A 55,651-nucleotide genomic window follows, 5' to 3' on the forward strand; every position below is an offset into this window, starting at 1 on the left:
TTGTTATTATATAACAACCAGGCGTTATTATCTGAGGCCTCCACCCATCATGCCGAAAGGGCCGGCCCAGCCGGCCCTTTTGTTTTGACTGCAACATTTCTTGCCCTTCGGGGCGTCGCGCCTTCTTGGGAAAAAGCCTTCGCGGCGGTTTTTTCTCTGGCGGAATCAATCCGGCCGCGTTAAGCGATGACTCCCATGGCGCGATATGTATTCATCACTGGCGGCGTGGTTTCCTCACTCGGAAAAGGCATTGCCGCGGCAGCTCTTGGGGCTCTCCTGCAGGCGCGCGGCTATCGCGCGCGCATCAAAAAGCTCGATCCCTATCTCAATGTCGATCCCGGCACGATGTCGCCGTACCAGCACGGCGAGGTGTTCGTCACCGACGACGGGGCCGAAACCGACCTCGACCTTGGCCACTATGAGCGCTTCACCGGCCGCTCGGCCAACCAGCAGGACAACATCACCACCGGCCGCATCTACAAGAACATCATCGAGCGCGAGCGGCGCGGCGACTATCTCGGCGCGACCGTGCAGGTCATTCCGCACGTCACCGACGAGATCAAGCATTTCGTCCTCGAGGGCAATGACGACTACGACTTCGTGCTGTGCGAGATCGGCGGCACGGTCGGCGACATCGAGGCGATGCCGTTCCTGGAGGCGATCCGCCAGCTCGGCAACGACCTGCCGCGCAACAACGCGGTCTATGTCCATCTGACGCTGATGCCGTACATCCCGACCGCCGGCGAATTGAAGACCAAGCCGACGCAGCATTCGGTCAAGGAACTGCGCGGCATCGGCATTGCGCCCGACATCCTTCTGGTGCGCGCCGACCGACCCATTCCAAAAGAAGAGCGTCGCAAGCTGTCGCTGTTCTGCAACGTGCGCGAAAGCGCCGTTATCCAGGCGCTCGACGTGCCGCACATCTATGACGTGCCGATGGCCTATCACAGGGAGGGGCTCGATTCGGAAGTGCTTGCCGCCTTCGGCATCGACCCGGCGCCAAAGCCGCGCATGGAGCCCTGGCAGGCGCTCTCCAACCGCATCCACAATCCGGAAGGCGAGGTCACGATCGCCATCGTCGGCAAATACACCGGCCTCAAAGACGCCTACAAATCGCTGATCGAGGCGCTTTCGCATGGCGGCCTCGCCAACCGCGTCAAGGTCAAGCTCGACTGGATCGAGAGCGAGATCTTCGAAAAGGAAGACCCGACGCCCTGGCTTGAGAAGGTGCATGGCATCCTCGTTCCCGGCGGCTTCGGCGAGCGCGGTTCGGAAGGCAAGATCCTGGCGGCGAAGTTCGCGCGCGAGCGCAAGGTGCCTTATTTCGGCATCTGCTTCGGCATGCAGATGGCTTGCATCGAGGCGGCGCGTTCGCTGGCCGGCGTCGAGCATGCTTCCTCGACCGAGTTCGGCCCGACCGAGGAGCCTGTCGTTGGCCTGATGACCGAATGGCTGAAGGGCAACATGCTGGAGAAGCGCAGGGCGACCGGCGATCTCGGCGGCACGATGCGGCTCGGCGCCTATCAGGCAGAGCTGAGCAAGGGTTCCAAGATTGCCGAGATCTACGGCGACACCCAGATTTCCGAACGTCACCGGCACCGCTACGAGGTCAATATCGACTACAAGCAGCGGCTCGAGGATTGCGGCCTGGTCTTTGCCGGCATGTCGCCCGACGGCGTGTTGCCGGAAACGGTCGAATACCCCGACCATCCCTGGTTCATCGGCGTGCAGTATCATCCTGAATTGAAGAGCCGGCCGCTCGAACCGCATCCGCTGTTCGCGAGCTTCATCTCGGCCGCGGTGGACCAGTCGCGCCTCGTTTGATGCGGACCTATGTCGCGCTGCTGTACAGCATCATCCTTGGCGAGGGGCGACGCGTCGTCATGTCCGACCTCAAGGCGATGGCGGAGAGCCTCGGCCTGAAGAATGTCCGGACGCTGGTGGCGACGGGCAACCTGGTCTTCGACGCGCGGGCGGCCAAGATAGCCGATCTCGAACAACGGCTGGAAGCAGCTTTCGAAAAGACCTTCGGCCGCCATGTCGATATCATCGTGCGCCGCGCCGAGGACTGGCTGAAGCTCGCGAGCGGCAATCCGTTCCCGGCCGAGTCCGCCGATGCCGGCGATCAGGTCGCGGTGCGCGTCATGCGCAAGCCTGCGCCGGCGGACGCCGTCGCGGCGCTCGATGCCTATGCCGCCGACGATGAAAAGGTGCTTTCGGTCGGCGGCGACATCTGGCTCGTCTTTTCGCGCGAGCGACCAAGCTCACGGCTGCTGGCGGCGAGCAATCACAAGCGCATGGGCATAGGTACTTCGCGCAACTGGAACACGGTGCGCAGGCTGGCGGAGATGGTTGGGCAGTAGGCAGTAGGCAGTAGGCAGTAGGCAGTAGGCAGTAGGCAGTAGGGGTATTCTCTATTGCCTAAGCCCTACTGCCTACTGCCTTATTTCAAGCCTTCGCCGTCTTTGCCCCTGCGCCAAGCGCCATGGTGCGCAGCACGTAGTAGACGGCGCCCGCGATCGCCACACCGAAGAACCAGCCATAGACGCCCCACCAGGACGGCAGCCAGTTGGTGAAGTTGGGCAGGATCGAGGAGAAGATGGCGCCGATGCCGGCGGCGATGAAGGCGTTGACATGCCAGCCGCTTTGGAAGCGGAACTCACCGTCTTCGCGGTAGAGCGCCTCGACGTCGACCTCGCCCTTCCGGATCAGGTAGTAATCGACCATCATCACGCCGAAGATCGGTCCCATCGTCGCGCCGATGATGCCGACGAAGTGCGCGGCGCTGCCTTCCCAGGGCGCGAAGGGGTAGAGCACCAGCGCGATCACGGCCGCGATGTAGCCGCCCTTCTTGAAGTCGATCTGGCGCGGGAAGACGTTGGAGAAGTCGAAGGCCGGCGAGACGAAATTCGCCACCACATTGATGCCGAGCGTCGCCACCGCGAAGGTGAGGGCGGCAAGGGCTGCCAGGAACCAGCTGTCGAACTTGGCCGAGATCTGGTCGGGATGGAGCAGCACCTCGTGGTAGACATCGTAGGCGGCGATCGTGGTGACGCCGGCGACGAGCGAGAACAGGATCAAATTGACCGGCAGGCCCCAGATGTTGCCCTTGCGCAGCGCCGCATTGTCGGGCGCGTAGCGGGCGAAGTCGCAGAAGTTGAGATAGAGCGCCGAGAAGTAGGTGACCCAGATCGCCGCGACGCCGAAGAGCGCTGTCCAGGAGCCGGGATCGCCGGGGATGCCGGCATCGGCGGTTTTTTCGCGCAGCACATCCATCGGGATGTCGCTGGTGAAGGCGAAGCTGCCTGACTTCACGCAGAGATAGATGGCCAGGAGAAGCATCATCACCCAGACCGCGGGGCCGGCCCAGTCCTGGAAGCGGCGCACCGTTTCCATGCCTTTCTGGATGATCAAGAGCTGCAACGCCCAGATGACGACGAAGCAGATCACTTCCAGGGTGGAGTGGCCGAGAAGGTGCGAGGTCTTGTTGAACTCGTCGAACCATTGCAGGCGCGTCAGCAGCGCCACGATGGCGCCGGAGGCGGCGGCCGTCTGCGCGCCGTACCAGAAGCAGGCGACGATTGCGCGCACCAGCGCCGGAATGTTGGCGCCCCAGATGCCGAAGGAGGCGCGGGCGAGAACGGGGTAGGGCACGCCGGTCTTCACCCCGGCATAACCTACCATGTTCATCAGCGCGTAGATGATCAGCGAGCCGATGCCGATGGCGATGATGAAATTGACGAAGCCGCCGCAGAACAGGAACAGGCTGGCCGCCAGATAGTAGCCCCACAGACTGTGGACGTCGGACGTCCAGACGTTGAAGATCGAGAACGGCCCCCAGTTGCGTACTTTCGCAGGAGCGAGGTCCTCGTTGTAAAGGTCGGGCGATGCGCCTTGTATCGTCATTGCAAGTGTCCCCTTTTGCAAAACGCGCCCTCACGCGTTAATTCGGCGAGGTTAAGCCTGACGCAGGGGAACCGGCAAGCAAACCATTTGCCGGCTTTGACCTTAAAGACATTCAACGAGAATCGCGCTTATCACGCATGCGCACCGCGGCCCATCATCGACATTTCGCTCCTGAGTCGGCAAAGCGGATCTCAGTCCGGGTCACCCGTGGATCGATTGCCTGACGGTCGAAATCCCGGGCATCCGGTCCGGTTGAATTTTTTTTGCCGCGCATCCGCTTTTTTGTGGAACCAAATGGCCCACCGGGTGTTTAATGAGGTTCTGTGCACCGCGATCGCCGGGAGGAAAACGATGGATCGCTTGCATTTCTTTACGCCCGTGCGGATTCTGCCCGGGCAAGGCTACCCCGTAGAAGAAGTAGACAGCGTCGCCGAAGCGATGGTGTTTTTGCGGAAATGGCCAGCAGGTCGGCGCGGACCGGTCTATCAATGCGCCCTGAACTGCTGCTCCGCCGCCATGGCCGGCAACATGTCGGCCGAGGAGGCAAGGAAAGCTTTTACCGGCTTTGCCCGCATCACACGCCTCCTCGACGACGAGATGGCCATGCCGCTCGGCGGCGAGGCGATGGACAACGTCTACGCCTTGCGGCGCTAGCCGCTCTAACTCCAGAACTGTCGAGTTCGCGCCATAGCGGCGCGGACCGCGGCTCTGCGTCAGCTAGCGAAAGAAGAATCGGCTAGGGCCCGAACCGGCCAGACCAAGTGACTGCCGCCCCGGGCCAAAGCGGATTCACCTTCAGTCCCGTGTAGCCAACTCCACTCGGACCGGGTGCGTTGCGGCGGTTGCCGTTGTAGAGTGCGTCGGGTGACCCATCACGCGCCTCAACGGAGCACAGGCGACGCATGGAGCGGCGGCTAACTGCCATATTTGCGGCCGATGTAGTCGGCTACAGCCGGCTGATGGGCGAGGACGAGGTCGGCACGCTGGAGCGGCTCAAGGCCTGTCGCCGCGAGTTGATAGATCCATCGATCGCCCGTCATCACGGCCGTATGATCAAGCTTATGGGCGACGGTGCGCTGGTCGAATTTGGCAGCGTCGTCGATGCGGTGCAATGCGCGGCCGACATCCAGCGCAAGATGGCCGAGCGTGACAAGGGTATCGCGGACGACCGGCTCATCCGCTTTCGCATCGGTGTCAACCTCGGCGACATCATTGTCGAGGGTGAAGACATCTATGGTGACGGGGTCAACATCGCCGCGCGGCTGGAAGCGCAGGCCGAGCCCGGCGGCGTGTGCATCTCTGGCACGGCCTTCGACCACGCCGTGCACAAATGCGACGTCGGCTTCGCCAGCCTTGGCGAGCAGCGGCTGAAGAACATCGCCGACCCTGTCCGCGTCTATCGGATTCTCCTCGAACCTTCGAAGGCGGGCAAGGTTCTGAGCGGCCCGCGCCGCCCGCTGCGGCCGGCGATCCTAGCGACGGGTGCGGCGCTGCTCGTTGCCGCCGCGGTTGCCGGCACCGTGATTGCCTGGCAGTGGCTGCGGGCGCCGCAACGGCCCTCCGTCGCGGTATTGCCGTTTTCCAATTTGAGCGGCGACCCTGCGCAGGACTATCTCGCCGAGGGCATAACCGAGGACCTGATCACCGACCTCGCTAAACTTTCGGGCCTCGACGTGATCGCCGGCAACTCGGTCGCCGCTTATAAGGGCAAGCCGCCCAATCTCGCCGACGTCAGGCGCGAACTCGGCGTCGACTTCCTCGTCGAGGGCAGCGTCAGGCCGACCGGTGAGCTGATCCGGATCAACGCGCAGTTGATCGATACGGCAAACGGCGAGCATGTGTGGGCCGACCGCTTCGACCGGCGCGCGGCCGAAACGTTCGCTGTCCAGGATGAGATGCGCAAGGAAATCGTCGCCGCGCTCGACGTCGAGCCCTCGGCGATGGAAACCAAGAGGATGGAGCGCCCGCCCACCGCCAATCTCGAGGCGTATGACTACTACCTGCGCGGCGAGCACGCTGCCTTCACCGGCCGCCCGCCGGGCATGCGGGACGCACTGAACTTCTATGCAAAGGCGGTCGCGCTGGATCCTTCGTTCGCGGCGGCATTCGCCGCCGATGCGCGCACTGCTGTCTATGTCTGGCGCAATGCCTATGACGATGTGCTGCAGTCCGCCCCGGCGCGAAAGCGCGCCTATGAGAGCGCGGGGCGAGCCCTGCAGCTCAATCCCGATCTGTCGCTGCCCTACGCGATGCTTGCCATCCTGCAGAGCGTGGACCGGCGCTTCGACGAAGCGATCGAGTCGGCCCGGCGGGCCGTGGCGCTCGGACCGGGTGACGTCGAAGCGCAGGTCGCGCTCGGATACGTCTGCCTATTCGACGGCAAGTTTCCGGAAGCCGCCGCGGCTGTCGAAACGGCATTGCGGCTCGACCCCGACATGTCGCCGATCAACCGCCAGATCGCCAGCACGGTCTTTCTCTTCAACGGCGATGGCAAACGCGCGGTGGCGGCGCTGGAACGCGCTCGCGACGAAGCGCCTGGGGTCGGCAACATCCTGGTCTCGCTCGGCGCCGCCTATGCTCAGACCGGCCGCATCGCAGACGCGCGGGCGGCGGTGGCCCAGGGCCTGCGACTTCTTCCCAACAACGACTCTATCGCCGCAATCAGGATGGGATGGCATTTTCGCAATCCGCAGGATTTGGAAACCCTGATCGGCACGTTGAAGCAGGCGGGTCTGCCGGAATGGCCCTATGCCTTCAAGGGCGACGAGAGCGATCGGCTTAAGGGTGAGGACATCAGCGCCCTGGTCATCGGTCACACGCTGAAGGGCGTCGCGGAGCCGGGGCCCCGGCCGGCAATCATGCAGATCGGCAATGACGGCCAGGCGGCCTTCCGCTCTACCGCTCAATTCATTACCGAGACGATATCCGTTAAAGAGGATCTGCTTTGCGAGCAAAGCGAAAACGCATTTGGGCGACCGGATTGCGGCCCGATCTATAGGCGCCAAGGCGAGTTCGCGTTCAGCTTCGTGAACTCGCGCGTCGTTTTTCACTTCTCGCCGCTCGACTAAGCGCCCCACACTTTAGGGCGGAGACATCAAAGCGCCCGAGCGGTCGGATCAATTGATCTGGTCGCGCTCCAGCCTTGCCTTGACGGCCGGCCAAGCAGCTTCCGCTTTTGGCAAAACGTCGTCGGCGTGGGCGGCGATATTTTCCATATCAGGCTTGTCGTAGGCTAGGTAGAGCTTGCCGTCGATGATCTTGAACGCCTCGGGATCGACGTTGACCGTCACCGATTCTAGCGAAACCTCGCCCACGCAATAGCCGCCATATTGCGGAGCATATTTGACAGGCTCGCTCATGAACATCTTGCGGTGCTCGTCGCTTGCGAAATTCCACGGTGTGCCGAGCCAGTCATAAGCGATTTTCTCCGAACCTTTGACCGCCTTGCCGTCGGTGAAATAGGCGACCGGATCATAGCCCATGATGGCCACGCCGCCGAAGTAACCGGTGTTCACCGAGCCGTCGGCATGCGCGGGGGCCGCGCCGACAACCGAGAAGGCTAGTGCGCCCGCCAGGATAAGGTTGCTCAGAGATCTGCTTGCGTCTGCCACGTACATCGCGCGTCTCCCATCAATCGTGAATGTCCATGCACCGTTTGTAGTTCTCTTCTGTATCCTTGATGACTTCAGGCTTCTGGCAAGCGGCGCCGTGGCGCTTGTAGAGGCGAACGATCTCCAAGTTGCCCTTCCAGAAGGCGCGGCTGATCGGCGCGTAGCCGTGGACCTCGGGATGGGCGACGTCAGCGCCCTTGGAGATGAGGAACTCGACCACCTCCAGATGGTTTTCCTCGCCCGCCACCATCATCGGCGTGACGCCTGCCTTGTTGGCCGCGTCGTCGAGCACGGCGCCACGGTTGAGCAGGAGTTTGGCAACAGGCAGGCTGCCGGAATAGGCTGCGGCATGAAGGGGCGTGAAGCCACCGGAATTGCGCGCCATAACGTCGGCGCCCTTGGCGATCAGCAGTTCGGCGATCGCCGGCTGATCGGCAAGCGCGGCATTGATGAGGGGCGTTGCCTGGTCGCGCGCGCGACCGTCAACGGCGGCGCCGCCGGCCAAAGCCTCCTTGGCGGCGCTGGGATCTCCTGCGGCAACGGCATCGAACAACGGGTCTGCCGCAGCCGTCACAACCGCGAAAGCCAGACCGACCATTGCAAACAAGCCGCGCATCGCCTGTCCTTTAGAGGCGCCTAAAATATCATGCGGCCGTTCACCTGGGTAGCCCTTCGAGGGACGGGCGGACCGCTAACTGAGACGGAAGACAAGGGCGCTCCCACGGTTGCGACTTCCAATTTCACTCGCCGCTGGAAGCTAGCCGAAGACATGTTCCCGTTCCGCGCTCGCTCCTCCCTTGCAGCCGGCCCAGCCAGTCGGATCCGGGGGCCGGCGGCTAACCCGTAAGAACGCCATTTCGCGCTTTTGGTAACTGTAAAAGCAACCATCACGCTTCGAAATAGCGAAAGCGTTGGAAATAACTTATACGATTCCCGCGCGGAGTATCTTTAAACCTGTAGGTGCGATACCTACGTCATTTATTGTTATGTCTATCAAGGCAACACCGATGTAACATCGCTCACGGCCACGCCTCCCTTACTTGGGGACTCGGGATGCGCGGTCATTTTCCCATACAATGAGCAGCCCAAACGTTCGACAAGCCCTTGGTGCGTCGAGCGTGCCGGTGCGCGATCTCCCCGCTTCATCAATAAACACCAACCGGGTGGCCCTCGGGTGAACGAACCCGCGCGCCCCATAGGAGAGAAGAGATGGAAGCCCTACAATATCTCGAGCCGATGACATGGACGGCAATCGAGATAGCCGTGCCGGTCGTCGTGCTGGCAATCCTGTTCTGGCGGAGCGGCGTGGTCCGCTACATCCCAAACGACAGGCTCGGCATCTTGGAAAAACTATGGAGTTTTCGCGGTTCCGTCAGCAATGGCTTCATCGCGCTCAACCGTGAGGCAGGTTACCAGCCGGAAGTCGTGCGCGGTGGCCTCCATTTCTTCATGCCGTTCCAATATTCGATTCATCGCGCCAATCTTGTCACCATCCCGCAGGGTCAGATCGGCTATGTCTTTGCCCGTGATGGCAAGCCGCTGCCTCCGACGCAGACACTTGCTTCCAACACCGACGCCGACGATTTCCAGGATGTGCGCGGCTTTCTCGAAAAAGGCGGGCAGAAAGGACCGCAACGCAAGATCTTGCGTGAAGGCACCTATGCCATCAATCTCGCGCAATTCATCGTGCTGACCGCCCAGTCGATCCATGCCGTCAATCTGAGCCCGTCGGAACAAAATCTTTTTGCCAATATGTCCAGCGTGATCTCGGAGCGGGGCGGCTTTGAGCCGGTCGTCATCCACAATGCCGAGGACATGATCGGAATCGTCACCATCCATGATGGTCCGGCCCTGCCGGACGGCGAGATCATCGCACCGACCGTCGCCAACGATCCGAACGACCCGAACTTTCACAACAATTTTCAGGACCCGGAGAAGTTTCTCAATGCCGGTGGCTACCGTGGCCGGCAGTTGCAGGTGCTGGCCGACGGCAGCTACTTCCTCAATCGCATTTTCGCGACCGTCGAACTGGTCGAGAAGACAATCATCGACGTTGGCACGGTGGGTGTCGTCGTCTCCTATAACGGCCGCCACGGCGCCGATATATCCGGGCAGGCATACCGTCATGGCGAACTGGTCGAAGTCGGCGCACGCGGTGTCTGGTCGACACCGCTGCTGCCGGGCAAGTATGCGTTCAATACCTATGCCGGCAATATCGTCACCGTGCCGACCACCAACTTCGTGCTCAAATGGACGAAGGAGCAGTTTGGCGAACACAGGCTGGACGAGAACCTGTCTGAAGTCTCGTTGATCACCAAGGATGCGTTCGAGCCTGTGCTGCCGCTCTCCGTCGTCGTGCATATCGACTATATGAAGGCGCCGCTCGTGGTGCAGCGTTTCGGCGACATCAAGCGGCTGGTCGAACAGACGCTCGACCCGATGGTTTCTGCCTATTTCAAGAATATCGCCCAGACAAAGACGCTGATCCAGCTTTTGCAGGAGCGTAGCGATATCCAGCGCAAATCCGGCGAGGAGATGCGCGAAAAATTCAATTCCTACAGCCTCGAGCTGCAGGAAGTGTTGATTGGCACACCCCGTGCCGCCAATGACCAGAACAGCATAGAGCAGATCCTGATCCAGCTGCGCGACCGCCAGATCGCAGTCGAAAAGGTCGAGACTTATAAATTGCAGGAGAGGGCGGCCACTCAGGAACGCACGTTGCGAGAGAAGGAGGCGCTTGCCGAACAGCAAGCCAAGATCACGACGTCGGCACTTACCATCGAGATCAGTGAGAACGAGGGCAAGGCGCAACTCGCCCGCACCCGTCAGGAGGCGGAAACCATTCAGGTCAATGCCAAGGCAGAAGCCGAGAAGGTGCGCCTCGCCGGCCAGGGCGAGGCCGACATGATCAAGGCTGTCGCGCTTGCCGATGCCGAACGCATCAAGGCGACCGGTTTTGCGGAGGCCGAGAAGGTGCGCGCTGTCGGCCTGGCGGAGGCCGAGGCCACCGAGAAGAAGGTCGCGGCTTTCGGCGGACCGGACTATCAGCTCAACTCGCAGGTTCTCATGCGCTTCGCCGAGGCCATCGAAAATGGCAAGCTACCGCTCGTGCCGCAGATCCAGATCGGCGCTACCGGCGGCGAGAAGGGGGGCGCCAATGGCCTTGTCGAGATGATGCTTTCGATGCTCGTCGCCGACCGGGTTGGACGGCAAAACCTACCGGATGAGATCCCGGCTCCGGTTGAGGAGGATTGATTGGGAATGGGCCGGTTGTACCGCCCATTTCTGCTCTGCCGTTCGCAATCCAGAGTTCCGCGTCGAGATCGGGGCACGCTTGCTCTTCGCGGCCGGGTAGGAAATCGCTGCAAAATCGCTTATGTGAGCGCGACGCCTCGTTGACCGAGGACTCGAGAACCGCCGGATATGAAGAGCAGCGATTACAAGAAGATGCGCCTCGCCATCGCGCCCATGATGGACTGGACGGATCGGCATTGCCGGTTCTTCCACCGTCAACTGACGCGCCGGGCGCTGCTCTATACAGAGATGGTGGTGGCCGATGCGATCATCCAGGGCGCGCGCGAGCGGCTGCTCGGCTTCGACGCGGCGGAGCATCCGGTGGCGCTGCAGCTCGGCGGGTCCGATCCCGGCAAGCTTGCCGAGGCGGCGGCGGTCGGCGAGGCCTTCGGCTATGACGAGATCAACCTCAATGTCGGCTGCCCGTCGGACCGCGTCCAGTCGGGCACGTTCGGCGCCTGCCTGATGAAGACCCCGGTGCTTGTCGCCGACTGCGTCGCGGCGATGAAGGCCAGAGTGAAAATTCCCGTCACCGTCAAATGCCGCATCGGCGTCGACGAGCAGGATCCGGAGCCGGCGCTCGACGACCTGGCCGACGGGGTTTTCGCGGCCGGCGCCGACGCATTGTGGGTGCACGCCCGCAAGGCCTGGCTGGAGGGGCTTAGCCCGAAGGAAAACCGCGACATCCCGCCGCTCGACTACGGTCGGGTCTATCGTCTCAAGGTGAGAAAGCCGAATGAATTCATCGGCATCAATGGCGGCATCCAATCGCTGGACGCGGTGCGCGAGCACCTTTGCCATGTCGATGGCGCCATGCTCGGCCGCGCCGCCTACCACACGCCGGGCATCCTGGCCGGCGTCGATGCCATGTTCTACGACGAGCCGCCCGCGGCTTTCGACTATGCCGCGCTGATCGATGCCATGGCGGCCTATGCCGCGCGCCATATCGAGAAGGGCGGGCGGCTCGGCCACGTCACGCGCCACATGGTCGGCCTGTTCCACGGCCTGGCGGGCGCGCGCCGCTACCGGCAGATCCTGTCGACGGACGCGACGAGGCCGGGCGCCGGGCCGGATGTGTTGAAGACGGCCTTTGCCGCTGTCGACCTCAGCGGGACGGCGGCCGAAGCGGCCTGAGGGCATTCAGTCCCGCAGGACCATGCGGTCGCCGCGCACGTCGAAGCCCGACAGCGAGCCGATGAAGTTCATGCCGAGCAGGCTCTGGCCGAGCATGCCGGGCGCGGCGATCATCACGGCCATGTCCTTGCGCACGATGCCGCCGATCGCCACTTCGTCGGTCTTCACGGCGGCGGCGCGCGCCATGCCGTTGGCGGTCGAGACCGGTATGGTGAAGTTGAGCGTGGCCGGATTGAAGCCGGCGGCCTGGGCGTCCTCCGCGGTCAGCACGATGCTGGTTGCGCCGGTATCGACAACGGCTCGCACCGGCGCGCCGTTGATCAGGATGCGCGCCTCGAAATGGCCATTGTCGGCCTTGTCCAGGGTGACCGTGGCGTGGCCGTCCTCCACGCCCAGCGCAAGCGGGCTGCCGGGGACAAGGCCCGCCGTCACCCGGCTGGCCACGTCCTGCAGCTCATAGCGGTATTGATAGCCGGCGATCAGCGCCAGCACGATGACGGCCCAGGTGCCGAGATTGCGGGCCATGTCGCCGAGCGGCCTGCCGGAGCGCAGCAGGCCGGCGCCGATCAGCGTGCCGAACGCGCCGAGCCAGATCAGCCGGCTGAAATCGTAGTTGTCGACGCCAAACGTGCTGCCCGCCGAATCGTTTAGCATCAAAAGCAGCGCGCCGGCGCCGATCACCACCATCAGGATCCAGAACAGGCGGTTCATCGGTGTTGCCCCTTCACGACAACGCGTCGCGCTCGCGCGCCATGCGGGTGCGGCGGGTCTCCCGGCGCGGCCGCCGCTCCACCGTCTCCAGCCGTGCCGGCAACTCGGCCATGACAGCGCGGCGAACCTCCGGAGTCATCCCGATCCAGGCGGAGATCTCGTCGCGCGTGCGGCCGCAGCCGAAGCAGAAGCCGGTTTTCATGTCGATCGAACAGACCAGGATGCACGGGGATTCGATGGCCGTCATGATGTTCTCTTGCGCTACTTCCACATGGTGCAACGTCCATGCCAATGCAAGCCCCACGGAATGCGCCGCGCTTTGCTGCTTTCACGGCAAGCCCAGAAGGTTGTGCTGGCGCAGCAAGGCGGTTATGCCGCTCAAACCTTCCAGCAAACCATTGTAGGCCGCATGACCAGCGCATCGCCTTTCAACGATTTTCGCAACCTTCTGGCAAACCTGCCGCCGGCCGATCAGGCGGCCGAGGCGCGCGTGCGCGCGGTGTTTGCCAAGGTCGACAAGCCCAGGGCCTCGCTTGGCCGCGTCGAGGACATCGCTGCCTGGCTCGCTGCCTGGAGCGGGCAGGCGCCGCCGGCGGTCAGGCGGCCGCAGGTGGCGATCTTCGCCGGGAACCACGGCGTCACCCGCCATGCCGTCTCGCCGCGGCCGGTGGCGGCGACCGCCAATGCAGTGGAACTGTGCGCGGCCGGGGGAGCGGCGATCAACCAGGTCTGCATCGCCAACGACCTCGGCCTCAAGGTCTTTGACCTGGCGCTGGATGTTGCGACCGGAGACATCACCGAGGAAGCCGCGCTCGACGAACGCGGCTGCGCCGCCACCATGGCCTTCGGCATGGAAGCGGTCGCCGGCGGTGCCGATCTCCTTTGTCTCGGCGATCTCGGCGTCGGCAATTCCACCGTCGCCGCCGCTCTGTTAGCCGCGCTGTTCGGCGGCGCTGGTATCGATTGGGTCGGGCCCGGATCGGGCGCCGACGCGGCGATGATGGCGCGCAAGGCTGAAGCGGTCGATCGGGCGCTTGCCTTTCACGGCGCCGGCCTCAGCGATCCGCTCGAAGCCTTGCGCCGTGTCGGCGGCCGCGAGTTCGCGGCGATCGCCGGCGCCATCCTCGCTGCCCGCATGCAGAAGATCCCGGTGCTGCTGGACGGATTTGCGGCGACGGCGACGGCCGCTGTTCTGCACGCCGCCAACCCAGCGGCGATCGCCCACTGCCTGGTGGCCAGCCTGTCGCCGGAACCGGGACACGCCAGGGCAATCGAACGGCTTGGCTTGCGGCCGTTGCTCGATCTTGGCGTCAGCCATGGCGAAGCTGTGGGAGCAGGCCTTGCCGCCGGCCTGGTCAAGGCTGCCGCCCTCACCAGTTCCGGCATGGCGGCCGCGGCCCGGACCTAGCGCCGGCGCGCCGCGACCGTCTTGGTCGGCAGGGCCGGCAGTTCCTCCATCACCCGGCTGAGCGGGAAGATGGCGATCGCCTCGGTGCCCTCGCGCAGCTTGGAGTGAAGCTCGAATTCGCCGCCATGCATGGCGAGCAGGCCCTGCACGATCGGCAGGCCGAGGCCGGTGCCTTGCTCGGCGCTCTTGATGGCGATCGAACCCTGGCCGAAGGCTGAAAGCACGACCGGGATTTCTTCCTGCGGAATGCCCGGCCCATTGTCCTTGACCGAGATGTATTGCCCGCCGCCGGCGGTCCAGCCGACGCGCACGCGAACCTCGCCGCCGGACGGCGTGAACTTGATGGCGTTGGACAGGAGGTTGAGCGCGATCTGCCGCACCGCGCGTTCGTCGGCGAACAGGCGCGGCAAGGTGGTTTCGAAATCCTGGATGACGCGGATGTCCTTGTTGCGCGCCTTCAACTCCATCATGTGGCAGCAGTCCTCGGCGATGGTGAGCAGCATTACCGGCTCCTCGTTGAGCTGGTACCGGCCAGCCTCGATGCGCGACAGGTCGAGGATCTCGTTGATCAGGTCGAGCAGATGCTGGCCGGACTCGTGCACGTCATGAGCATAGTCGCGATAGGTGGGGTTGTTCATCGGGCCGAGCACTTCATTGGCCATCACTTCGGAAAATCCGAGAATGGCGTTGAGCGGGGTCCTGAGCTCATGGCTCATCGAGGCGAGGAAGCGCGACTTCGCCAGATTGGCATCCTCGGCCCGACGCCGCGCCTCGTCCGACATCGATTTCGCCGTTTCGACCTCGGCGATCAACGCATCCTTCTCCGAACGGAATGACATCAGCATCAGCGATGCCTGGTTGAGATTGCGCGCGACGTAGGCGAAGAAGGGCAGGGCGGTGACCAGCAGCGCGGCCATGATAACCTCGATCGGCAGCCACGTTCGTGCTCCGGCATAGGCATAGACGGCGACGGGAATCGCGAAGGTCGCCAGCAGCGCGCCGCCCAGCGAGGATGCCATCACCGCGGTGGCCGCCATGGCGACCAGAAGCACCATCGCCTTGACCACCTGGAACTGATCGATCTGGCAGGTGTCGCAACCGAACCAGGCGAACCAGGCCCAGCCAAGGCCGCACAGGAAATGCCCGATGAGGAAATCGCGCCGCGCCTGCGACGGATCGATCTGGGACGCTTCCGTCCGCTCGATGCGCCGCGCCATGAAGGCGACGATCGCGTAGCAAAGCAGGGTGAACAGCGCCCAGATGCCGATCTTCTTGTCGAGGCCGGCCAACAGGCCGGTCGCGGCGATCGCCAGCACCAGGATCGGTATGGCGGTCGCGCTGACCACCATGGTGCGGGCATGCAGCTTCAGGAGCTCGCGGTCGAAATCGAGATTGCCGGCCTGCTGCGAAAGACGGTCACGGGTTCTGCGCACCGCGCGCGCCACATCGCTGTTGCGATGCGGTTTCCTGCGGTCCACAATGAATTTGTCCGCTGTGTTCGAGCGTAGCAAAGGCATACAAACTTCAATTTCTGCGCGCAGCGATTTCAATTCGTTAAGCTACGTTCGAATGATTAAGAGACTGTTTGCCATATGAGCCGTTCCTGGTCGCCGAGGCCGCGCCGGCGATACGCTCCGCAGCCGCCTCGCAGCCTGTGGCGGCGGCTTTTCGACTATTGCCTGACCATAGTTCTGCTCGGTCTGCTGATCCTGCTCGCGGCCCGCCTCGACCGCTTCGAGACGCGCGAGGCCGCGGGCGCGGCGATCGTCAATGACGGCGATTCGATCACGCTTGGCGCCACGCGCATTCGCATGCGCGGCATCGACGCGCCGGAGTACCAGCAGACCTGCCGCAGGGGTGGCGCCGACTATGCGTGCGGCAAGCTCGCGCGGCAGTCGCTGGTGCAGCTGATAGGCGGCCGTCCCGTGTCCTGCAGCGGCTGGCAGCAGGACCGCTTTGGCCGGCTGCTTGGTGACTGCAAGGCGGGCGGCGTCGACCTCAACCGCGCCCAGGTCGAGGCCGGCTGGGCCGTCGCCTATGGCGATTTCGAGACCGAGGAGGCCGGGGCCCGCGCCGGCAAGGCGGGCATCTGGGCCGGCACCTTCGACGAGCCGCAGGACTGGCGCGATACGCACGGCCACGGACTGGTCGAAAGGAAGCACGGCACCTTGGCGTCTATCGGCGACGCCTTGCGCGAGTTTTTCCGCTTCCGGTAAGGAGATGGAGCGAGATCGGATCGGGAGGATGACAATGAAGCTGTTCGACGGCGGCCGCGCCCCCAACCCGCGCAGGGTGCGGGTTTTCCTAGCCGAGAAAGGGATCGAGGTTCCGCTGGTGCCTGTCGACATGGGCGCGCTGGAGCACAAGCAGCAGGCCGTGAGTTCGCGCAACCCGCTGCAGCGCCTGCCGGTGCTCGAGCTCGACGACGGCACCATCATCACCGAATCCGTCGCCATCTGCCGCTATTTCGAGGAGCTTAATCCGGAGCCGCCTTTGTTCGGGCAAGGCGCGCTCGGCAAGGCGAAGGTCGAGATGTGGCAAAGGCGCATCGAGCTCAATCTGCTGAGCAGCGTCGCTCAGGCCTTTCGCCACATTCATCCGGCGATGAAGGAATGGGAGGTGCCGCAGGTCCCTGAGTGGGGCGAGGCGAACAAGCCGAAGGCGGTCGAATTCCTGAAGCTGCTCGATGCCGAACTGGCGCAACGCGAATTCGCCGCCGGCGACAGCTTCTCGATCGCCGACATCACCGGGCTGATCGCCATCGACTTCATGAAGCCGGCGCGCATCAGGGTGCCGGAGGAATGCACCAACGTGCTGCGCTGGCACGCGGCGATCTCCAGCCGGCCGAGCGCGGCCGCCTGAGGCCCGGATGAGCGAAGCGCTGGAGAGACTGACGGCAAGGGTCCGCGCCTGCCGCATCTGCGTCGAGAAGCCGCTTGGCCGGCCATTGCCGCACGAGCCGCGCCCGGTGCTGCTGCCGTCATCGACAGCGCGCATCCTGCTTGCCAGCCAGGCGCCGGGCACCAAGGTCCATCTCTCGGGCATGCCGTTCACCGACGCCTCCGGCGACCGGCTGCGCAGCTGGCTTGGCGTAACCAGCGAGGAGTTCTACGACACGGACAAATTCGCAATCGTGCCGATGGGGTTCTGCTTTCCCGGCCAGGATGCCAAGGGCGCCGACCTGCCGCCGCGCCGCGAATGCGCGCCGGCGTGGCGCGCCGAACTGATGGCGCTGATGCCGCAAATCGATCTGGTGCTGACCATCGGCGGCTACGCGCAGTCCTGGCACATGGGCACGGCGCGGCAGTCCTCGTTGACGGAAACCGTCAGGAACTGGCGCGCGATATGGGATGCGCCGGCCGGCCCGAAAGTGTTGCCGCTGCCGCATCCATCGTGGCGAAACACCGGCTGGCTGAAGAAGAATCCGTGGTTTGAAATGGATTTGCTGCCCTTCCTGAGGTCGGAAATCCGCTATCGGCTTGGTTAGGCATACAGCAAGAAAACACCCGCTTTCCGCCTGTCTGGCAGAATTTCTTTCTTGTGAAAGGCCAGAATAAAAGGGATTATGGACAAACTATTCCTCAAAGCGCACGCCACGCAAGCTGGGCGACATGCACTAACGGAGCATCCGATGGACCGCCTTGACCGAAAGATTCTGCGCCTCCTGCAGGAGGATGCGACATTGGCCGTCGCCGATGTCGCCAAGAAAGTCGGCCTGTCGACGACGCCTTGCTGGCGGCGCATCCAGAAGCTCGAGGAAGAGGGCGTCATCAAGCGGCGCGTCGCTATCCTCGACCACGAGAAGGTCAATGTGCGCGTCACCGTCTTCGTGTCGATCCGCACCAATTCGCACAGCCATGAATGGCTGCGGCGCTTCTCCGAGGTGATCCAGGAATTTCCGGAAGTGGTCGAATTCTACCGCATGAGCGGCGACGTCGACTATCTGCTGCGCGTGGTGGTGCCCGACATCGCCGCCTACGACGCCTTCTACAAGCGGCTGATCGCCAAGATCGAGATCCGCGACGTCTCGTCGTCCTTCGCCATGGAGCAGATCAAGTACACGACCGAGATTCCGCTCGACTACATGGTGCTGGATAAGGAAGCCGGCGCCAACGCGGCTTGAGGTGCTGATGCGTGGCCGTTCTCCGGAAAGGTCACGCAAGCCTGCCTAGTTCTTCTTTTTGTTGAGGAAACTCCAGGGCGAGCTGACCGGCAAGGTGACCGTGTCCGGCACCGAGTTGACGCTTGCCACCTCGGCCTTGCGCACCGTGTAGCCCGACTGGATGACCGAGACGCCATCGAGGATGAAGAGTTGGCTCTTCTCCATCCCTGGCTTCAGCACGCCGGTGATGGAGACCGGCTGGTAGGCCTCTGACATCTTGTAGGGATGTGCCGGCGTCACCAGCACGATCTGGTTGGGCGGCGGCGTCGGCATATGGCTGCAGGCGCCCGTCCACGGCACCAGCAGGAACTGGTAGACGAGGTCGCCGTCGCGATCGGTCGGCAGGGCGTAGCCGGCCAATTGAATGGTCTTGTCCTGGAGGCCTAGGGACAGAGTCTCGCCGTGGTCCGGCAGTTTCGCCGCGATCATCGGCATGTTGGCGTCTTCGGCGATCGCCTGCGTCGCCGGCCGCAGGTCCTTCCAGAAGATATGCGCGGTCTCGGCCGAGGCATCGGCGGCAATGGAAATAAGCAAAGCAGCGGAGAGCGCGATGGTTGATTTGAGATGCTTGCTCACTGGCTGCTTCCTTTGCACCTGAGTAAAGACGCCGCCGTCCCCGGCGTCAACGCTCGAGCCGCATCGCATGCCGGCGCGAGCCCGCGGTGCCGATCTCGTGGAAGCCTCGCACCAGGAACATGTCGCGAAAACCCATGAAGCGGTAGCTTGGCGCTGCCTGGTCGACCGGATAGGCCTCGATCACGCGCGCGCCCCTGTCGAAGGCATGGTCAATCGCCGCGTCGAGCAGCGCCGCCGCGAACCCGCCGCCGCGCAGGGCCCTCGGCACATAGAAGCAGACGATCGACCAGACGCCCGTTTCGCTGTCGTCCTGAAGCTTTGAGAGCCTGCGATAGGTCTCGCGCGGCGCGACCGAGCACCAGCCGACCGGCTTGCCGTCGACTTCAGCGACGATGCCGACGGGCGTCCCGGCCTCAATCAGCCCCATCATCATGCGCTTCTTCTCGGCGTTCCGGACGTGCTCGCGGCTGGAATGGCGCCAGGCCATGCACCAGCAATATTTCGGCGCGCCCGGCTGTTCGAAAAGTTCCTCGAAATCCGCGCGTGTCGCGCGCGTCACCTCCGCGAAGCGGATTTCGGCGCCGTCAGCCTTTCCTGGCGGCGACCCGCTCGATCGTCTTGGCATTGGTCAGTTCCTTCACTGCGTCCTTGCCAATCCAGCGCGCCGTCTTGTCGGTCGACTGCGCCAGTCGTTCGGCGACAGCAAGGGCAGCGCCGTGCATTTCCATCGATCGTTTGCCGATCGATCGAAGAGCCCAGTTCACCGCCTTCTTCACGAAGTTTCGGCCGTCGGTGGCATGGGCCTCAATGACCGGCAGGAAGTCGAGGAAGGTCGCCACCGGCTCCTTCTTACGGTGCACGACCGACCAGGCCATCATGGCAAAGGCCGTGCGTCGAACGAACTCGCGTTCGTCGGCGGCGAACTCGTTGATCAGTTCCCTCCAGGACTCTGTGTCGACGAAGAGATCGGAGACACCGTCGACGATATCCCACGAATCGAAAGACGCCGCCCATTGCCTCGCATCCGCGGCTGAAAACCGCTTCGGGTCGGCGGTGACGGAAGCGATGAACTGCGCTTCCATGATACCGGTTTGCCAGAGTTCGAAGGCGCGTTCATGGTTGCGCTTGATCTTCCTGGCGATCTGCCGCTGCACGCCATGCGGAATGCCGAGCGCGCGCTCGATCTTGATGCCGTAGCGCAGCATGCCGTGGCGATTTTCCTCCGAGCCGATCGAGCGCAGATACGCGACGATTTCGTCGGCGCTCGATTGGGGCGAAAGCTCGGCCATCGCGTTCTCTATTTTTCCAGGCGAGCGAGCAGCGAGGAGGTGTCCCAACGCCGGCCCCCCATCGCCTGCACATCCTTGTAGAACTGGTCGACGAGCGCGGTCACCGGCAGCCTGGCGCCGTTGCGGTCGGCCTCCGCCAGGCAGATGCCGAGGTCCTTGCGCATCCAGTCGACGGCGAAGCCGAAATCGTAGTTGCCGGCATTCATCGTCTTGTGGCGGTTCTCCATCTGCCAGGAACCGGCAGCGCCCTTGGAGATCACCTCGATCACCTTCTCGATGTCGAGCCCGGCCTTCTTGCCGAAATGGATGCCCTCGGCCAGTCCTTGGACGAGACCGGCGATGGTGATCTGGTTGATCATCTTGGTGAGTTGGCCGGCGCCCGCCGGTCCCATCAGCCCGACCATGCGGGCGAAAGCCTCGATGACGGGTTTCGCTTTGTCGAAAGCTGCCTGCTCGCCGCCCACCATGACGGTGAGCACGCCGTTCTCGGCGCCGGCCTGGCCGCCAGAGACCGGCGCGTCGAGGAAGGAGAAGCCGCCCGTTCGGGCGGCTTCATCCAGCTCGCGCGCGACCTCGGCCGATGCGGTGGTGTTGTCGATGAAGACGGAGCCCTTCTTCATCGAGGCGAAGGCGCCTTTGGCGCCGGTCGTCACCGAGCGCAGGTCGTCATCATTGCCGACGCAGGAGAAAACAAAATCCCTGCCGTCGGCCGCTTCGGCCGGCGTCAGCGCCAGCTTGCCGCCGTGCTGGGCAACCCATTGCTCGGCCTTGGCCGTGGTGCGGTTGTAGACGGTGACGTCGTGGCCACCCTTGTTCCTGAGGTGCCCGGCCATCGGATAGCCCATGACGCCAAGACCGAGAAATGCCACCGATGCCATGAGCTTGCCTTCCAAAACGGGAACCAGATTTTGCTGGCGCAAGCTCTAGGCCATGCGGTGAATTCGTCAAGGCGCGGAGCGCTCGATCGACTGGTGCAGAAAGGCGGTTTCGATCAGCGCTTGAGGTGAATGGTGATCCGACGTTCGATCCATTCGATCGCGTGGCGCAGCACCTCGACAATCACCAGATACACGACGGCGACCCAGATATAGGCCTGGATATCGAAGGTGCGCGCGTAGGTAAGTTTTGCCATGCCCATCAGGTCGTACACGGTGATAATGGCGACGATCGCGGACGCTTTGATCATCAGGATAAGCTCGTTGCCATACGGCCGCAGCGCGACGACCAATGCTTGCGGCAGGATGATCTTCCACAACGTCTGCAATTTGTGCAGGCCGAGCGAAGCGGCACCCTCCCATTGGCCCCTTGGCACGCTTTCGATGGCGCCGCGCAGGATTTCAGCCTGATAGGCAGCCGTGTTCAGGGCAAAGGCAAAGACGCCGCAGTTGAACGCCTCACGGAAGAAGCCCCACAGCCCAACCATTTCGAGTTGCGGCTTGAACGAGCCGACCCCGTAATAGACCAGAAAAGTCTGGACGAGCAGCGGCGTTCCGCGAAAGAAATAGACGTAACAATAGGCAAGACCTGACAAGACCCGGTTCTTCGACATGCGTGCATAGGCGACTGGAAGTGACAGTATGGCGCCAAGGACAATCGAAATGCCAACCAGCGAAAGCGTGACGCCGAGCCCTTGCAGGTAGCTCGGGCCGTACTTGGCAAAGAGTTCGCTGTTCCAGGCGAAAGCCAGATAGGCGACAATGCCGCCGCCAGCGGCAACCCAGACGCCTATCAGCACGTAGCCGACAATTCGGGAACGCGGCCAGCCGCGTGCTCGCGGGGGCGGCCGTTCCACAACGTTTTTGGCGTCGGCCGCAACGCTCATCGCCGCGCGTCCCGCTGGGCGAGCGAGCGCTGTATGGCGCGGGTGGCAAAGGATGAAATAACCGCCAAGATAAGAAATACCGCGGCGGCCACACTGAAGAACAGGAATGTGTGTTTGGTGACGCGTGCGGCCACGCCAGCCTGACGGAGCGTTTCAGCCAAACCGACCACCGACACCAGCGACGTGTCCTTGAGCAGGCTCAGCCAGCAATTCTCCAGGCCCGGAAAGGCGATGCGAACCAATTGCGGCAAAATTACTTTGCGCATCGTTTGCCCGTATGAAAGGCCAACTGCATAGCCGCCCTCATATTGGCCCTTTGGGATGGCCCGGAACGCTGAAAGGAATACCTCGCTAGCATAAGCCGAAAAGATGATGGCAAGCACGATCATGCCGGCGACGAAGGCGTTAACGTCGATGGTCGCCTCGGGTCTTACCAGTCTGATGAGATATTGCAGGATCAGCGGGCCGCCGAAAAAAAACAGAAACAGTGTTACCAGTTCGGGCAATCCACGGAAGATCGTCGTGTAGATGTTGGCGGCGATGCGCAGCGAGGGTTCCTCGGATTGTTTTCCCAGCGCTACGAAAAAGCCAATCGTCAAACCGATTGGAAGAGTTGCGAGAGCCAGAAGAACCGTGACAGCAGCACCTGAGGCGATGTCGTCGAGCCAACCATCAGGCCCCCAACTGAGAAGCGTCCATACGCTCTGCTGCATCCGCCTGCCTGTCCCCACTTGCCTGAAGACCGTGCATCACTCCTGATGCGCGGCATCCTCGTGAGAACGGCGGGAACATCCCCGCCGTCCCTGTCGTCAATCCCGGCGGATCAGGAATCGCCGCCGTAGACGTCGAACTTGAAGTACTTGTCGTTGATTTCCTTGTATTTTCCGTTGGCGCGGATGGCGTCGATCGCGGCATTGAACTGGTTGACCAGATCGGTCTCGCCCTTGCGTACGGCAATGCCGGCGCCCGGACCGTGGATCTCGACGACCGGCTTGATCGCCCCGATCAGCTTGCAGCAAGCGCCGTCGGGCGAATCCAGCCACTGCTGTAGCACGACGATGTCGTCATTGGCGGCGTCGAGGCGGCCATTGGCGAGGTCGAGCTGATATTCCTGCGCGGTTGGATAGGGCTTCACCGTGCTGTCGGTGTAGGTCTTGGTCGAATAGTTGAAATGCGTCGTCGAAGCCTGCACGCCGATCGTCTTGCCGGCCAGGTCTTCCTTGGTCACACCTTTGATGTCGCTGTCCTTCGGCGCGACGATCGCCGGCGGCGTGTTGTAGTATTTGTGGGTGAAGTCGACCTTCTCGGCGCGTTCCGGCGTGATCGACATCGAGGCGATGATGGCGTCGAACTTGCCGGCCTGCAGCGCCGGGATGATGCCGTCCCAATCCTGGGCGACGAAGGTGCACTTCACCTTCATCTCGTCGCAGAGCGCCTTGGCGATGTCGACGTCGAAGCCCACGAGCTGGCCGTCGGCGGTCAGGTTGTTGAAGGGCGGATAGGCTCCCTCCGTACCGATCCGCAATGTCTTTTCCTGAGCCTGGGCAACGCCAAGTGTCAGCAGGGCGGCCGATGCGGCGAGCGCGATACGCAGTGCAATACGCATGTTAGTCCTCTCATATTGTCCGGCCGCTGTTCCGTGCGGCTCTGTGAGCGGTGCTGTTGACCGCCCGCTGGTGGCGATACTCCCACTCTTTCCCCGAAAAAAGCAACTGCAAAACAGTAGGCTGCAGGCTTGGCAGTTGCGGCCGAAGATGACGCTAGGTTAGAGGCCGGGAACAAGTTTAGCGGCGGCTGAAAGTTATTTCGCCGACGCGCTCAGCGCCGCAGGCCCGAGACGCCTTCGACGAAGTCCGCTATCGATGCAACGTCGTCGAGATCGAAGACCGGCAGGCTCCCGCCTTCGGCGGCGAAGTCCGCGGCAATGGCGACGATGTTGGGATCGCTGGCCGACAGCGGCGTCCTGTCCTTGGCGTCGAGCCGCCGCGTCTCGATCTTCTTGTGCGCCTCGCGCTTGTAGCCTTCGACCAGCACGATATCCGACGGCGCCAGCCGCGCCAGGATCGCCTCCAGCGTCGGCTCCTCCTCATTGCGCAACTCGTGCATCAGCGCCCAGCGCCGACCGGACACGACCGCGACCTCGGTGGCGCCGGCCTGGCGGTGGCGGAAGGAGTCCGCGCCAGGCTTGTCGATGTCGAAATCATGATGGGCGTGCTTCACGGTCGAGACCGTCCAGCCGCGCCGTGCCAGCTCGGCGACCAGCTTCTCGGTCAGTGTGGTCTTGCCGGAATTCTTCCAGCCGGTGATGCCAAAAACGCGCCTGTTCATTGCTCGATGCTCTGCAACAGTCGCTCGGCGATCGCAAGATCGTCCGGCGTGTTGATGTTGAAGAAGGGATCGATCGCATGCCCGTCGGATGCCGGCATTGGAAACTCCACCTCGACGACGCCGTGGCGGTCGATGAAGGCAGAGACCCGCCGGTTGTCCTCGTCGACCAGGAACCGGCGCAAGGAATCATGAACGTCGAGCGGCCAGAGCGCGAATGTCGGGTGCCGCCTGCCGCCTGAGCTGGCGACAGCGATCGATCCGGGCTTTGAGCCGGCGGCCGCAGCCAGTCGCTCGACCAGATTTTTGGGGAAAAAGGGCGTGTCGCCGGCGACCGTGACCACGGCATCGCAGCCGATCGATGCCCACTCGATGCCGGTCAGGATGCCGGCCAGCGGTCCCGCATGACCCTCCACCGAATCGGCAAGCACCGGCAGCCCGAAGCTGGCGAAGCGCGTCGGGTCGCCATTGGCGCTCAGCGCCAGCGGTCCGGCCTGCGGAGCAAGACGCTTGACGACATGGTCGAGCAGGCTGCGGCCGCCAAGCTCAAGCAGGGTCTTGTCGCCGCCGCCCATGCGCCGCGACTGGCCGCCGGCCAGAATGATGCCCGCTATGTTGCGATCCATTGTCCGCTGTCTCTTGCCGCCCGGAATTGCCGCCAGCAGGCGCTTCCCCAAGGCTTGGTCCTATATGCCGTCCGGCGCCATGTCAGGTCCAGCGCTTTCGGCGGCGGTCTGCCGCCGGCCGACGATGCGTTCGCGATAGAGGGCGTAGAGGCCCGAGCCGACGATGATGGTGGCGCCGATGATCATCGGCAGGTCCGGAATGTCGCCGAAGATGACGAGGCCGAGCAGGATCGACCAGAGCAGGGCGGTGTAGCGGAACGGCGCGATGAAGGAGATGTCGCCGGAGCGCATCGCCATGATGATGAACTGGTAGCCGATGAGCACAAGCACCGCGGCGAGCGCCAGGAGCGCGGTGGCCTTGCCGCTCATCGGCGTCCAGCCGCCCATCGGGGCGAGCAGCGCCGCACCCAGCACCGTCATGGCCAACGCCGTGGCGGTCGATACCAGAAGCGTCGGGATCGCTTGCGGGATGCGCCTGGTGGAGAGATCGCGCACCGCGCAGCAGGCGACACTCGCCAGCGCCAGCAGCGAATAGATGCTGAAGCCTTCGAAGCCCGGCCGCACGATGACCAGCACCCCGGCGAAGCCGACGGCAATCGCCAGCCAGCGCCGCCAGCCGACACCTTCGCCGAAGAAAAGCGCCGCGCCCATGGTCACCGCCAGCGGCAGCGCCTGCAGCACCGCCGAGACGTTGGCGATCGGCAGGTGCGCCAGCGCGACCAGGAACGAGACCGTTGCGCCGGCTTCGCCGGCCACGCGCATCGCCACCATCGGCTGCAGCATGGACCGTGGCGCTGCCAGCGCGCCGCGCTGCCAGGCAAGCAGGCCGACGAACAGCGAGGCGAAGGCGCCCCGGATCAGCATGACCTGCGCCATGTTCATCGATTCGGAGGAGAATTTGGTGATCGCGTCGTTGAGGGTGAAGCCGACCATGGCCACCATCATGAACAGCGCGCCGCGCAGGTTTGGCGAAAGAGGCAAGGGCGTCACCGGTTGTGCTTTGGATCAGCCTCTATCAGCCGGCCGCAAAACAGCAACGCCAAAGCACTGGGCCACGGTTTGTCGCCGTGGCCCGCAAAGATCGGCGCGAAGGCTAAAGGGCTTATTTCGGCGTCAGCACTTCGGTGCCGCTGCCTTCCTTGCCGGCGATGGTCCAGAGGCCGTGCAGCGAGCCGTCTTCCTCGACCTTGTAGACGACGAGGCCGATCTCCTTGCCCATCACATAGCCGGCGGAGAAAGCATTGTCGTTGCGCATGCAGATGCCGTCGGACGACGAACCGCCGGTTTCCCAATGGATGGTGCAGGTCGTCTCGCTGGTCAGCGTGATGGTCGCCTCGCCACCATAGGCGGAGCCGTCGAAATTGGTGCCCGCGACCGTATAGTTGCCGCCGATCGACTGCGCTGCCGCCGGTGCCGCCGCAAAGCCGAGCATGGCAAGAGCAAGAATGAATTTGCGCATGTTGCATTCCCCCTGTGGTGAAAAAATCACGTCCACTGGAAGGCTAGGCTGGAACATCGAGTCGGTAAATCGGCCGCCCTTCGGCGGGCGAGGATTATTTCGCGGTGTGGCGCAAAATGCTCACGGCCCCTTGAGGCTTCCGGCAATGACGCCAACAAGCGGATCGTATTTCGATTTCAGAGCTTGCGGATACTCGATCCAGACCGTGCGGATGACGCCGTCCTTTCCGAACAGGCGTCGCTCATAGAAGATCTTGCCGTCCTTGATGCCGGACAGCACCGCCCAATCCTTGCCGGCCTTGCTGTAGGTGATCTTGTAGCCTGGCTCGGCGCTGGCCTTCTCGGAGGAGACAAAGCTTTTCGGCGTGTCGTCATCGACGTTGAGGATGCCAGAGCAGATCAGGCTGGCTCCGTCGGGCGCGCTCCATTGCTGCCCGTCGCCATTCTCCGGCTCGGGCTCGCGAATGCTGAAGATCTCGTCCGGAAAGGTGCAGACGGTGCCAAAGCGCTGATTGGTGTAGGTGAACGGCGCGGCGCTGGCTGCGGCTGCGATGCTCAACGCTGCGATGGCCAGGGTCGGGAAAAGGTGCTTCAAGCCAGTCTCCAGCCAATGACGGAGGCGATCCTTGCCCCAAATGACGGAAAGATCAGCCGCCGGTGACGCTCATATGCCGGGACACCGCCGGCCGGCTGGTGCGGCGGTCGATGATGAAGTCATGGCCCTTGGGCTTGCGCCCGATCGCCTCGTCTATTGCCGCAGAGACCAGTTCGTTGCCTTCGGACGCACGCAACGGCGCGCGCAAGTCGGCGGCGTCTTCCTGGCCGAGGCACATATAGAGGGTGCCGGTGCAGGTCAGCCTGACGCGGTTGCAGCTTTCGCAGAAATTATGCGTCATCGGCGTGATGAAGCCTAGCCTGCCGCCGGTCTCGGCGACTTGGACGTAACGGGCCGGGCCGCCGGTCTTGTAAGGGATGTCGCTTAGCGTGAACTGGCGCTCGAGCTGGGCCCTGAGCAGCGACAGCGGCAGGTACTGATCGGTGCGGTCGGCGTCGATCTCGCCCATCGGCATGGTTTCGATGACGGTGAGGTCCATGCCGCGGCCATGCGCCCAGCGCATCATCTCGGGCAGTTCCGCGTCGTTGAAGTCTTTCAGCGCCACCGCGTTGAGCTTGACCTTCAGCCCGGCCGCCTGGGCGGCGTCGATGCCTTCCATGACCTTGCCGAGATGGCCCCAGCGGGTGATCTGGTGGAATTTGTCGGCGTCGAGCGTGTCCAGCGAGACGTTGATGCGCTCGACCCCGCAATCGGCGAGCTCCGCGGCGAAGCGCGACAGCTGCGAGCCGTTGGTGGTCAGCGTCAGCTCTTCCAGCGCGCCGCTCTGCAGATGCCGCGACAGCTGGCGCACGAGGTGCATGATGTTCTTGCGCACCAGCGGCTCGCCGCCGGTGAGGCGCAGTTTCCGCACGCCCTTTTCGATGAAGACGGTGCAGAGCCGGTCGAGCTCTTCAAGCGACAGGAGATCCTTCTTGGGCAGGAAGGTCATGTCCTCGGCCATGCAATAGGTGCAGCGGAAATCGCAGCGGTCAGTGACCGACACGCGCAGGTAGCTGATCGTTCGACCGAAAGGATCGATCATGTCCATGCTTTGCGTTTCCCGTGGCCGCGAACGGCGCCGTTATATACCGCTATGTGATACGATACGGCCTTTCATTCAAGATAGCCTGTCTTGATCTTTGGTAACATTCCCCCGACCGACATCGCGTGTCGGCCGCCCTGCAATGGCCTTTTCGCCTGCGGCGAAGCAGCGTAGGGAAGGTGGAAATGACGCAGGAACGATCCGCATGACAGCGCCGAAGGAACTCCGGGTCTCGAAGGACCGCAAGCTGCTTACCGTCACCTTTCCGGACCATCATCCGTTCGAATTGCCGGCCGAGCTGCTGCGCGTGCTGTCGCCCTCGGCGGAAGTGCAGGGCCATTCGCCGGAGCAGCGGGTCACCGTGCCCGGCAAGCGCAATGTCGCCATCCTCAAGATCGAGCCGGTCGGCAATTATGCGGTGCGCATCACCTTCGACGATTTCCACGACACCGGGATTTATACGTGGAACTACCTGCATGCGCTTGGTCACGAGAAGGAGGCGCGCTGGAATGCCTATCTCGCCGAATTGACCGAGAAAGGCCTCGGTCGCGACCGTTAGGTCTTGCCATCCGCCTTGTCGTCAAGGCGTCATGGATGTGGAGTAGCGCCGGCAAAGGTTCGGAGACGAAACAGATGTCTGTCATCACATCAGTCGAACAGCTTGAAGCGCTCTACGGCATTCCGGGCGAAGCCTCGATCGTCAAGGAACTCGACCACATCATTCCCGAATACGCCGCCTTCATCGAGACCTCGCCCTTCGCCGCACTGGCGACCGCCGGGCCGGAGGGGCTCGACTGCTCGCCGCGCGGCGACCTCGCCGGCTTCGTCCGCATCCACGATCCGAAGACGCTGATGATGCCGGACCGCCGCGGCAACAATCGCGCCGATTCGCTGAAGAACATCCTGCGCGATCCGCGCGTCGGCCTGCTGTTCCTGGTGCCGGGGTCCGGCACCACGCTGCGCGTCAACGGCCGCGCTCATATCACCACCGATGCCGAGCTCTGCGCCTCCTTTAGCGTCGACGGCAAGCCGGCACGTTCGGTCACGGTGGTTGCGGTCGATTCGGTCTATTTCCAGTGCGCCCGTGCCATCGTCCGGTCGGAGCTCTGGAACCCGGCGAAACATGTCGATCCGAAATCGCTGCCGACGCCCGGCCGGATCCTCGAGGTCACCAGCCGCCAGAGCATCGACGGCGAGACCTACGACAAGGAATGGCCAGAGCGGGCAAAGAAGACGATGTGGTAGGTGCGTTGCTATTCAGGTGAGGACGGCCTGACCTGAATCTCACACACCTGGAGAGCGCCCGGCGCTCAGGCTTCGTTCAGCACATCGGCGATCTTGCGCATCTGCTCGCCGATCATGTCGCACTGCTCCGCAGTCGACTGGCTCATAGCCTTCTCGATCAGCGCCATGTGAACCTTCAGCGCCTGCATCAGCAGGGCTTCGCCTTCCACGGTCAGGCTGAGCCTGAGCACGCGCTTGTCCTTCTCGTCGCCCTCGCGGCGCAGGAGGCCGCGGGTTTCCAGTTGCGGCAGCAGCATGGTGATGTTGGAACGGCCGACCAAGAGCTTGCGGGCTAGGTCATGCTGCGACATGCCGGGATGGCGGTAGAGGTTCATCAGCACGTCGAGCTGCGCCGGCTTGAGATCCAGCGGCACCAGCTTCACTGCCAGCGTGCGCTCCACCACATGGCAGGCACGCGCCACCGCGACCCAGTTGCGAAAGCGCGGGTTGTCCCAGGGCAGGTCTTGTTTAATGTTCATGTTTGAACTATTATGTTCATGCTTGAACGAATGGATGGATCGCCACTATGGCATCATTTGGACTGAAGGTCATCCGGGGCGTGTTCGGCGCGGCCGAGCATGTGGCGCCCCGCCTCAGCGGCCGGGCCGCGTTCGAATTGTTCTGCCGCACGCCCAATGTGAAAGCCCTCAGCGACGGCGAACGCCGCGCCGTAGACCGGGCTGCGGCCTTCATGACCGAGGCGCGCCATCACCGGCTGAAAACGAAGACCGGCTGCGTCATGGTGCATGAATTCCGATCCGAGCCCGGCAGGGCGGCCGCCGGCACCGTGCTCGTCATCCATGGCTGGCGCTCGCGCACCGAATACATGCGCGTGCTGATCGAAGGCTATCGCCGGGCGGGCTACAGGGTCGTCTCGCTCGACCTGCCGGGCCACGGCCAGTCGCAGGGCCGCCGCCTGAACATGGTCAATGCGGTCGAGGCGGCGAAGGTCGCCGGCGAATGGTTCGGGCCATTCAGTGCGATCGTCGGCCATTCCTTCGGCGGCGCCGTTGCCGCCAACGCCGTCGCCGGTTCCGTCAGGGGCATCCAGCCCGTTGCCGCCGACAGGCTGGTGCTGATCGCGGCGCCGAGTTCCTTGCCGGCGATCTTCGCCGACTTCAGCCGCATGCTCAATGTCGGTCCGCGTTCACAGCTTGCCATGGCCGACCGCGTCGAAAAGCTCTCCGGCAGGCCGCTCGGCGAATTCACCGGCGACCGCCAGCTAGCGGAAGCGCTGGTGCCGACGCTGGTCATCCATGCGCCCGACGACCGCGAGGTCTCGGCCGACCATGCCACGCGCTATGCCGGCGCCGGCGATCACGTCAGCCTGCATTGGGCCGACGGGCTCGGCCATCGCCGCATCCTCGCCGACAAGGGCGTGGTCGAACACGCCGTCCGCTTCGCGACCGGGCATGGCGAAGCGACGCTCATGCATTGAAGCGCGGTCAGTCGGCCTTCTTCTTCTGCCCGGGCTCGACCGGCAGCCCGGCCGCTTTCCAGGCGGTGAAACCGCCGAGGATGTGCTTGACCGGTGAAAGCCCCATGTCCTGCGCCGTCTTGGTGGCCAGGGCCGAGCGCCAGCCGCCGGCGCAGAAGAAGACAAAACTCTTGCCCGAGGCGAAGAACGGCTTGTGGTAGGGGCTTTCCGGATCGATCCAGAATTCCAGCATGCCGCGCGTCACATGCCTGGCGCCTGGTATCCTGCCGTCGCGCTCGACTTCGCGCGGATCGCGCAGGTCGACGAAGATCGTATCCTCGTCCTCGATCAGCCCCGCCGCTTCCTCCGGCGAAACCACCTCGATCTCGGCATTGGCCTCATCGAGCAGCTGTCGATATCCCTTTTTCACCGGCGCATACCTCTCGAGGCTGGTCTTGAGGATTTCCAGCACAACGGCCGGCGTTTGTCACGCCGCGCCGAGGCTGGCGATGCGTCCATGCAGCCATCGCCCGGGCCGTTCCCGCAACAGTCCGGCATCGTCCCCCGGCGGAGCCGGATCGGGAGGTTGATTCGTCGCCGGCCCCGCCTCGATCACGGACTGCTGCGCCAGGGCCCGATGCAACCGGTATAGGCCAAAGCCGGTTTGCCCAAGACCGTCACAAACTTGTGAAACTGTTCTGCAACAGGCGCGCCGAAATTTATGGAAGCTTAACGAAATCGGTATGAATCGGTATAATCGCGCCTTACATCCGCCATGCGGTGGGCGTGACCGTCTAGCGGCGCGGAACGGGAGCCGGTTCACAACCGGAGCGGGTGATCATGAGAATTTTCGGAAACAAGGCCACGGTGATGCCGCTTGCGGTCGCTGCGGCGCTGAGCCTCGGCATGCCGCAGGCGAGCGCACAGGGCCTGTTCGACATGCTGTTCGGTGGCGGCGTCCGGCATAACCCGCAAGGCGAATTCCCGCCGCCGCCCAAGCCGAAGCCCAACAAGGTGCCGGGTGGCGGCGGCTCCAAGATCAGCAGCCCGTCCTATTACACCTACAAGGCCGACCGGCTGGTGCGTGTCGACTTCGCGGCGCTGACGTCGTCGCCAGCGCCGGCAGCGGCAACGGAGCCGGAGAAGCCACAGGACGCAGCCTTCGTGCCGTCGGTGACCGGCAATGCCTTCCATGAGGCGATCGCCGGACTTGGAGACTATGAGCTTTATGCCGAGCCCTACATCGCCAAGGCGCTGATCGCCTATTACTCGGCCAATCCGGATTTCATCTGGGTGACGGACACCGCTCCGAACAGCCGCGCGCAGGATGCGGTGCGGGTGCTTGGCGAGGCGGCGAGCTACGGCCTGACGCCCGCCGACTATACGGTCGACGTTCCTGCTGCGTCATCCTCGGCCAGCGCGGACGAGCGCCTGAAAGAGCTCGTCCGCTTCGAGATGGCGCTGTCGGCGCGCGTGCTTCGCTATGCCCATGATGCCCAGAGCGGCCGCGTCGAACCCAATCGCATGACCGGCTACTATGATTTCCCGGCCAAGCCGCTGGACATGGAAGGCGTTCTGAAGACCCTGGCGCATACGCAGGAGGTGCGCACCTATCTGGAATCGCGACACCCGCAGAACCCGGAGTATCAGGCGCTGCGCGTCGAGCTGGAAGCGCTGCAGGCGAGCGAGGAGAACGAGATCGTCGTCGATCCCAAGCTGTTGCTGAAGCCCGGCGAGAGCAGCCCCGAACTGCCGAAGCTTTTGACGCTGATCGCGCGCAACCTCGACGACGAGATGGGCGGCGACTATGGCGACGTCCTCGCCAGGCTGGGCAAGAGCGAACTCTACGATCCAGAGCTGGTGCCGGTCATCAAGGCGGTGCAGAAGCGGGCCGGCATGAAGGGCGACGGCGTCATCGGGCCGCGCACGGTCGCTTCGCTGGCCGGAACCTCCAAGGCCGACAAGGTCACCAAGGTCAAGGTCGCGCTGGAAGAACTGCGCTGGCTGCCTTCCGACCTCGGTAGTCCGCGCGTCTTCATCAACCAACCGGCCTTCACCGCCAGCTACATCGACAATGGCGAAGAGAAGCTGAAGACCCGCGTCGTCGTCGGCAAGGTCACCAACCAGACCGCTTTCTTCTACGACCAGATCGAGCAGGTCGATTTCCATCCCTATTGGGGTGTGCCGCAGTCGATCATCGTCAACGAGATGCTGCCCAGGCTGCGCAACGATCCCGGCTATCTCGACCGCGCCGGCTACGAGGTGACTGATTCGAGCGGGCGGCGCGTGCCGTCATCGGCGGTCAATTGGGGCGCCTACGGCGCCAACATTCCCTACAGCGTGCGCCAGCAGCCGAGCGAGGCCAATGCTCTGGGCGAGCTGAAGATCCTGTTCCCCAACAAGCATGCCATCTACATGCACGACACGCCGCAGAAGTCCTTCTTCGAGCGCGACATGCGGGCGCTGAGCCATGGCTGCGTGCGCCTGCAGGACCCGCGCGGCATGGCGGCGGCGGTGCTCGGTACCTCGGTCGACTATGTCACCGAGAAGCTGAAGCACGGGCATTCGAACGAAAAGGTGACCCGCACCATCCCGGTCTATGTCGCCTATTTCACCGCGTGGCCCGACCTGGCCGGCAATGTCGAATACTTCGACGACGTCTATGATCGCGACACGCGGCTGATGCAGGCGCTCGACGCGACCGAGGCAGTGCGGTCTCCGGCGAGCTAGTCGGCACCCTCAGGCACGCTCGAAAAGCGGACGCCTGAAGCCGGCGTCGCGCCCGGCGATCAGCCAGTAGATCAGGCCGGCAACCGAGCCGGCGGCGGCGATGATGCCCGTGTCGGCCCAGCGCTCCGGACTCTCCGGCGCGTCCGGCCAGATCAGCGCGAAACCCGCCGCCGCCGCGATGGCGCCGAAGACCATGTGTAGCAGGAAGCTGCGCAACGAAAAGAACTCTGCGATCAGCGCGAAGACGAGGGTTTGCATCCAGGTCAGGATGATCGTCAGGAAGTAGACGAACATGCCGAGCGGCGGCACCAGCAGGACCGCGATCGGACTGACGCCCATGAGGTCGAAATAGGCTGGCGCGTTGGGCAGCGAACTGAGTATCCCATAGATCGCCGCCACCGCGATCAGCCCGACAAGCACCGCGACCAGATAGCCGGCAAGCATCATCAGGACGCGCTTCAATACGTGTTTTACCACTGCCCCGCACCCCCGTGCCCGCAATCGTGGAGCAGCAGTCAGCCATCAAAGACGGTTCGACGCAAGGGGCGGCGCTCGCGCTCGCGTTCGCCGCGATCGGGAGGGTCGCCCTGTACGGATGGCCGAGCGGGCGCCGCGAGCGCGCCTCTATCGGGCCTCGCTGGGTTCGGCGGTCACCGGATCATAGGCGATTTCGACCTTCGCCCGGTCGGTCGTGTAATAGGTGACGGTGTAGACACCATCGTCCCAGTCGACTTCCTTCACATAGCGGAAGTCGGCGCGTTGCTCGACCTTGGCAAGGATTTCCGACAGTTTCTTGGCATTGGGCGGCGGCAGCGGCTTTGCATCGGCCGCGAAGGCCGGCCCACCGAGGAGAAGAACAGTAAGGCCGGTCGCCAAAACAACAGTACGCATGATAGCCCCTCATCTCGTGCTCGCATGTGTGCCGTAAGGAACTCGCTCGCGTCCCGGTTGGTTCCGCCAGTGAGCACAACGCCTGTTCCAGGTCGGCATGGCGGACCGCGGGGCGGCGCCGTCGTCGATGTGCTTTCGCCACGTTTGAAACATATAAACCGATGATATTTCAATACGTAAGCGAAAATTCGCGAGGCAGAACTTGAGTAACAAACGGCTAACCATGCAGCCGGTCGCGCGCTGCGTTCTATTAGCGGATCGTGGTAGAGCTTTTGCGAAGACCCTGTTAGACTTGCCGACATAACAGGGTGGCAACGGCGCGCCGAGCCTGCCGAGGATTTTCCGTCGGCAAACGGCGAAGTGTTCAACAAAGCGGAAGTCGCCCGTGCTGGACCGCAAGCAGGGACCGGGGGCTTTGACCATGGCTGAACGGAACTACACCCGTCAGCTGGCGACCATCATTTCTATCGACGCCGTCGGATTCTCGCGCTTGATGGGCATCGACGACGAGCTGGCCGTCGCCGCCTTCGAGGAGCGGCGCGACATCATCGCCGACAGTTGCGCCGCGTTTGGCGGCCGTACTTTCGGCGATGCCGGCGACAGCATCATGGCCGAATTCGGCAACCCGATCGAGGCCCTGCGCGCCGCCTTCGATTTCCAGGGCAGGGTCGTCGCGCTCAATGCATCCGTGGCCGAGGACATGCGCATGCCGTTCCGGGCCGGCATCAACACCGGCGACGTCATCGTGCGCGAGGGGAGGCTCTACGGCGACGACGTCAACATCGCGGCTAGGCTACAGGAGTTCGCGCCGCATGACGGGCTCGCCATCTCGGAGACGACATGGCACCACGTGAAGGACAAGACAGCCGCCGAGTTCACCGATCTCGGCGAATTCATGCTGAAGAACATCGCCTTGCCGGTGCGCGTCCTGATAGCCGGCCGCGGCGGCGGTAGCGGAGCGTCGCCGGCGGCGCCGCTCGCTGCCATTTCCCCCGCCTTTAGCCCGCAAAAGGCGCCGCCCAAGGGCCCGCCAGCAATCGCCGTGCTGCCTTTCGCAGGCAATGGCGGCGAGCGCGATGTCGGCTACATGGCCGATGGCATCGCCGAGGATATCATCTACGGCCTCTCGAATACGAGGTGGCTTTCGGTGATCGCCAAGAGTTCCAGCTTCCAGTTCCGCGACGACAGCCTGGGAACCCGGGTGATCGGCAATGCGCTGGGCGCGCGCTACATCGTCAGCGGCACGCTGACGCGCAATGGCGGGCAGATCCGGCTCAACACTTCGCTGGCCGATACGTCGAATGGGCGTCTGGTCTGGTCGCAGCGCTTCGACCGCGACCTTGTCGACATCTTCAAGCTGCGCGACCAGATCGGCAGCGAGATCGTCTCCATGCTCGACAAGGAAGTCGACCGGGCCGAACAGGCGCGCACCTTCCAGGTGCCATGGGAAAGCCTTGAGACCTGGCAATTGGTGCGACGCGGCCGCTGGCACATGAACCGGCGCACGCGCGGCGATACCGAGATCGCCCTCGATTTCTTCGAAAAGGCCTATCGTGAGGACCCCAATTCCAGCGCCGTGCTGAATGAGCTGGCATGGTGGTATTTCTGGCGGGCGTGGCTGCGTTTCGGCGACAGCGACGACCTCGACAAGGTCCAGCAGTACGCGCGCAAGGCCTTGCTGATGGACAGCCTGGATGCGCGTCCGCACGCCCATCTCGGCGTCATCGATATCATGCGGGGACAGCCGCGGGCCGCGATCGAGCATCTGAAGGAAGCGCTGCACATCAACCCGAGCTTTGCCTTCGCGCGCTCGGCCATGGGCAGCGCCAAGCTTTTGCTCGGGGACGCCGCCGATGCGATACCGTTCTTCCTCGACACCGAGCGGTTGAGCCCCTTCGACCTCTATCGGTTCCACAATCTGGGAGAACTGGCGGTCGCCTACAGTTTCGTCGAGAACTGGCCGGCCGTGATCGCCACCGCCGACCGCTCGCTCAACCTGTCGCCAGGCTATTTCTACGCCAGGTATCTGAAGATCGGCGCGCTTATGCGCAGCGGCCGCGCCGATGAGGCCAGGCGCGAACTGGCAATTTTCGAGACAAGGCATCCGGATTTCTCCGAACAGCGCGTGCGCTGGATCCCGTTCGCCGACAAATCCGCCAATGAATTCCTCATTGCCAATTTCGAACTGGCGAGGTCGGCGACGTGATTTCGCGGGCCGGCTGGTGGCTGGATGTGATGACTGTGAAGAGAATCACATACGCCGGATCGATGCAAACCTAGGCCATGAGACGGCCGGTATCGCAATGACGTGGACAGCCGGGGGGCTTGAACGCGAATGATCAAGTTAAAGTATTTCGATAAGGTCCGCGCAGCCCAGAAAAGCCAGCGACCGCTGTCGGAAATGCCGCCATTCGACATCGAACGGCTGCGCACCAATGGCCTGGCGTCGCGCATCGTCGGCTTCTTCTTCAACGATCCCCGCTGGGCCCTCGCGCTGCTGCGCCGCTTCAAGCCAAACCTCGGTTTCGGCAATTTCCTGCTCGTCACCAGGAATGCCGACGTTCGCGACATATTGGAGCGCGGCGACGAGTTCGAGACGCCTTACGGACCGGAGATGGCCGAGCTGGCGCGGGGCTCGAATTTCATCCTCGGCATGCAGGACGGCGCCGCCTACCGGCAGATGAAATCGTCGGTGCTGAGCGCCTTTCCACCGGCCGAGGTCGAGGCCAAGGTTCGACCGATCGCGGCGCGCCATTCCAGGGACATCATGACGGCCGCCAGCCCCGGCTTCGACGCCATAGCCGGGCTGCTGAAGCTCCTGCCGGTGCATATCTGCCGCGACTATTTCGGGCTTGAGATCGACGACGAATCCGAGTTCGCCGACTGGGCGATCGCCTTGAGCGCGCTGTTCTTTTCCGATCCTACGGCCAAACCAGTCACGCGCGAGCTTGCCGTTGTCGGCGGCGATCGGCTGATCAAGGTCATCGACCGCTCCATCGACGCGATCAGGGAAAAGGGCCAGAAGGACCAGCCGCTGGCGCGGCTTGTCGCCTTGCTCGACCAGGGCCGGCTGTCGCGCCCGGACATCCATTCGATCATGTTGGGCATGATCGCCGGCTTCGTGCCGACCAATGTGCTGGCCGGCGGCAATTGCCTGGACGTCATCCTGTCGCGGCCCGATGCCAGGCAGGCCATCGACGCGGCGCTCGCCGAAAACGACACGGCGAAGCTGGACCGGGCGATCATGGAGGCAATGCGCTTCAAACCGATCTGGGTCGGCCCGTGGCGCTATGCCTCGCGCGACGCGACCATCGCCAGGGGGACGCGCCGCGAGCGGCTGGTGAAGGCCGGAACGGTGGTGATGCCGGCGACACTGTCGGCGATGTTCGACCCTGACGCGGTGCAGAACCCGAACGATTTCGACATAACGCGCCCGCATCGCGACTATCTGGTGTTCGGGCACGGCATCCATCTGTGCATTGGCGCCGAGATCGCCAGGATCCAGATCGGCGAAAGCCTGCGCGCGCTGTTCGGCAAGGAGAAGCTGCGCCGCGCCAGCGGCAGGGCCGGACGCCTGAGCAACATCGGCGCCTATCCGGAAAGCCTCAAGGTCGATTTCGAGCAGCCGGCGTTCTGCCACACCGTCGACCAGTCGATGGTGACAGTGGTCTGTCCGGTCGTCCGGCCCGTGCCGCTGGACGCCATCCGCGACAAGGTCGCCATGCTCGGCAATCCGGCCATCGAGGAGATGAGCGCCGCGCTCGACACCGCCGGCAGCATTCACTTCACCAGCCTCGCCGTGGCCGGCACCGGCGAAATCGATGACGCTTCCGGTGCCGAGAAAGGAGCCCTGGTTCTCGAAATCTCCGGCGACGGCAGCGCCAGCGAGGTCATCGATGCCGTCTCCCAGGCCATCGGCCACCGGTTGCGGCCGATCTTCAAGGACGTCTGCGGCCTGCCAGATGGGGGCGCGCTGAGCGACTTCCTGCGCAAGCACAATATCGAGATATCGCCATCCTTCGGCAGCAATGCAGGACTGGTGTTTTCCGGCACGCCGGGTCATTCGGTCCGCCGCATCCTGGCCGAAGCCGAGCTTGCCGGCATCGTGCGCGACATCGCCGAGCGGCCGCGCGCCGGCAATGGCGACGCCGCCGCCGTGCTCGCCGAGGCGCGCCGGCATGTGCGCTCGCTGGGCAGGTTCGACTGGGCTTTCCAGCCGGCTGAAAGCCTGCTCGAAAGCCCGCCCGGAAAATGGTGGCGGGCCATCACCACCACGCTGCTGGCGCCGCCAATGCTGGTGGCCGTCGCGGTCGTGGTGCTCGTCTCCTGGAAGCTGACCTACAAGCTGGTATTCGGCGATCCGAGCGGTCTCAGCTTCGCCACCATCGCCATTGCCGGCACAGCGCTTCTGCTGGCCGTTCTCGGGCTCATCGCGATGATCGCGGTGGCGCTTGGCGTCTGCTTCATCGCCTTGCGGCGCCTCGAAGACATCGACCGTCCGCATAACACGCCGGTCGACCTGCAGGCGCTGGACAAGATCATCGTGCATGAGGATCGCGCCGCGCAAAACCATATGACGGCGATCTCGACGATGAAGGCCGGACTCCTGCGGCGGCTGGCGCTCAGGCTGTCTTTCTACCTGATCTCGATCACGGCCCGGAAAGTGTACCGGCCGGGCTTCCTCGGCACCATCAACACCATCCATTTCGCCCGCTGGGTGCTTTTGCCAGGCACCAACAGGCTGATGTTCTTCTCCAACTATGGCGGCAGCTGGGAGAGCTACCTAGAAGATTTCATCGCCAAGGCCGCTTCCGGGCTCACCGGTGTGTGGAGCAACACCGAGGGCTATCCGCGCACGCGCTGGCTCTTCCTCGATGGCGCGCGCGACGGCGACCGGTTCAAGCGCTGGGCACGGCGGCAGCAAGTGCCGACCCTTTTCTGGTATTCGGCCTACCGCGAGCTCAACACCGCGGCCATCCGGATCAATTCCCGGATCAGGCGCGGCATTGCTTCGGCTAGCGACAACGAGGCGCGCGACTGGCTGAGCCTGTTCGGTTCGCTGCCGCGTCTGGCGACCGAAAGAACCACCGTTCAAAAGACCACCTCGCTGCTGGCCAATATCAGTTCGGCCTTCCCGCCGCCGCTGGAGCAGCAGCTCGAAACCGGCGAGATCCAGTCCATCTTCTTCGGTCCGTTCGGAGCGCTTGCGCACGCGCATATGTTGGCGATCGCCATACCGGAGACCCTGTCCAGGGCAAGCCGCAAGGCCTGGCTCGAATTCGTCGTTGCCGGCGCGAGTTTTGGCGATGGCGTGCCGCGCGAACGCGCCTTGACGCTGGCATTCGGCCCTGACGGCCTTCGCCGCCTCGGACTGGGCGGCGGCGTCGACGGCGACCCGCTCGGCACGTTCCCCGTCGCCTTTCGCCACGGCATGGGCAATCCCGAACGCAGCCGTATCCTGGACGATCTCGGCGACAGCGTTCCCGACAATTGGCAGTGGGGTTCACTGCAGAAACCGGTGCACGCCGTCGTCGTCTGCTATGCGGAAAGCCCCGAGATGCTGAAAACCGAGCTTGCTTCGCTGAAGAAGAAGACGTCGGGCGCGGGGATGGTGCTGGTTTCGGAACTGCCGCTTGCGGTGAAGCGGGAAGGCAAGCGCGCGGTCGAGCATTTCGGCTTCGTCGACGGCGTCTCGCAACCGATCGTCAGGGGCACGGCGCGGGCCAACGCGGGTGCTGCACCCATGCATCTGGTCGCGCCCGGCGAATTCCTGTTCGGCTATCGCGACGAGCACGGCTTCTATCCGGCTTCACCCTCCGTTCCGGCCGCGCAGGACCGCTCCGGCATCCTGTCGGCCGTGCGCCGCAACCGCCAGATCGCAGGACAGCCGCCACCGCCGCACGATTTCGGCCGCAACGGCTCCTTCCTCGTGATGCGCCAGTTCGAACAGCACGTCGAACGCTTCGAGGATTACTGCAAGGCGGCCGCCGCGCAGGCGGCGGGCGAGACCGGCAATCCGGCGATCACGCCGCGCTGGGTGGCCGCCAAGATGCTCGGCCGCTGGCCGGACGGCAGCTCGCTGGTGCGCAACCCGGACGGCCGCCCCGGACGCGGCGTCGACAATGATTTCACCCTTGGCGTCGAGGATCCGCAGGGACATCGCTGCCCACTCGGCGCCCACATACGCCGCTCCAATCCGCGCGACTCGCTTGGCGAGGACCGCGAGACGCAGATCCAGATCGGCAAGCGCCACCGCATCATCCGCGTCGGCCGCCCCTACCAGAAGCAGGACCGGAAGGGTGCAAAGGTCGAGAAGGGCCTGCTGTTCATGTGCCTCAACGCCGACATCGAGCGCCAGTACGAATTCATGCAACAGACCTGGGTCTCATCGACCTCGTTCCAGGGGCTGGCCGGCGAAAAGGATCCGACGATCGGCTCGCGCAGCGGCGACGGCAGGTTCACCATCCCGTCCTGGGAAGGCGTAACGGTGCTGAAAGGGATGCCGCAATTCGTCACCACGCGGGGAGGGGGCTATTTCTTCATGCCCGGCAAATCCGCGCTGCGCTATCTGATCTCGCGGCTCTGATTCGGGTGCCGAATGGCGAAATGAGGCCTCAGTCGTCGTCGTGCGATTCGGCAATGGTACTGAGCGCCCTGGCGTCGGTTATGCGCAGGCCGCCGCGCTTGATGTCGATGATCCGGCGGCTGCGCCAGTCGTTCAGCGTCTTGTTGACCGACTCGCGCGTCGCGCCAAGGAACTCCCCCAGCTCCGATTGCGAGATCGGTATCCAGCCGTCCCCGTCGGCCATCACGCCGCCCAGGAACACCAGCCGCTTGGCCAGCCTGGCCTCGATGCCGAAGAAGGCCTGATCGCCGAGCTCGCCGCTGACCCAGCGCAGCCGGGCGCACAGCAAATCGATCATGGCGCGCGCAAGCGGGGGATTTTTCTCAATCCGATCAAAGAGTTGCGCACGGCTTAGCGAAACCAGCTCGCACGCGGTGAGGCAGATGGCGGTTGCCGTGCGCGGGCGTCCGTCGAGCGCGCCGATCTCGCCGACCAGGCTGCGCGACAATTCGATATTGGCGACCAGCTTCTGGCCGCCGGGCGAATAGATCGAGATCTCCACCGTGCCGCTCATGACGCCGTAGATGCGGTCGGCGGCATCCTCCTGGACGAAGAGGTGCTGGCCGGCGGCATAGCGCTCGACCTTGCAGCCGCTGAACAGAAGTTCGAACTGGCGCGGATCGATCCGCGCCAGGCGCGGCAGGTCGTTCCTGTCGTTCGCGCTGGCGAAAGCCATGTTGATGTCCCGATTGCCGCCCTCGCCGAAGTTTACGGCAACAAAGGACGGCGTCAAAGCCCCCGGCGTTGATCCATGCAGTTGCGCGGTCAGATGGCGCGGCGTTGCCCCCATCTGGTGCCCGATGTGCAGTGCGCGGAAGGCCGTCCGCGCGCGCGGCGGGAGGAGCCGTGACGCGCGCGGACGGCAACTGTGAAACGTCCGGCGATCGAAAATCCCTGCCTGGACCGGTTGCCTTCCAGATCGCGCAGACTTCACTCGGCTGGCCGACAGATGTTGGCCGAGCCGCTTTACGTTGCGCGAGAACCCGCTGAAGGTCTGTGAAGGCTGTCACATCGCGGCAGGCCACGCGATTGCCGGCGCGCGCAGGCATGGTGGCGGCCCGTCGCGTGAAGGGCGTCTCAGGAGTGCCGGTGCAATTCAGTGAAGGCCAGCCATCCAACCGTTTCGTCAGGTTGGATGGTGGGCGATGCAGGGATTGAACCTGCGACCCCACCCGTGTGAAGGGTGTGCTCTCCCGCTGAGCTAATCGCCCGCTCGTTGCCCGAAGGCCAAGCGAGCCGCGATATAAGGGAGGCAGGCTGCCGAAGTCAAGCGATGTGCCGCTGGTCCCCGAAGGATCGCGATTGCGGGATCGGCGGACCGGATACGGCCTTGTTTTTGCTCAGGCCGCGGCGTCGATCAGCCGCTCGGCCAGGCCGAGCGTCAGCGCGTCGAAATGCGAGATCACCGCCGACGGCTCGAATTCCCTGACATGGCGCTCGGTGTAGCCGAAATCGACGGCCACCACCGGAATGCCGGCGGCCTTGGCGGTATCGATGTCGGTCTGCGAATCGCCGACCATCACCGCGCGGTGCGGGTCGCCGCCGGCCAGCCTGATGGTCTCGGTGAGATGGCGCGGGTCGGGCTTGCGGAAGGCGAAGGTGTCCTGGCCGGCGATCGCGGCGAAATACCGCGCCAGGCCAAGCGCGCCGATCAGCGCGACCGAATTGCCCTCGTATTTGTTGGTGCAGATCGCCAGCAAATAACCGGCGGCCTTGAAGCGGTCGAGCGCCTCGACAACGCCGGGGTAGGGGCGCGACTTGCCGGGAATGTTGAGCGTGTAGTGGTCGAGGAACAGCTGCAGCAGCCGGTCATGCTCCTCCACCGCCAGCGCCCGCTGCTGCGCGGCATGCGCCCGCTCGATCATCACCCGCCCGCCATGGCCGACGAAGCGCTTGAAGCCGGCCTCGTCGACAGCCGCCAGCGCATTGGCCGCCAGGCTGTGGTTCAAGCTGTCGAGCAGGTCCGGCGCCGTGTCGACCAGCGTCCCGTCGAGGTCGAACACGATGATCGGTCGGGTCATGGGCAGTCCTGTGCGGTTGCGTCGCCAGAGGCGATAACCCCTGCGTCCCGATCAGGCAAGCCGGCTTGGTCAATCCACAGGATTTAAGCACAAGCGCGGCCTTTGACCGCGCGGGCAAAAATGCTAGGAGCGCCCAAATCAGCCTTTCCCGGGGACGACGTGCAATCATGGATGCCAGGCAACTGAAGGTCGAAGCCGCGCGGGCCGCCCTTGGCCATGTCAGCGACGGCATGCGGCTCGGCATCGGCACGGGGTCGACGGCCGAGGAGTTCGTGCGGCTGCTCGCCGAGAAGGTCGCCACCGGGCTCCGGATCATCGGCGTGCCGACCTCGGAGCGCACCGCAGCACTCTGCAGCGAACTCGGCGTGCCGCTCTCGACGCTCGAGGAGACCCCGGAACTCGACCTTACCGTCGACGGCGCAGACGAAGTCGACCCGGAGCTCACCCTGATCAAGGGCGGCGGCGGCGCGCTGCTGCGCGAGAAGATCGTCGCGGCTGCCTCCGCGCGCATGATCGTGATTGCCGACCAGTCCAAGATGGTGGAGACGCTCGGCCGCTTTCCGCTGCCGATCGAAGTCAACAAGTTCGGCCTGCGCGCGACCGAGATCGCGGTTGCCGCGGCGGCCGCGAGCCTCGGCCTTGCCGGCCCGATTACATTGAGGATGACGGGGAGCCAGCCTTTTGTTACAGACGGCGGCCATTTTATCCTCGATGCATCTTTTGGCCGCATTCCGGATACAAGAGCGCTTTCGAATGCTCTCCATGCCATTCCAGGCGTTGTCGAGCACGGTCTTTTCATCGGGCTGGCTTCAGCGGCCATCATCGCCGGCGGCGACGGCATCCAAACCGTCCATGCCGCCCGAAAACCAGGGAGTTCTATCGACCATGATGTTGCATAACCGGGTTCGCCGCTTCTCGGCCGCTCTGGCGGCTTCGGCTGTCCTTGCGCTGTCCTCGCCGGCGTTTGCGCAGGACGTCTCCGAATCGCATCTCAAGGCCGCGCGCGCCGCGGTTGCCGCGATCCACGCCACCGACCCGTTCGACAACATCCTGCCGCAGGCGGCAGCGGCGCTCGAGAACCAGCTGATCCAGAAGAACCCCGACATGCAGGAACTGATCGGCAAGACCGTTACCGAGAAGGCGATGGCGCTGGCGGCGCGGCGCGCCGATCTCGAAAAGGAGGCTGCCCTTGCCTATGCCAAGGTGTTCTCCGAAAAGGAACTCAACGACATCGCCACCTTCTACGGCTCCGATTCGGGCAAGAAGCTGCTCGACAGCGGCCCTGCGGTGACGCGCGATCTCGTCAAGGCTGCCGACATCTGGCAGAACGGCGTTGCCCGCGATCTCGCCCAGCAGGTCGGCGAAACGCTTGCCGCCGCGTCGAAGGCCGCCGCTCCGGCGGCGCCTGCGCCCGCCGATGCGAGCGCTCCTGCCGCCCCCGCCGATGGGGAGGCTCCGGCCGATGGCGAGGCGCCTGCCGACAACACGCAGAACTGATTTGCCTTTACAGGCGGCATGACGGCCGCTGGACCAGAAAGCCCGGCTTTGTCCGGGCTTTTCTTTTGCCGCCCGGCAGCCTACCTGTGCCTCGGCCTTTCTCTGCAGGAGTTCCGTGATGACCGCTTACGACTACGATCTTTTCGTCATCGGCGGCGGCTCCGGCGGGGTGCGGGCGGCCCGTGTCGCGGCCGCACTCGGCAAGCGCGTCGGCATCGCCGAGGAATACCGCTATGGCGGCACCTGCGTCATCCGCGGCTGCGTGCCGAAGAAGCTTTACGTCTACGCCTCGCAGTTTCCGGAGCATTTCGCAGATGCCGCCGGATACGGCTGGACGGTGCCCGAGGCCAGCTTCGACTGGCCGATGCTGGTCGCCAACAAGGACCGTGAGATCGCCCGGCTGGAAGCGATCTACGAGAAGAATGTGAAAGGTGCCGGCGGCGAGACGTTCCATTCGCGCGCCATGCTGGTCGACCCACATGTGGTGCATCTGCTCGGCGACGACCGCACCGTCACCGCCGACCAGATACTGATCGCCACCGGCGGGCGCCCGGCGCCGCATCCGGCCCTCGTCGGCCACGAGCACTGCATCTTCTCCAACGAAGCCTTCGACCTCAAGCAATTGCCGAAGGCGATCATGGTCGAGGGCGGCGGCTATATCGCTGTCGAATTCGCCAACATCTTCCACGGGCTCGGCGTCGAGACCACGCTGGTCTATCGCGGCAAGGAGATCCTTTCCCGCTTCGACATGGACCTCAGGCGCACGCTGCACGAGACGATGGAGAAGAAGGGCATCAGGATCCTGTGCCATGCGGTGTCGGAATGGGTGCGCAAGCGGCCGGATGGGCGCCTGGACGCGCTCGTCACCGGCGGCAAGGTGCTGACCGTCGACCAGGTGATGCTCGCCATCGGCCGCATCCCAAACACCGAGAACATGGGCCTGGAGGGAGTTGGCATCGAGCTCAGCAAGACCGGCGCCATCAATGTCGACAAATATTCGCGCACCAATATCGACAACATCTGGGCCATCGGTGACGTCACCAACCGCGTGCAGTTGACGCCGGTGGCGATCCACGAGGCGATGTGCTTCATCGAGACCGCCTTCAAAGGCAACCCGACCGCGCCCGACCATGACACCATCCCGACGGCGGTGTTCTCGCAGCCGGAGATCGGCACTGTCGGCCTGTCGGAGGACGAGGCGGTCAAACGCTTTGCCGACGTCGAGATCTACCGCGCCAGCTTCCGGCCGATGCGGCATACGCTCTCCGGCCGCGACGAGAAGATGCTGATGAAGCTGGTGGTAGACGGCGCGTCTCGGAAGGTGCTCGGCGCCCATATCCTCGGGCCGGATGCCGGCGAGATGGCGCAGCTTCTGGGGATCCCACTGAAAGCAGGACTGACCAAGGAAGATTTCGACCGCACCATGGCCGTGCACCCGACGGCGGCGGAAGAGCTGGTCACCATGTACAAGCCGACCTACCGCGTGAAGGACGGCGAGCGCGTCTGATCGTGCGCATATCGCAAGGCCGCCACCAATTCTGTGGGCGACGGCCTTGCCAGGGGTCTACAGCAGCGTGCCGCGCAGGATCACCAGCGCCACCGAGAAGTAGATCACCAGGCCGATGACGTCGACCAGCGTGGCGACGAACGGCGCCGAGGCGCTGGCCGGATCGAAGCCGATGCGCTTCAGCGCGAACGGCAGCATCGAGCCGGAGAGCGAGCCGAAGGTGACGATGCCGACCAACGCGGCGCCTACCGTCGCCGCAATCCGTCCCCAGTGCGGGCCGTAGTCGTAGAAGCCGAGATACTGCCACAGCGCGATGCGGCAGATGCCGACGACGCCGAGGATCGACCCGAGCACCAGGCCGGTCGGCAGTTCGCGCAGCGCCACCCGCCACCAGTCGCCAAGGCCGATCTCGCGCAGCGCCAGCGCACGGATGACCAGCGACGTCGCCTGCGAGCCGGAGTTGCCGCCGGAACTCATGATCAGCGGGATGAAGAGGGTGAGCACGATCGCCTTTTCCAACTCGCCCTCATAGCTTTGCATGGCATTGGCGGTCAGCATCTCGCTGATGAACAGCGCGCAGAGCCAGCCGCCGCGTTTCTGGATCATGGCGAGGAAGCCCATCTTCATATAGGGCTCGTCGAGCGCCTCCATGCCGCCGAAACGATGCACGTCCTCGGTCGTCTCCTCGACCATCGTGTCGATGATGTCGTCGATGGTGACGATGCCGAGGATCTTGCCATGATCGACGACCGGCACGGCGAGCAGGTCGTATTTGGAGATCGTCTGCGCCAGCGTCTCGCGATCGGTCAGTGGGGTGACGGTCACCGGCGCACGATCCGGCGCCACCGACAGGATAGGATCGTCGGGCTCGCCGGTAATCAGACGGCGCAGTCCGGTCGAGCGCACCAGAAGGTGCGTCTCCGGATCGACGATGTAGATCGCGTAGACGGTCTCGCGGGTGCGTTCGACCTTGCGGATGTAGTCGAGGGTGCGGCCGACGGTCCAGTCCGAAGGCACGCTGACGAATTCCGTCGTCATGATCGACGCGGCGCTGCCCTCCGGATAACCCAGAATGGATAGCAGCGTCGCGCGCAGCGGCGGCGCGAGCGCGCCGAGCAGTTCGGAACGGGCCGGCTCATCGAGCTCGCGCAAAATGTCGGCCGCGCGGTCGACGGACATGGCGGTCAAGAGCTTGCTGGCCTTGGCGCGCGGCAGGGCTTCGACGAGCTCCGGGGCGCTTTCCAGTTGCGGCTGGTCGAAGATCTCGACCAGGCGCTCGAAAGGCACGGCGCAAAGCAGCTCGATGGCTGTTTCGCGTGGTTCGTGGTTCAGCGCCTCGACGACGTCGGCGACGTGGTCGTTGGCAAGGACACGGGCGACGGCGATGGCTTCGTCGTCCAAGACGGGTGCGAATTCGTTCATGGCTCACTCCTTGCCGTCCGGCAGGACGTGAGCCGTCAGGTCACGTCAAGGCGGACGGCGATTGCGTTCGACTGTGACTGTCGCCAGGCATGGCGGGTTGACCTTTCTGCTCGCGGGCTCGGGTTTGAATTCTGCGAGCCGGCGCAACATAGGAGCGCCTCGGCCCGAGTCAATCGCAAGGGCGCGGGAAAACCGCGGCCAATGGCAAGATCGCGACACTGTGATCGCCGTTCAACGGCCCAAGGAAAAGCCTGATGCCGGCGGCCGATCGAAGAGAGGGGAGCGAGGCTATTTCTGCTTCAGCCGGCGCGAGAAGCGCAGCCATTTGTCCTCGGGCGGCCTGGGCTGCGCGAGGATGGTGGTGAGTTCGCGCGGCAGGCTCGGCGCGAGCGGCTTCTTGGTGGCGATGCCGTCACTGATCGCCACCACGCTGTGGTAGAAGTCGGCGCCCGTGAGCGAGCGCGGCGGCACGGCCTCATGCATGACGCTGATCACCGTGACATCGGGACAATTGTCCTTGATCGCCTGGTGGAAGGCGACCTTGCCTTCGGGATCGAGTGCGCCGGTCGCCTCGTCGAGGAACAAAAGGCCCGGTTGCTGCAGCACGATGCGGGCAACCACCAGCTTCTGCTTCTGGCCGCCCGAAAGCACCTGGTCCCAGTTCTTCCCGTCACGGCTTTCGTCGGCCAGGTGTTCGATGAAATCGCCAAGGCCTGCCTTGTGCAGCGCCGATGCGACCTGCGCATCGCTGTGGTCGCGCTCGGAGCCGGGCAGGCAGACCAGCTGCTTGAGCGACACCTGCTGCAGCTTGACCTCCTGGGCGGCGTAGAAGTTCTTGACCCCTTCCGGGAAGACGATGGTGCCACGGCCATAGGGCCACAGACCGTTGATCGCCTTGATCAGCGAAGTCTTGCCGCAGCCGGATTCGCCCTTGAGGAAGGTCCACTCGCCGCGCCGGAAGCGAAGGTTCGCGGCGCTCAGGAAGGGCGTCGCATCCTCGCCCTGATGCGCCAGCTCGAGCTTCTGGATGGTCAGGCCGAAGACGGGATTCTGGCCGGCATAGCTGAAGTCGGAGCGGCCGGTCTGCCGGTAGAATTCCTGCGGCTGCTGCACGTTCTCGATGGCGTTGGCCAGTTCCGTCACGCGCTGGCTGTTGGCCCGCAGCGTCGCGATGGCCGGCATGACATGGATGAACCATGAGCACTGGCCGATCAGCGCGTTGACCATTTCGGAGCCGGTTATGTAGCCCTTGAGATCGAAGCCATTGTGGATGAAGGGCACCAGGCCCGGGCCATAGGCGACGATGCGGGCGCCGATGAAATTGTAGATCAGCTCGAACGAGTTGTAGCCGGTGTTGACGATGTTCAGCCGCGCCCAGTTGCGGTCGATATCGGCATAGAGCCGGTTGTGCATGGTCTTCTGCACATTCTCGCCCTGCGACGCTGCGACATGGAAACTGCGGCGCAGGAAGGTGGTCAGCTCGCCGCGATAGCTGCCTTCCGACTGCTGCATCCTCACATTGAGACGTTCCAGCAGCCGGCCCAGCTTGACCGCGATCCAGGTATTCAATGGCACATAGATGGCGACGGCCAGGAAAGCCAGGACCGCGCTGCCGTAGCTGCCGAGGAATTCCAGTCCCCGCACTTCGACCGAGGTCTCGAGCAGCTTCTGGCCGACAAAGTAGAGCGAGGTGGCAACGGCGAGCACGCCCATGGCGAGGCCGATGGCTCCGCCGGTCATGTCCTTGATCGATTCCTGGACCCGCTGGTCGATGTTGTCGGGCGCCAGCGAGTCGGACGAACCGTGCTGGGCGTGGAAATGCGTGTGATTGGTATCGAGGAGCGCCTCGTTGAAGCGGCCGTCCAGCCAGCCGCGCCATTTGCGGTGCAACGTTGCCGAAACAAGGCTGCGTATGCCGGTGAAGCCTGCATCCTTGAGCACGACGATAAGAATGAGGATGCCGGCGTTGGTGAGCAGCGTCTTCAGCGGGGTGGTATTTGCGGCGTCGTGGAAGAAAGCAATCGAATTGACCAGTTCACCCGACGCTTCGGCGAACCACACGCCGGACTTGCTCGACAACGCCGTGAGCAGCGCGATGACGAGGGTGAGGGTCCAGGCTTCCTTCCAGCGATCCGAGAACCAGTAGGCTCGCATCAGTCCCCAGAAGGTTCGCATCGACGACACCGGGGTCAGGGGCGGCTGCCTTCTGGCGTCGCTAGGACTTTTCTCCGATATTGAACGTCTCGGTCTGCCGACCCGAATCACGATCCCGCCCAAACCTTTTTAGTTTTGTTACGGATAGTAACACCAATTGATCATTTTCCATTAATTTTGTGTCGGCGAATGTGAACCGCCACACGAGCCGTTGCCCCTGCGCAACAGATCGCACCGCGATACGGTCGTGCTTAGACGGGATATTTCTTTTTCTTTCAATAAGTTGCGACTCGCTCATGTCGAGTTGAGGACCTTCCCTTGGGGAAACCAAAAACACGGTTTCGTGAACCGATCTGCTCTCCAGCTCGGCTGAATTTCCGTCCGAGGGCGAACCGGAGCGGTCGAAAAGTTACCTGCTCGCGTCTTTCGGAGCCGGCCTTCGTGATGTTCCCGGGCAGGTCGAAACATGCTGGGAAGCGAAGCGAAGGCGCCCGGCATCGTCCCGATACATCGATCCGCCATTGCTCTTTCAGGCGAACGCCGACTGTGTTCGACGTGCCGACCGTTCGGTTTCGAATTTTGCACCGGCCCTGGAGCGGAGGAGTTTTCTGATGTTTGCACGGACATTGTCAGCCGCGATGCTCTCGACACTCGCCTGGCTGGCGCCGGCACATGCCGGCAGCCAGACCATCCCGGCGAATGCCGAAGGGCAGGTCGAGTTCAACACGCCGTCAGGCAATATCGGCTGCATCTACACGCCGAAGGGCGGGACCAGCACCTATCAACCGCAGGACGGCGGCCCCGAGCTGAGCTGCTCGCGCGTCGAGCCGAGCTACATCACCGTCATCCTGGGGCCGAAGGGTCCCGCTACCCAGATCAAGAACCCCGGCGAGCAAGGCTGCTGCGGCGACGTCGCAAAGCTCGCCTACGGCAACAGCTGGAGCAAAGGATCGTTTTCCTGCCAGTCGTCGAAGAAGGGGCTGAGCTGTACGGGCAGCAACGGCCACGGCTTCTTCGTCAGCAAGGCCAAGGTTACGGTGAAGTAAGCCGGTGTTGCTCAGCCGGCCGCTGTTTCCAGTTCGCCCCGCGCCTTGGCCGCGGCCACCTGGCGGATGGCGTCGGCGAGCGTGTCGGCTTCCTGCGCGCCCATCACCGCGTATTTGCCTTCGAGCAGGAAGCAGGGGACACCGGTGATGCCCATGCGCGAAGCGGTCGTGATTTCGGTGCGCACCGCCTCGACATCGGCATCGGTCGGCAGCAGCGTCTCGACCACGGACGCATCCATGCCGGCTTCGCGGGCGGCTGCCGTCAGCACGGCGTGATCGCCGAGATTCGCGCCTTCCTCGAAATTGAGCTGGAACAGCCGGCGCACCAGCCGGTTCTGCACCTCCTCGCCGGCGGCGCCCGCCCAGCGGATGACGCGGTGCGCGTCGAGCGTATTGGCTGCCACCTTGATGGCGTCGAAGGCGAAATGGATCCCTTCAGCCTCGCCCAGCGGCTCGATGCGGGCATGGATCTGGCGAACGCGCTCCTCGCTGCCGAACTTGGCGATCATGTAGTCGCGGCGATCCATGCCTTCGGGCGGGATGGTGGGGTCGAGCTGGAACGGCCGCCAGCGGACATGCACCTCGACGTCGTCGGCGGCGGCAATCGCCCTGTCGAGCCGTTTCTGGCCGATAAAGCACCACGGGCAGACGACATCGGATACGACATCCACCGTGACGGAATTCTCGCCGCTCATCCTCTGCTCCTGTCCGGAATTCAGTTCGGCTTGCGCCACCAGCTTGGCAGCTGATAGCCGAATATGGGGGTCTTTTGCGGATGTTCCAGATAATTCCAGTAAGCGAGCCATTGCTGCGCGTTGTACTGCATCGGCACCATATAGTTGCCGGAGATCAGCAGCCGGTCGAGGACACGAACGGCGGCGACATAGTCTTCCTTGGAACGCGCCCTCAGCATCGCATCGATCGCCGCGTCCACGGCCGGGTCGGCGACGCCGGCAAGGTTGAACGATCCTTCGGCCCTGGCGGCGGAAGAACCCCAGCGGCCGATCTGCTCGATGCCCGGCGACAATGAGTTGTTGAAGCCGCTGGAGCCGATCAGCACCTCGAAATCGAAACGCTGCTTGCGCGACTGGATCTGGTCGCCGTCAAGGCTGCGGATGGTCATCTCGATGCCGATCTTCTCCAGCGTGCGCTGGTAAATGGCGGCGAGCCGCTCCTCATCCTGCGAGGCGGTCAGGATCTCGAAGCCGAAGGGATTACCCTGCGGGTCGTGCATCACGCCGTCCTTGACCGTGTAGCCCTCGCTCTTCAGCAGCTCGAAAGCCACCCTCAGCACCTTGCGGTCCTGGCCCGAGCCGTCGGTGACCGGCGGCCGCCAGCTGCCGTCCATGACATTGGCGGGCACGCGGCCGGGGAAGGGCGCCAGCAGCGCCTTTTCCCTGTCGTCGGCCGGATGGCCGAGCGCGGAAAGCTCGGAATTCTGCCAGTAGCTCATGGTCCGGCTGTACTTGCCGCCGAACAGGTTCTTGTTCGCCCATTCGAAGTCGTAGAGCATGCCCAGCGCGCGCCGGACGGCCGGGTTGGAGAACTTAGGCAGCCTGGTGTTGAACAGGAACCCGGTCACGACGGGCGGAATGCCGGTGTCGAAGGTCTCGGCGACCACGTCGCCCTTGCGGAAGGCAGGAAAGTCGAGATCGCGTTCGCGCTTGACCGGGTCGGTCTCGTCGTCGATGGCGCAGATGCCTTTCTTGAACGCCTCGGTCTTGGCGTTGGCATTGAGGAAGTACTCGATGGTGATCTGGTCGAAATTGTCGAAGCCGCGCTTCGAAGGGACATCCTTGCCCCAATAGTCGGGATTGCGCTTGAACACGATGCGCTGGCCGGGCACCACCTGCGCCACCGTGTAGGGGCCGCTGCCGGTCACAGGCTTCAGCGTCGTCTTGTCGAAGCTGTCCTTGTCGAAGGCATGCTTCGGGATGATCGGCGTCAGCGCGACGATCAGCGGAAACTCGCGGTCGGCCTTGTCGTTGAAGGTGAAGCGCACGCTGCGGTCGCCGGTCTTTTCCAGCTTGGCGATCTTGGCCATGCGGTCGCTGTAGGGCGGGCGGCCCTTGTCGGTGAACACGTCGTAGGTGAACAGCACGTCCTCCGGCGTCACCGGCTGGCCGTCCGACCATTTTGCGTTGGGATTGAGATGGAACTCGATCGACTTGCGTTCCGGATCCATGTCGGCGCTGTCGGCGAGCAGGCCATAGAGGCTGAAGGGCTCGTCATAGTTGCGCTGCATCAGCGGCTCGAAGACCAGATTGCCGTAGATCGTATCCATCATGCCGCGTGCCGTGGTGCGCAGGCTTTTCAGGATGAACGGGTTGAGATTGTCGAAGCTGCCGACGACGCAATAGGTGATGCTGCCGCCTTTCGGCGCATCGGGATTGACGTAGTCGAAATGCGTATAGTCCGCCGGCAGCGCCGGCTCGCCCTGCATGGCGATGGCATGCTTCGGCTCCGACAGCGCCGGTCCAGTAGCAAGGGTCAGAAACGAGGTCGCGGCGATCAGCCAAACGAGAACGCGGCCCATGACCGTCTCCTTGCCAGGCGGCTTGATGATTCGGAATGCACCCTAGAGCATTTCGTGCTCCGATTGAATCGTTGCGGCACGGGGACGGAGCTGCAGGAGCTCGGCGACCGCGGGCGGCCGGCGGAGCTGCGCCAAGAATTGCGGCCGACGGGCTGGATTCGCCATCGCTGGCAGTGTAACAGGCGCTCCGAAGTCATGCTGTTGCCTCATTTCGGCAACAGGTAGCAGGACCACACGGCACGAAGAAGCCGGTCCCGGGATCATTGAGAGGAAGTACACCATATGACGAGCCTGAACAGCAACGCGTACCGCCTTTCGGTCCTGGCCGCAGGCGTGATCGGCTTTCTGGGCGCAGAACTTCCGGCTGCCTCCGCGCAGCAGCAGCAGATTCCGCAGGGCTGGTTCAAGGCCTGCACCAAGCAGGAAGATGTCGACATCTGCAATGTCCAGAACATCGTCACCGCCGGCAACGGCCAGCTCGTCACCGGCATCAGCCTGATCGAGCTGAAGGGCAAGGTGAACCGCAAGGTGTTCCAGGTCACGGTCCCGACCGGCCGTCTGGTCCCTCCCGGCATCGGCCTGCAGATCGACACCGGCAAGGCGCAGAAGCTCGACTATGTGATCTGCTTCCCCGACCGCTGCGTGGCCGAAGTGCCGCTGACCGACCAGCTCGTCGCCTCGTTCAAGAAGGGCCAGGCGATCACGCTGACCTCGGTCAATTTCCAGAACCAGCCGAACCCGATCAAGGTCGCGCTGACCGGCTTCAGCGGCGCCTATGACGGTCCGCCGCTGCAGCAGTCGGACATCGAAGACCGGCAGAAGAAGCTGAAGGACTTCGTGGCCAAGAACAACCAGGACTTCGCCAAGAAGCTCAAGGAAGAGCAGGACAAGGCGAAGACCGCCAACTGATCGCCCGGGACTCCTGCGGGGGTCTTCCGGCTTCGAAAAAAGCGGGGCATGCCCCGCTTTTTTTGTGCCTCAATGCCGGGACTGTCGTTTCGGCTCGTAGCGACCGTCCGGCCGCTTGTCGAACATCTCGCCGATTTGCGGATGCCGCACCGGCTCGCCCGACTTGTCCTCGAGCAGGTTCTGCTCGGAGACATAGGCGATGTATTCCGTTTCGGAGTTCTCTGCGAGAAGGTGATAGAAGGGCTGGTCCTTGCGCGGCCGCACGTCGGCCGGTATCGCCTCGTACCATTCCTCGGTGTTGGCGAATTGCGGGTCGACGTCGAAGATGACCCCGCGGAACGGAAACAGCCGGTGGCGAACCACTTGTCCGATCGAGAATTTGGCCGTTTTCATCGTACTCACCACTCAGGTTCCAAGGCGCCGTCGGTGACCGCGCAAAGGCGCCTAAGATCTTGAATTTACGCGCTGCGCCGCCAAAAATCGACCCCGACTTTCGGTTGGTGCCTATTTGGCGCAGACGCCGCGTCAATTCAATGCCAAAGCACCGCTCCTATGCCAAGCAACGAGCTGGCGGAGCCGAGGGTTTCCGGCCTGCGGCGGAAATGTCCGGCGAACCTACCGCCGGGACTGCTTGCGCAACCCGCCGGCAAGCGCCTGGAAGCCGCTGCCGGGCCTCAGCCCTTCGCGCATGAAAAAGGCGCGCAGCGGCGCGAAGCTGCCGAGCACGCCAAGGCCGGCGCTGCGCGCCAGCTGCGCCGGCAGCATGTCGGAGAGCAGGGACCTGTTCAGCAGATTAACCGCGCTGCTGCGCGCCAGAATGTCGGGCCGTCGCCTGGTATCGTAGGTCGCGAGGCACTTCTCCGATCCCGGATCAGAGCTATTTTCGCTGGCGATTCCAATCAGGTCGTCGATATCCCTGATGCCGAGATTGAGGCCTTGCGCGCCGATCGGCGGGAAGACGTGCGCGGCCTCGCCGACCAGCGCCACCCGTTTTTGCGCAAAACGCCCGGGCGAGGCGGCCGACAGCGGATAGACCTGCCTGCCGGGTTCGACGGTGACGCGCCCCAGCATCGACTGCATCTGCTCTTCGACGCGCTGCGAGAGCGTCGCGTCGTCGAGCGCCGCCAGTTCCGTCGCCGTCTCCGGCTTCACCACCCAGACAAGGCTGGAACGGTTGCCGGGCAGGGGAACCTGCGTGAACGGGCCGGTCTCGGTGTGGAACTCGGTCGAGGTGAAGGCGTGGTCGCTGCGGTGGCTGAAATTGAGAACCAGCGCCGCCTGTGGATAGGAGCGCACCGATGCGGCGATTCCAGCCGCCTCGCGCGCCGGCGACATGCGCCCGTCGGCGGCGACCGCCAGGGAGGCGGAGACCTCGCCGCCATCGGCAAGCACGGCATGGGCATGGGCGGTGTCCAGGCGCCAGCTCTCGACCATCGATTTCCGCCATTCGATGCCCGTATGCGCGGCAACCGCCCTGGCAAGGGCTGGAACAAGCATATTGTTGGGCAGGTTCAAGCCGAACTGCTCTTCGCCGATTTCGGTGGCGCGGAAGGTGACCGTCGGGCTGCGGACCAGCCGCCTGGTCGCGTCGACGATGCGCATCACCTTCAGCGGCGCGGCCTCTGGCCTGAGTTCGGCGAGAACGCCCAGCCG

53 protein-coding genes, 1 tRNA gene and 1 pseudogene (2 of these 55 cut by a window edge) are annotated in these 55,651 nt (G+C 63.9%); 23 read left to right on the forward strand and 32 right to left on the reverse strand.

What is annotated here, in order from left to right; genetic code table 11:
* The 3 genes from EN786_RS30235 to EN786_RS30245 form a co-directional block, all read left to right on the forward strand.
* A protein-coding gene (locus tag EN786_RS30235; RefSeq protein ID WP_135909206.1) for a L,D-transpeptidase crosses the window boundary here: on the forward strand, positions 1–14 show its 3' portion. The gene continues 1,102 nt to the left of window position 1, outside the view; the window shows 14 of its 1,116 coding nt (coding positions 1,103–1,116); the start codon falls outside the window, past its left edge; its stop codon occupies positions 12–14.
* Positions 15–186: 172 nt separating this feature from the next.
* A complete protein-coding gene (locus EN786_RS30240) occupies positions 187–1,824 on the forward strand; it encodes a CTP synthase (protein WP_127311902.1) in 1,638 nt (545 codons plus the stop codon).
* Entirely contained in the window at positions 1,824–2,363 is a 540-nt protein-coding gene (locus EN786_RS30245) for a DUF1697 domain-containing protein (RefSeq protein WP_127311901.1), read from the forward strand. The genes EN786_RS30240 and EN786_RS30245 overlap by 1 nt, the downstream gene beginning before the upstream one ends.
* 85 nt (positions 2,364–2,448) lie before the next feature.
* On the opposite strand, the gene EN786_RS30250 is transcribed toward EN786_RS30245, so the two are convergent.
* On the reverse strand, positions 2,449–3,906 hold the full coding sequence (locus EN786_RS30250) for an NCS1 family nucleobase:cation symporter-1 (RefSeq protein WP_135909208.1): 1,458 nt from the start codon (positions 3,904–3,906) through the stop codon (positions 2,449–2,451).
* A gap of 351 nt (positions 3,907–4,257) precedes the next feature.
* Between EN786_RS30250 and EN786_RS30255 the strand changes: the two genes are divergently transcribed.
* Positions 4,258–4,560 carry a DUF982 domain-containing protein gene (locus EN786_RS30255; RefSeq protein WP_127284334.1) on the forward strand — a complete coding sequence of 101 codons (303 nt, stop codon included), beginning with the start codon at positions 4,258–4,260 and terminating at the stop codon, positions 4,558–4,560.
* 248 nt (positions 4,561–4,808) lie between these two features.
* Positions 4,809–6,974 (forward strand): adenylate/guanylate cyclase domain-containing protein, encoded by a 2,166-nt coding sequence (locus EN786_RS30260; protein ID WP_135909210.1) that lies wholly within the window; start codon positions 4,809–4,811, stop codon positions 6,972–6,974.
* Between the two features lie 48 nt (positions 6,975–7,022).
* Here the strand turns inward: EN786_RS30260 and EN786_RS30265 are convergent, their stop codons facing one another.
* Positions 7,023–7,523 carry a YHS domain-containing (seleno)protein gene (locus EN786_RS30265; protein WP_127284332.1) on the reverse strand — a complete coding sequence of 167 codons (501 nt, stop codon included), beginning with the start codon at positions 7,521–7,523 and terminating at the stop codon, positions 7,023–7,025.
* A 13-nt stretch (positions 7,524–7,536) separates the two neighbouring features.
* On the reverse strand, positions 7,537–8,133 hold the full coding sequence (locus tag EN786_RS30270; protein WP_127310975.1) for an ankyrin repeat domain-containing protein: 597 nt from the start codon (positions 8,131–8,133) through the stop codon (positions 7,537–7,539).
* 593 nt (positions 8,134–8,726) lie between these two features.
* On the opposite strand from EN786_RS30270, the gene EN786_RS30275 reads away from it, so the two are divergent.
* Both EN786_RS30275 and dusA read left to right on the forward strand, forming a co-directional pair.
* Positions 8,727–10,772, forward strand: a complete 2,046-nt coding sequence (locus EN786_RS30275) for a flotillin family protein (protein WP_127310974.1) — start codon at positions 8,727–8,729, stop codon at positions 10,770–10,772.
* A gap of 168 nt (positions 10,773–10,940) precedes the next feature.
* Positions 10,941–11,945, forward strand: coding sequence for a tRNA dihydrouridine(20/20a) synthase DusA (gene dusA, locus EN786_RS30280; RefSeq protein WP_127310973.1), 1,005 nt, complete (start codon positions 10,941–10,943; stop codon positions 11,943–11,945).
* Between the two features lie 6 nt (positions 11,946–11,951).
* On the opposite strand, the gene EN786_RS30285 is transcribed toward dusA, so the two are convergent.
* Together EN786_RS30285 and EN786_RS30290 are read right to left on the reverse strand one after the other, a co-directional pair.
* Entirely contained in the window at positions 11,952–12,656 is a 705-nt protein-coding gene (locus EN786_RS30285; protein WP_127310972.1) for a TIGR02281 family clan AA aspartic protease, read from the reverse strand.
* A gap of 13 nt (positions 12,657–12,669) precedes the next feature.
* Positions 12,670–12,903, reverse strand: coding sequence for a DUF1289 domain-containing protein (locus EN786_RS30290; RefSeq protein ID WP_127286247.1), 234 nt, complete (start codon positions 12,901–12,903; stop codon positions 12,670–12,672).
* Positions 12,904–13,065: 162 nt separating this feature from the next.
* Between EN786_RS30290 and EN786_RS30295 the strand changes: the two genes are divergently transcribed.
* Positions 13,066–14,064, forward strand: coding sequence for a nicotinate-nucleotide--dimethylbenzimidazole phosphoribosyltransferase (locus EN786_RS30295; RefSeq protein WP_127310971.1), 999 nt, complete (start codon positions 13,066–13,068; stop codon positions 14,062–14,064).
* On the opposite strand, the gene EN786_RS30300 is transcribed toward EN786_RS30295, so the two are convergent.
* Positions 14,061–15,581: a HAMP domain-containing sensor histidine kinase gene (locus EN786_RS30300; protein ID WP_135909212.1), complete on the reverse strand. Its 1,521-nt coding sequence runs from the start codon at positions 15,579–15,581 to the stop codon at positions 14,061–14,063. The genes EN786_RS30295 and EN786_RS30300 overlap by 4 nt on opposite strands.
* Before the next feature lie 75 nt (positions 15,582–15,656).
* Here EN786_RS30300 and EN786_RS30305 point away from each other — a divergent pair, with 75 nt between their 5' ends.
* From EN786_RS30305 to EN786_RS30320, 4 genes and pseudogenes are all read left to right on the forward strand, one after another.
* Positions 15,657–16,280, forward strand: coding sequence for a thermonuclease family protein (locus EN786_RS30305; RefSeq protein WP_127286244.1), 624 nt, complete (start codon positions 15,657–15,659; stop codon positions 16,278–16,280).
* A 34-nt stretch (positions 16,281–16,314) separates the two neighbouring features.
* Positions 16,315–16,926: a glutathione S-transferase gene (locus EN786_RS30310; RefSeq protein WP_135909214.1), complete on the forward strand. Its 612-nt coding sequence runs from the start codon at positions 16,315–16,317 to the stop codon at positions 16,924–16,926.
* Between the two features lie 7 nt (positions 16,927–16,933).
* Positions 16,934–17,551 (forward strand): annotated as a pseudogene (locus EN786_RS30315) (uracil-DNA glycosylase family protein); the annotation flags it as partial.
* Positions 17,552–17,695: 144 nt separating this feature from the next.
* Complete coding sequence (locus tag EN786_RS30320) at positions 17,696–18,187, forward strand: Lrp/AsnC family transcriptional regulator (protein WP_126054500.1); 492 nt, start codon at positions 17,696–17,698, stop codon at positions 18,185–18,187.
* A gap of 45 nt (positions 18,188–18,232) precedes the next feature.
* Here the strand turns inward: EN786_RS30320 and EN786_RS30325 are convergent, their stop codons facing one another.
* The 13 genes from EN786_RS30325 to moaA all read right to left on the reverse strand — a co-directional run bounded on the left by EN786_RS30325 (position 18,233) and on the right by moaA (position 27,965).
* The gene (locus tag EN786_RS30325; protein WP_127312057.1) at positions 18,233–18,802 is read right to left on the reverse strand and encodes a DUF3299 domain-containing protein; all 570 of its coding nucleotides are present in this window, start codon (positions 18,800–18,802) and stop codon (positions 18,233–18,235) included.
* Positions 18,803–18,848: 46 nt separating this feature from the next.
* A complete protein-coding gene (locus tag EN786_RS30330; RefSeq protein WP_127312056.1) occupies positions 18,849–19,427 on the reverse strand; it encodes a GNAT family N-acetyltransferase in 579 nt (192 codons plus the stop codon).
* Positions 19,387–20,091 carry a DNA alkylation repair protein gene (locus tag EN786_RS30335; protein ID WP_135909216.1) on the reverse strand — a complete coding sequence of 235 codons (705 nt, stop codon included), beginning with the start codon at positions 20,089–20,091 and terminating at the stop codon, positions 19,387–19,389. The genes EN786_RS30330 and EN786_RS30335 overlap by 41 nt, the downstream gene beginning before the upstream one ends.
* Positions 20,092–20,099: 8 nt before the next feature.
* The gene (locus EN786_RS30340; protein ID WP_135909218.1) at positions 20,100–20,969 is read right to left on the reverse strand and encodes an NAD(P)-dependent oxidoreductase; all 870 of its coding nucleotides are present in this window, start codon (positions 20,967–20,969) and stop codon (positions 20,100–20,102) included.
* A gap of 113 nt (positions 20,970–21,082) precedes the next feature.
* A complete protein-coding gene (locus EN786_RS30345) occupies positions 21,083–21,913 on the reverse strand; it encodes an ABC transporter permease (RefSeq protein WP_127311153.1) in 831 nt (276 codons plus the stop codon).
* Complete coding sequence (locus EN786_RS30350) at positions 21,910–22,626, reverse strand: ABC transporter permease (RefSeq protein WP_127311152.1); 717 nt, start codon at positions 22,624–22,626, stop codon at positions 21,910–21,912. The genes EN786_RS30345 and EN786_RS30350 overlap by 4 nt, the downstream gene beginning before the upstream one ends.
* 110 nt (positions 22,627–22,736) lie before the next feature.
* Positions 22,737–23,519 (reverse strand): ABC transporter substrate-binding protein, encoded by a 783-nt coding sequence (locus EN786_RS30355; RefSeq protein WP_127287049.1) that lies wholly within the window; start codon positions 23,517–23,519, stop codon positions 22,737–22,739.
* Between the two features lie 212 nt (positions 23,520–23,731).
* Positions 23,732–24,241, reverse strand: a complete 510-nt coding sequence (gene mobB / locus EN786_RS30360; protein WP_127287050.1) for a molybdopterin-guanine dinucleotide biosynthesis protein B — start codon at positions 24,239–24,241, stop codon at positions 23,732–23,734.
* Positions 24,238–24,864 carry a molybdenum cofactor guanylyltransferase MobA gene (gene mobA / locus EN786_RS30365; protein WP_127311151.1) on the reverse strand — a complete coding sequence of 209 codons (627 nt, stop codon included), beginning with the start codon at positions 24,862–24,864 and terminating at the stop codon, positions 24,238–24,240. Before mobA ends, mobB begins: the two co-directional genes overlap by 4 nt.
* Before the next feature lie 60 nt (positions 24,865–24,924).
* Positions 24,925–25,845, reverse strand: coding sequence for a DMT family transporter (locus tag EN786_RS30370; protein ID WP_127311150.1), 921 nt, complete (start codon positions 25,843–25,845; stop codon positions 24,925–24,927).
* Positions 25,846–25,966: 121 nt separating this feature from the next.
* Entirely contained in the window at positions 25,967–26,323 is a 357-nt protein-coding gene (locus tag EN786_RS30375; RefSeq protein WP_127311149.1) for a hypothetical protein, read from the reverse strand.
* A gap of 120 nt (positions 26,324–26,443) precedes the next feature.
* Positions 26,444–26,917, reverse strand: coding sequence for a hypothetical protein (locus tag EN786_RS30380; protein ID WP_127311148.1), 474 nt, complete (start codon positions 26,915–26,917; stop codon positions 26,444–26,446).
* A gap of 52 nt (positions 26,918–26,969) precedes the next feature.
* Complete coding sequence (moaA, locus tag EN786_RS30385) at positions 26,970–27,965, reverse strand: GTP 3',8-cyclase MoaA (RefSeq protein WP_127311147.1); 996 nt, start codon at positions 27,963–27,965, stop codon at positions 26,970–26,972.
* Between the two features lie 199 nt (positions 27,966–28,164).
* On the opposite strand from moaA, the gene EN786_RS30390 reads away from it, so the two are divergent.
* Together EN786_RS30390 and EN786_RS30395 are read left to right on the forward strand one after the other, a co-directional pair.
* On the forward strand, positions 28,165–28,518 hold the full coding sequence (locus tag EN786_RS30390) for a DUF971 domain-containing protein (protein ID WP_127283136.1): 354 nt from the start codon (positions 28,165–28,167) through the stop codon (positions 28,516–28,518).
* 74 nt (positions 28,519–28,592) lie between these two features.
* Complete coding sequence (locus tag EN786_RS30395) at positions 28,593–29,204, forward strand: pyridoxamine 5'-phosphate oxidase family protein (RefSeq protein WP_135909220.1); 612 nt, start codon at positions 28,593–28,595, stop codon at positions 29,202–29,204.
* Between the two features lie 65 nt (positions 29,205–29,269).
* Here the strand turns inward: EN786_RS30395 and EN786_RS30400 are convergent, their stop codons facing one another.
* Positions 29,270–29,722, reverse strand: coding sequence for a MarR family transcriptional regulator (locus EN786_RS30400; RefSeq protein WP_127311907.1), 453 nt, complete (start codon positions 29,720–29,722; stop codon positions 29,270–29,272).
* 47 nt (positions 29,723–29,769) lie between these two features.
* On the opposite strand from EN786_RS30400, the gene EN786_RS30405 reads away from it, so the two are divergent.
* Complete coding sequence (locus EN786_RS30405; protein WP_127283133.1) at positions 29,770–30,681, forward strand: alpha/beta fold hydrolase; 912 nt, start codon at positions 29,770–29,772, stop codon at positions 30,679–30,681.
* A 7-nt stretch (positions 30,682–30,688) separates the two neighbouring features.
* Here EN786_RS30405 and EN786_RS30410 read toward each other — a convergent pair whose 3' ends face one another.
* Positions 30,689–31,090, reverse strand: coding sequence for a rhodanese-like domain-containing protein (locus EN786_RS30410; protein ID WP_127283132.1), 402 nt, complete (start codon positions 31,088–31,090; stop codon positions 30,689–30,691).
* 410 nt (positions 31,091–31,500) lie between these two features.
* Here EN786_RS30410 and EN786_RS30415 point away from each other — a divergent pair, with 410 nt between their 5' ends.
* Positions 31,501–33,390, forward strand: coding sequence for a murein L,D-transpeptidase (locus EN786_RS30415; RefSeq protein ID WP_135909222.1), 1,890 nt, complete (start codon positions 31,501–31,503; stop codon positions 33,388–33,390).
* Positions 33,391–33,399: 9 nt separating this feature from the next.
* On the opposite strand, the gene EN786_RS30420 is transcribed toward EN786_RS30415, so the two are convergent.
* Together EN786_RS30420 and EN786_RS30425 are read right to left on the reverse strand one after the other, a co-directional pair.
* Entirely contained in the window at positions 33,400–33,837 is a 438-nt protein-coding gene (locus EN786_RS30420) for a hypothetical protein (RefSeq protein WP_127283142.1), read from the reverse strand.
* A 177-nt stretch (positions 33,838–34,014) separates the two neighbouring features.
* The gene (locus tag EN786_RS30425) at positions 34,015–34,281 is read right to left on the reverse strand and encodes a PepSY domain-containing protein (protein ID WP_127283130.1); all 267 of its coding nucleotides are present in this window, start codon (positions 34,279–34,281) and stop codon (positions 34,015–34,017) included.
* Between the two features lie 421 nt (positions 34,282–34,702).
* On the opposite strand from EN786_RS30425, the gene EN786_RS30430 reads away from it, so the two are divergent.
* The gene (locus tag EN786_RS30430) at positions 34,703–36,487 is read left to right on the forward strand and encodes an adenylate/guanylate cyclase domain-containing protein (RefSeq protein WP_127283129.1); all 1,785 of its coding nucleotides are present in this window, start codon (positions 34,703–34,705) and stop codon (positions 36,485–36,487) included.
* A gap of 129 nt (positions 36,488–36,616) precedes the next feature.
* On the forward strand, positions 36,617–40,867 hold the full coding sequence (locus EN786_RS30435; RefSeq protein ID WP_127311268.1) for a cytochrome P450: 4,251 nt from the start codon (positions 36,617–36,619) through the stop codon (positions 40,865–40,867).
* A 28-nt stretch (positions 40,868–40,895) separates the two neighbouring features.
* On the opposite strand, the gene EN786_RS30440 is transcribed toward EN786_RS30435, so the two are convergent.
* The 3 genes from EN786_RS30440 to EN786_RS30450 all read right to left on the reverse strand — a co-directional run bounded on the left by EN786_RS30440 (position 40,896) and on the right by EN786_RS30450 (position 42,927).
* Positions 40,896–41,582, reverse strand: a complete 687-nt coding sequence (locus tag EN786_RS30440; protein WP_135909224.1) for a Crp/Fnr family transcriptional regulator — start codon at positions 41,580–41,582, stop codon at positions 40,896–40,898.
* A gap of 460 nt (positions 41,583–42,042) precedes the next feature.
* Positions 42,043–42,117 (reverse strand) — tRNA-Val (locus EN786_RS30445).
* A 129-nt stretch (positions 42,118–42,246) separates the two neighbouring features.
* Positions 42,247–42,927 carry a phosphoglycolate phosphatase gene (locus tag EN786_RS30450; RefSeq protein WP_127286701.1) on the reverse strand — a complete coding sequence of 227 codons (681 nt, stop codon included), beginning with the start codon at positions 42,925–42,927 and terminating at the stop codon, positions 42,247–42,249.
* A 167-nt stretch (positions 42,928–43,094) separates the two neighbouring features.
* Here EN786_RS30450 and rpiA point away from each other — a divergent pair, with 167 nt between their 5' ends.
* From rpiA to gor, 3 genes are all read left to right on the forward strand, one after another.
* Entirely contained in the window at positions 43,095–43,826 is a 732-nt protein-coding gene (gene rpiA / locus EN786_RS30455) for a ribose-5-phosphate isomerase RpiA (protein ID WP_127311502.1), read from the forward strand.
* Positions 43,813–44,424, forward strand: coding sequence for a DUF2059 domain-containing protein (locus EN786_RS30460; RefSeq protein WP_127311501.1), 612 nt, complete (start codon positions 43,813–43,815; stop codon positions 44,422–44,424). The genes rpiA and EN786_RS30460 overlap by 14 nt, the downstream gene beginning before the upstream one ends.
* Positions 44,425–44,542: 118 nt before the next feature.
* Positions 44,543–45,931 (forward strand): glutathione-disulfide reductase, encoded by a 1,389-nt coding sequence (gor, locus tag EN786_RS30465; protein ID WP_127311500.1) that lies wholly within the window; start codon positions 44,543–44,545, stop codon positions 45,929–45,931.
* Positions 45,932–45,988: 57 nt separating this feature from the next.
* Here gor and mgtE read toward each other — a convergent pair whose 3' ends face one another.
* Both mgtE and EN786_RS30475 read right to left on the reverse strand, forming a co-directional pair.
* Positions 45,989–47,353 carry a magnesium transporter gene (gene mgtE / locus EN786_RS30470; protein ID WP_127311499.1) on the reverse strand — a complete coding sequence of 455 codons (1,365 nt, stop codon included), beginning with the start codon at positions 47,351–47,353 and terminating at the stop codon, positions 45,989–45,991.
* Positions 47,354–47,641: 288 nt separating this feature from the next.
* On the reverse strand, positions 47,642–49,528 hold the full coding sequence (locus tag EN786_RS30475) for an ABC transporter ATP-binding protein/permease (protein WP_189340723.1): 1,887 nt from the start codon (positions 49,526–49,528) through the stop codon (positions 47,642–47,644).
* Between the two features lie 590 nt (positions 49,529–50,118).
* On the opposite strand from EN786_RS30475, the gene EN786_RS30480 reads away from it, so the two are divergent.
* Entirely contained in the window at positions 50,119–50,553 is a 435-nt protein-coding gene (locus EN786_RS30480; RefSeq protein WP_127311887.1) for a hypothetical protein, read from the forward strand.
* A gap of 11 nt (positions 50,554–50,564) precedes the next feature.
* Here the strand turns inward: EN786_RS30480 and EN786_RS30485 are convergent, their stop codons facing one another.
* Together EN786_RS30485 and EN786_RS30490 are read right to left on the reverse strand one after the other, a co-directional pair.
* Positions 50,565–51,248 (reverse strand): DsbA family protein, encoded by a 684-nt coding sequence (locus tag EN786_RS30485; protein ID WP_127311886.1) that lies wholly within the window; start codon positions 51,246–51,248, stop codon positions 50,565–50,567.
* A 20-nt stretch (positions 51,249–51,268) separates the two neighbouring features.
* Positions 51,269–53,089, reverse strand: a complete 1,821-nt coding sequence (locus EN786_RS30490; protein WP_127311885.1) for an extracellular solute-binding protein — start codon at positions 53,087–53,089, stop codon at positions 51,269–51,271.
* Between the two features lie 282 nt (positions 53,090–53,371).
* On the opposite strand from EN786_RS30490, the gene EN786_RS30495 reads away from it, so the two are divergent.
* On the forward strand, positions 53,372–53,998 hold the full coding sequence (locus EN786_RS30495; protein WP_126054534.1) for an invasion associated locus B family protein: 627 nt from the start codon (positions 53,372–53,374) through the stop codon (positions 53,996–53,998).
* Positions 53,999–54,067: 69 nt separating this feature from the next.
* Here the strand turns inward: EN786_RS30495 and hspQ are convergent, their stop codons facing one another.
* Both hspQ and EN786_RS30505 read right to left on the reverse strand, forming a co-directional pair.
* Complete coding sequence (gene hspQ, locus EN786_RS30500; protein ID WP_128346819.1) at positions 54,068–54,391, reverse strand: heat shock protein HspQ; 324 nt, start codon at positions 54,389–54,391, stop codon at positions 54,068–54,070.
* Positions 54,392–54,613: 222 nt separating this feature from the next.
* Positions 54,614–55,651 carry the 3' portion of a UbiH/UbiF family hydroxylase gene (locus EN786_RS30505; RefSeq protein ID WP_127311365.1) on the reverse strand. Its footprint extends 174 nt past the window's final position, so the window shows 1,038 of its 1,212 coding nt (coding positions 175–1,212); its start codon lies beyond the right edge, outside the window; its stop codon occupies positions 54,614–54,616.

The sequence above is a fragment of the Mesorhizobium sp. M4B.F.Ca.ET.143.01.1.1 genome, from assembly GCF_004792275.1.
In the GTDB taxonomy this organism is placed as follows: Bacteria; Pseudomonadota; Alphaproteobacteria; order Rhizobiales; family Rhizobiaceae; genus Mesorhizobium; species Mesorhizobium abyssinicae.

Bases quoted from the DNA above. Each gene is read 5' to 3' on its own strand.
- EN786_RS30240 (WP_127311902.1), top strand. From the start codon at position 187: ATGACTCCCATGGCGCGATATGTATTCATCACTGGCGGCGTGGTTTCC.
- EN786_RS30245 (WP_127311901.1), top strand. From the start codon at position 1,824: ATGCGGACCTATGTCGCGCTGCTGTACAGCATCATCCTTGGCGAGGGG.
- EN786_RS30250 (WP_135909208.1), bottom strand. From the start codon at position 3,906: ATGACGATACAAGGCGCATCGCCCGACCTTTACAACGAGGACCTCGCT.
- EN786_RS30255 (WP_127284334.1), top strand. From the start codon at position 4,258: ATGGATCGCTTGCATTTCTTTACGCCCGTGCGGATTCTGCCCGGGCAA.
- EN786_RS30260 (WP_135909210.1), top strand. From the start codon at position 4,809: ATGGAGCGGCGGCTAACTGCCATATTTGCGGCCGATGTAGTCGGCTAC.
- EN786_RS30265 (WP_127284332.1), bottom strand. From the start codon at position 7,523: ATGTACGTGGCAGACGCAAGCAGATCTCTGAGCAACCTTATCCTGGCG.
- EN786_RS30270 (WP_127310975.1), bottom strand. From the start codon at position 8,133: ATGCGCGGCTTGTTTGCAATGGTCGGTCTGGCTTTCGCGGTTGTGACG.
- EN786_RS30275 (WP_127310974.1), top strand. From the start codon at position 8,727: ATGGAAGCCCTACAATATCTCGAGCCGATGACATGGACGGCAATCGAG.
- dusA (WP_127310973.1), top strand. From the start codon at position 10,941: ATGAAGAGCAGCGATTACAAGAAGATGCGCCTCGCCATCGCGCCCATG.
- EN786_RS30285 (WP_127310972.1), bottom strand. From the start codon at position 12,656: ATGAACCGCCTGTTCTGGATCCTGATGGTGGTGATCGGCGCCGGCGCG.
- EN786_RS30290 (WP_127286247.1), bottom strand. From the start codon at position 12,903: ATGACGGCCATCGAATCCCCGTGCATCCTGGTCTGTTCGATCGACATG.
- EN786_RS30295 (WP_127310971.1), top strand. From the start codon at position 13,066: ATGACCAGCGCATCGCCTTTCAACGATTTTCGCAACCTTCTGGCAAAC.
- EN786_RS30300 (WP_135909212.1), bottom strand. From the start codon at position 15,581: ATGCCTTTGCTACGCTCGAACACAGCGGACAAATTCATTGTGGACCGC.
- EN786_RS30305 (WP_127286244.1), top strand. From the start codon at position 15,657: ATGAGCCGTTCCTGGTCGCCGAGGCCGCGCCGGCGATACGCTCCGCAG.
- EN786_RS30310 (WP_135909214.1), top strand. From the start codon at position 16,315: ATGAAGCTGTTCGACGGCGGCCGCGCCCCCAACCCGCGCAGGGTGCGG.
- EN786_RS30320 (WP_126054500.1), top strand. From the start codon at position 17,696: ATGGACCGCCTTGACCGAAAGATTCTGCGCCTCCTGCAGGAGGATGCG.
- EN786_RS30330 (WP_127312056.1), bottom strand. From the start codon at position 19,427: ATGCCAAGACGATCGAGCGGGTCGCCGCCAGGAAAGGCTGACGGCGCC.
- EN786_RS30335 (WP_135909216.1), bottom strand. From the start codon at position 20,091: ATGGCCGAGCTTTCGCCCCAATCGAGCGCCGACGAAATCGTCGCGTAT.
- EN786_RS30340 (WP_135909218.1), bottom strand. From the start codon at position 20,969: ATGGCATCGGTGGCATTTCTCGGTCTTGGCGTCATGGGCTATCCGATG.
- EN786_RS30345 (WP_127311153.1), bottom strand. From the start codon at position 21,913: ATGAGCGTTGCGGCCGACGCCAAAAACGTTGTGGAACGGCCGCCCCCG.
- EN786_RS30350 (WP_127311152.1), bottom strand. From the start codon at position 22,626: ATGCAGCAGAGCGTATGGACGCTTCTCAGTTGGGGGCCTGATGGTTGG.
- EN786_RS30355 (WP_127287049.1), bottom strand. From the start codon at position 23,519: ATGCGTATTGCACTGCGTATCGCGCTCGCCGCATCGGCCGCCCTGCTG.
- mobB (WP_127287050.1), bottom strand. From the start codon at position 24,241: ATGAACAGGCGCGTTTTTGGCATCACCGGCTGGAAGAATTCCGGCAAG.
- mobA (WP_127311151.1), bottom strand. From the start codon at position 24,864: ATGGATCGCAACATAGCGGGCATCATTCTGGCCGGCGGCCAGTCGCGG.
- EN786_RS30375 (WP_127311149.1), bottom strand. From the start codon at position 26,323: ATGCGCAAATTCATTCTTGCTCTTGCCATGCTCGGCTTTGCGGCGGCA.
- moaA (WP_127311147.1), bottom strand. From the start codon at position 27,965: ATGGACATGATCGATCCTTTCGGTCGAACGATCAGCTACCTGCGCGTG.
- EN786_RS30390 (WP_127283136.1), top strand. From the start codon at position 28,165: ATGACAGCGCCGAAGGAACTCCGGGTCTCGAAGGACCGCAAGCTGCTT.
- EN786_RS30395 (WP_135909220.1), top strand. From the start codon at position 28,593: ATGTCTGTCATCACATCAGTCGAACAGCTTGAAGCGCTCTACGGCATT.
- EN786_RS30400 (WP_127311907.1), bottom strand. From the start codon at position 29,722: ATGAACATTAAACAAGACCTGCCCTGGGACAACCCGCGCTTTCGCAAC.
- EN786_RS30405 (WP_127283133.1), top strand. From the start codon at position 29,770: ATGGCATCATTTGGACTGAAGGTCATCCGGGGCGTGTTCGGCGCGGCC.
- EN786_RS30415 (WP_135909222.1), top strand. From the start codon at position 31,501: ATGAGAATTTTCGGAAACAAGGCCACGGTGATGCCGCTTGCGGTCGCT.
- EN786_RS30420 (WP_127283142.1), bottom strand. From the start codon at position 33,837: ATGATGCTTGCCGGCTATCTGGTCGCGGTGCTTGTCGGGCTGATCGCG.
- EN786_RS30425 (WP_127283130.1), bottom strand. From the start codon at position 34,281: ATGCGTACTGTTGTTTTGGCGACCGGCCTTACTGTTCTTCTCCTCGGT.
- EN786_RS30430 (WP_127283129.1), top strand. From the start codon at position 34,703: ATGGCTGAACGGAACTACACCCGTCAGCTGGCGACCATCATTTCTATC.
- EN786_RS30435 (WP_127311268.1), top strand. From the start codon at position 36,617: ATGATCAAGTTAAAGTATTTCGATAAGGTCCGCGCAGCCCAGAAAAGC.
- EN786_RS30440 (WP_135909224.1), bottom strand. From the start codon at position 41,582: ATGGCTTTCGCCAGCGCGAACGACAGGAACGACCTGCCGCGCCTGGCG.
- EN786_RS30450 (WP_127286701.1), bottom strand. From the start codon at position 42,927: ATGACCCGACCGATCATCGTGTTCGACCTCGACGGGACGCTGGTCGAC.
- rpiA (WP_127311502.1), top strand. From the start codon at position 43,095: ATGGATGCCAGGCAACTGAAGGTCGAAGCCGCGCGGGCCGCCCTTGGC.
- EN786_RS30460 (WP_127311501.1), top strand. From the start codon at position 43,813: ATGATGTTGCATAACCGGGTTCGCCGCTTCTCGGCCGCTCTGGCGGCT.
- gor (WP_127311500.1), top strand. From the start codon at position 44,543: ATGACCGCTTACGACTACGATCTTTTCGTCATCGGCGGCGGCTCCGGC.
- mgtE (WP_127311499.1), bottom strand. From the start codon at position 47,353: ATGAACGAATTCGCACCCGTCTTGGACGACGAAGCCATCGCCGTCGCC.
- EN786_RS30475 (WP_189340723.1), bottom strand. From the start codon at position 49,528: ATGCGAACCTTCTGGGGACTGATGCGAGCCTACTGGTTCTCGGATCGC.
- EN786_RS30480 (WP_127311887.1), top strand. From the start codon at position 50,119: ATGTTTGCACGGACATTGTCAGCCGCGATGCTCTCGACACTCGCCTGG.
- EN786_RS30485 (WP_127311886.1), bottom strand. From the start codon at position 51,248: ATGAGCGGCGAGAATTCCGTCACGGTGGATGTCGTATCCGATGTCGTC.
- EN786_RS30490 (WP_127311885.1), bottom strand. From the start codon at position 53,089: ATGGGCCGCGTTCTCGTTTGGCTGATCGCCGCGACCTCGTTTCTGACC.
- EN786_RS30495 (WP_126054534.1), top strand. From the start codon at position 53,372: ATGACGAGCCTGAACAGCAACGCGTACCGCCTTTCGGTCCTGGCCGCA.
- hspQ (WP_128346819.1), bottom strand. From the start codon at position 54,391: ATGAAAACGGCCAAATTCTCGATCGGACAAGTGGTTCGCCACCGGCTG.